The organism is Pseudoalteromonas sp. CnMc7-15 (assembly GCF_022347925.1).
Lineage (GTDB): Bacteria > Pseudomonadota > Gammaproteobacteria > Enterobacterales > Alteromonadaceae > Pseudoalteromonas > Pseudoalteromonas ruthenica.
The window spans coordinates 115,343-173,013 of sequence record NZ_JAKRFT010000003.1 but is presented as its reverse complement, the minus strand read 5'-3'; the positions used below and the strand labels follow the sequence as shown (position 1 = coordinate 173,013).

48 protein-coding genes and 2 tRNA genes (2 of these 50 running past the window's edge) are annotated in these 57,671 nt (G+C 48.7%); 32 read left to right on the top strand and 18 right to left on the bottom strand.

Translation table 11 applies throughout. The annotated features are described in order from the left end of the window. From MHM95_RS08100 to parC, 5 genes are all read left to right on the top strand, one after another. On the top strand, positions 1–501 hold the 3' portion of the coding sequence (locus MHM95_RS08100; RefSeq protein ID WP_045979562.1) for a YqiA/YcfP family alpha/beta fold hydrolase. Its footprint begins 84 nt before the window's first position; only the last 501 of its 585 coding nucleotides appear in the window; its start codon lies beyond the left edge, outside the window; the stop codon is at positions 499–501. A 4-nt stretch (positions 502–505) separates the two neighbouring features. Continuing rightward, on the top strand, positions 506–2,401 hold the full coding sequence (gene parE, locus MHM95_RS08095) for a DNA topoisomerase IV subunit B (protein ID WP_053910599.1): 1,896 nt from the start codon (positions 506–508) through the stop codon (positions 2,399–2,401). A gap of 108 nt (positions 2,402–2,509) precedes the next feature. Continuing rightward, complete coding sequence (locus tag MHM95_RS08090; RefSeq protein ID WP_239385000.1) at positions 2,510–4,381, top strand: GGDEF domain-containing protein; 1,872 nt, start codon at positions 2,510–2,512, stop codon at positions 4,379–4,381. Beyond that, on the top strand, positions 4,374–5,468 hold the full coding sequence (locus tag MHM95_RS08085; RefSeq protein WP_235419356.1) for a PQQ-dependent sugar dehydrogenase: 1,095 nt from the start codon (positions 4,374–4,376) through the stop codon (positions 5,466–5,468). The genes MHM95_RS08090 and MHM95_RS08085 overlap by 8 nt, the downstream gene beginning before the upstream one ends. A gap of 16 nt (positions 5,469–5,484) precedes the next feature. Next, positions 5,485–7,785: a DNA topoisomerase IV subunit A gene (gene parC / locus MHM95_RS08080; RefSeq protein ID WP_239384999.1), complete on the top strand. Its 2,301-nt coding sequence runs from the start codon at positions 5,485–5,487 to the stop codon at positions 7,783–7,785. A gap of 45 nt (positions 7,786–7,830) precedes the next feature. Here parC and katG read toward each other — a convergent pair whose 3' ends face one another. Then, positions 7,831–9,993, bottom strand: a complete 2,163-nt coding sequence (gene katG, locus MHM95_RS08075; protein WP_239384998.1) for a catalase/peroxidase HPI — start codon at positions 9,991–9,993, stop codon at positions 7,831–7,833. Positions 9,994–10,253: 260 nt separating this feature from the next. Here katG and MHM95_RS08070 point away from each other — a divergent pair, with 260 nt between their 5' ends. From MHM95_RS08070 to MHM95_RS08060, 3 genes are all read left to right on the top strand, one after another. Further along, a complete protein-coding gene (locus tag MHM95_RS08070; protein ID WP_026111301.1) occupies positions 10,254–10,958 on the top strand; it encodes a 1-acylglycerol-3-phosphate O-acyltransferase in 705 nt (234 codons plus the stop codon). Continuing rightward, entirely contained in the window at positions 10,958–11,293 is a 336-nt protein-coding gene (gene rraB / locus MHM95_RS08065; protein WP_022946294.1) for a ribonuclease E inhibitor RraB, read from the top strand. Before MHM95_RS08070 ends, rraB begins: the two co-directional genes overlap by 1 nt. Positions 11,294–11,380: 87 nt before the next feature. Then, positions 11,381–12,622, top strand: a complete 1,242-nt coding sequence (locus MHM95_RS08060; protein WP_151173134.1) for an HD-GYP domain-containing protein — start codon at positions 11,381–11,383, stop codon at positions 12,620–12,622. On the opposite strand, the gene MHM95_RS08055 is transcribed toward MHM95_RS08060, so the two are convergent. Further along, on the bottom strand, positions 12,582–12,911 hold the full coding sequence (locus MHM95_RS08055) for a hypothetical protein (RefSeq protein ID WP_045979557.1): 330 nt from the start codon (positions 12,909–12,911) through the stop codon (positions 12,582–12,584). The two genes, MHM95_RS08060 and MHM95_RS08055, sit on opposite strands and share 41 nt — an antisense overlap. A 231-nt stretch (positions 12,912–13,142) precedes the next feature. On the opposite strand from MHM95_RS08055, the gene MHM95_RS08050 reads away from it, so the two are divergent. Continuing rightward, on the top strand, positions 13,143–14,402 hold the full coding sequence (locus tag MHM95_RS08050) for an outer membrane protein transport protein (RefSeq protein ID WP_022946291.1): 1,260 nt from the start codon (positions 13,143–13,145) through the stop codon (positions 14,400–14,402). Positions 14,403–14,519: 117 nt separating this feature from the next. On the opposite strand, the gene MHM95_RS08045 is transcribed toward MHM95_RS08050, so the two are convergent. From MHM95_RS08045 to pepA, 3 genes are all read right to left on the bottom strand, one after another. Further along, complete coding sequence (locus MHM95_RS08045) at positions 14,520–17,366, bottom strand: valine--tRNA ligase (RefSeq protein ID WP_239384997.1); 2,847 nt, start codon at positions 17,364–17,366, stop codon at positions 14,520–14,522. A 16-nt stretch (positions 17,367–17,382) separates the two neighbouring features. Continuing rightward, positions 17,383–17,817, bottom strand: coding sequence for a DNA polymerase III subunit chi (locus tag MHM95_RS08040; RefSeq protein WP_239384996.1), 435 nt, complete (start codon positions 17,815–17,817; stop codon positions 17,383–17,385). 105 nt (positions 17,818–17,922) lie between these two features. Beyond that, positions 17,923–19,437, bottom strand: a complete 1,515-nt coding sequence (gene pepA, locus MHM95_RS08035; RefSeq protein ID WP_022946287.1) for a leucyl aminopeptidase — start codon at positions 19,435–19,437, stop codon at positions 17,923–17,925. Positions 19,438–19,680: 243 nt separating this feature from the next. On the opposite strand from pepA, the gene lptF reads away from it, so the two are divergent. Together lptF and lptG are read left to right on the top strand one after the other, a co-directional pair. Next, positions 19,681–20,793, top strand: coding sequence for an LPS export ABC transporter permease LptF (gene lptF / locus MHM95_RS08030; protein ID WP_138509952.1), 1,113 nt, complete (start codon positions 19,681–19,683; stop codon positions 20,791–20,793). Next, a complete protein-coding gene (lptG, locus tag MHM95_RS08025) occupies positions 20,790–21,854 on the top strand; it encodes an LPS export ABC transporter permease LptG (RefSeq protein ID WP_022946285.1) in 1,065 nt (354 codons plus the stop codon). Before lptF ends, lptG begins: the two co-directional genes overlap by 4 nt. A gap of 16 nt (positions 21,855–21,870) precedes the next feature. Here the strand turns inward: lptG and MHM95_RS08020 are convergent, their stop codons facing one another. After that, complete coding sequence (locus MHM95_RS08020) at positions 21,871–22,371, bottom strand: RDD family protein (RefSeq protein WP_138509950.1); 501 nt, start codon at positions 22,369–22,371, stop codon at positions 21,871–21,873. Positions 22,372–22,515: 144 nt separating this feature from the next. Here MHM95_RS08020 and MHM95_RS08015 point away from each other — a divergent pair, with 144 nt between their 5' ends. The 4 genes from MHM95_RS08015 to MHM95_RS08000 all read left to right on the top strand — a co-directional run bounded on the left by MHM95_RS08015 (position 22,516) and on the right by MHM95_RS08000 (position 25,592). Beyond that, a complete protein-coding gene (locus MHM95_RS08015) occupies positions 22,516–24,168 on the top strand; it encodes an acyl-CoA dehydrogenase family protein (protein WP_138509948.1) in 1,653 nt (550 codons plus the stop codon). Positions 24,169–24,357: 189 nt separating this feature from the next. Next, positions 24,358–24,442 (top strand) — tRNA-Leu (locus tag MHM95_RS08010). A gap of 352 nt (positions 24,443–24,794) precedes the next feature. Continuing rightward, on the top strand, positions 24,795–25,328 hold the full coding sequence (locus tag MHM95_RS08005; protein ID WP_239384995.1) for a hypothetical protein: 534 nt from the start codon (positions 24,795–24,797) through the stop codon (positions 25,326–25,328). Between the two features lie 15 nt (positions 25,329–25,343). After that, on the top strand, positions 25,344–25,592 hold the full coding sequence (locus MHM95_RS08000) for a hypothetical protein (RefSeq protein WP_022946281.1): 249 nt from the start codon (positions 25,344–25,346) through the stop codon (positions 25,590–25,592). Positions 25,593–25,627: 35 nt separating this feature from the next. On the opposite strand, the gene MHM95_RS07995 is transcribed toward MHM95_RS08000, so the two are convergent. After that, positions 25,628–25,948, bottom strand: coding sequence for an Mpo1-like protein (locus MHM95_RS07995; protein WP_239384994.1), 321 nt, complete (start codon positions 25,946–25,948; stop codon positions 25,628–25,630). A 190-nt stretch (positions 25,949–26,138) separates the two neighbouring features. Between MHM95_RS07995 and cysE the strand changes: the two genes are divergently transcribed. Beyond that, positions 26,139–26,954, top strand: coding sequence for a serine O-acetyltransferase (gene cysE, locus MHM95_RS07990; RefSeq protein ID WP_045979543.1), 816 nt, complete (start codon positions 26,139–26,141; stop codon positions 26,952–26,954). Positions 26,955–26,974: 20 nt separating this feature from the next. Continuing rightward, entirely contained in the window at positions 26,975–27,649 is a 675-nt protein-coding gene (locus tag MHM95_RS07985; RefSeq protein ID WP_239384993.1) for a hypothetical protein, read from the top strand. On the opposite strand, the gene xseA is transcribed toward MHM95_RS07985, so the two are convergent. Next, on the bottom strand, positions 27,612–28,970 hold the full coding sequence (gene xseA, locus MHM95_RS07980) for an exodeoxyribonuclease VII large subunit (protein WP_239384992.1): 1,359 nt from the start codon (positions 28,968–28,970) through the stop codon (positions 27,612–27,614). The two genes, MHM95_RS07985 and xseA, sit on opposite strands and share 38 nt — an antisense overlap. Before the next feature lie 135 nt (positions 28,971–29,105). Between xseA and guaB the strand changes: the two genes are divergently transcribed. From guaB to MHM95_RS07950, 6 genes are all read left to right on the top strand, one after another. Further along, the gene (gene guaB, locus MHM95_RS07975) at positions 29,106–30,575 is read left to right on the top strand and encodes an IMP dehydrogenase (protein WP_022944336.1); all 1,470 of its coding nucleotides are present in this window, start codon (positions 29,106–29,108) and stop codon (positions 30,573–30,575) included. 112 nt (positions 30,576–30,687) lie between these two features. After that, entirely contained in the window at positions 30,688–32,265 is a 1,578-nt protein-coding gene (gene guaA / locus MHM95_RS07970) for a glutamine-hydrolyzing GMP synthase (protein WP_045979540.1), read from the top strand. 149 nt (positions 32,266–32,414) lie between these two features. Then, positions 32,415–32,491, top strand: a tRNA-Trp gene (locus tag MHM95_RS07965). Positions 32,492–32,551: 60 nt separating this feature from the next. Next, positions 32,552–32,854 (top strand): hypothetical protein, encoded by a 303-nt coding sequence (locus MHM95_RS07960; protein WP_239384991.1) that lies wholly within the window; start codon positions 32,552–32,554, stop codon positions 32,852–32,854. Continuing rightward, the gene (gene rimI, locus MHM95_RS07955; protein ID WP_239384990.1) at positions 32,841–33,284 is read left to right on the top strand and encodes a ribosomal protein S18-alanine N-acetyltransferase; all 444 of its coding nucleotides are present in this window, start codon (positions 32,841–32,843) and stop codon (positions 33,282–33,284) included. The genes MHM95_RS07960 and rimI overlap by 14 nt, the downstream gene beginning before the upstream one ends. Before the next feature lie 267 nt (positions 33,285–33,551). Beyond that, entirely contained in the window at positions 33,552–35,321 is a 1,770-nt protein-coding gene (locus MHM95_RS07950; protein WP_239384989.1) for a S41 family peptidase, read from the top strand. Here MHM95_RS07950 and MHM95_RS07945 read toward each other — a convergent pair whose 3' ends face one another. Further along, positions 35,322–37,988, bottom strand: coding sequence for an ATP-binding protein (locus MHM95_RS07945; protein ID WP_239384988.1), 2,667 nt, complete (start codon positions 37,986–37,988; stop codon positions 35,322–35,324). A gap of 222 nt (positions 37,989–38,210) precedes the next feature. Between MHM95_RS07945 and prfC the strand changes: the two genes are divergently transcribed. The 4 genes from prfC (at position 38,211) to MHM95_RS07925 (ending at position 43,222) form a co-directional block, all read left to right on the top strand. Then, positions 38,211–39,809 (top strand): peptide chain release factor 3, encoded by a 1,599-nt coding sequence (gene prfC, locus MHM95_RS07940; RefSeq protein WP_026111022.1) that lies wholly within the window; start codon positions 38,211–38,213, stop codon positions 39,807–39,809. 69 nt (positions 39,810–39,878) lie between these two features. Next, the gene (argS, locus tag MHM95_RS07935) at positions 39,879–41,621 is read left to right on the top strand and encodes an arginine--tRNA ligase (protein WP_239384987.1); all 1,743 of its coding nucleotides are present in this window, start codon (positions 39,879–39,881) and stop codon (positions 41,619–41,621) included. Between the two features lie 194 nt (positions 41,622–41,815). Then, positions 41,816–42,454, top strand: a complete 639-nt coding sequence (gene pdxH / locus MHM95_RS07930; protein ID WP_239384986.1) for a pyridoxamine 5'-phosphate oxidase — start codon at positions 41,816–41,818, stop codon at positions 42,452–42,454. Continuing rightward, positions 42,455–43,222 (top strand): TatD family hydrolase, encoded by a 768-nt coding sequence (locus tag MHM95_RS07925; RefSeq protein WP_239384985.1) that lies wholly within the window; start codon positions 42,455–42,457, stop codon positions 43,220–43,222. It abuts the gene before it with no gap. Here the strand turns inward: MHM95_RS07925 and MHM95_RS07920 are convergent. Further along, positions 43,189–43,812, bottom strand: a complete 624-nt coding sequence (locus tag MHM95_RS07920) for an AhpA/YtjB family protein (RefSeq protein ID WP_138509918.1) — start codon at positions 43,810–43,812, stop codon at positions 43,189–43,191. The genes MHM95_RS07925 and MHM95_RS07920 overlap by 34 nt on opposite strands. A gap of 93 nt (positions 43,813–43,905) precedes the next feature. Between MHM95_RS07920 and serB the strand changes: the two genes are divergently transcribed. Next, the gene (serB, locus tag MHM95_RS07915; RefSeq protein ID WP_239384984.1) at positions 43,906–44,925 is read left to right on the top strand and encodes a phosphoserine phosphatase SerB; all 1,020 of its coding nucleotides are present in this window, start codon (positions 43,906–43,908) and stop codon (positions 44,923–44,925) included. Here serB and MHM95_RS07910 read toward each other — a convergent pair. Further along, positions 44,922–47,390: a PilZ domain-containing protein gene (locus MHM95_RS07910; protein ID WP_239384983.1), complete on the bottom strand. Its 2,469-nt coding sequence runs from the start codon at positions 47,388–47,390 to the stop codon at positions 44,922–44,924. The genes serB and MHM95_RS07910 overlap by 4 nt on opposite strands. Before the next feature lie 103 nt (positions 47,391–47,493). Here MHM95_RS07910 and radA point away from each other — a divergent pair, with 103 nt between their 5' ends. From radA to yghU, 3 genes are all read left to right on the top strand, one after another. Then, positions 47,494–48,864: a DNA repair protein RadA gene (gene radA, locus MHM95_RS07905; RefSeq protein ID WP_026111063.1), complete on the top strand. Its 1,371-nt coding sequence runs from the start codon at positions 47,494–47,496 to the stop codon at positions 48,862–48,864. Positions 48,865–48,912: 48 nt separating this feature from the next. Beyond that, positions 48,913–49,830, top strand: a complete 918-nt coding sequence (locus MHM95_RS07900; protein WP_152440366.1) for a hypothetical protein — start codon at positions 48,913–48,915, stop codon at positions 49,828–49,830. A 135-nt stretch (positions 49,831–49,965) separates the two neighbouring features. Continuing rightward, positions 49,966–50,808 carry a glutathione-dependent disulfide-bond oxidoreductase gene (gene yghU, locus MHM95_RS07895; RefSeq protein ID WP_239384982.1) on the top strand — a complete coding sequence of 281 codons (843 nt, stop codon included), beginning with the start codon at positions 49,966–49,968 and terminating at the stop codon, positions 50,806–50,808. A gap of 35 nt (positions 50,809–50,843) precedes the next feature. On the opposite strand, the gene MHM95_RS18805 is transcribed toward yghU, so the two are convergent. The 7 genes from MHM95_RS18805 to MHM95_RS07865 form a co-directional block, all read right to left on the bottom strand. Further along, entirely contained in the window at positions 50,844–50,969 is a 126-nt protein-coding gene (locus tag MHM95_RS18805; protein WP_022944597.1) for a hypothetical protein, read from the bottom strand. Between the two features lie 78 nt (positions 50,970–51,047). Beyond that, positions 51,048–52,277 carry a phosphoglycerate dehydrogenase gene (serA, locus tag MHM95_RS07890; RefSeq protein WP_239384981.1) on the bottom strand — a complete coding sequence of 410 codons (1,230 nt, stop codon included), beginning with the start codon at positions 52,275–52,277 and terminating at the stop codon, positions 51,048–51,050. 13 nt (positions 52,278–52,290) lie between these two features. Beyond that, positions 52,291–52,944: a ribose-5-phosphate isomerase RpiA gene (gene rpiA / locus MHM95_RS07885; RefSeq protein WP_239384980.1), complete on the bottom strand. Its 654-nt coding sequence runs from the start codon at positions 52,942–52,944 to the stop codon at positions 52,291–52,293. Between the two features lie 46 nt (positions 52,945–52,990). Then, positions 52,991–53,602, bottom strand: a complete 612-nt coding sequence (locus tag MHM95_RS07880; RefSeq protein ID WP_239384979.1) for a 5-formyltetrahydrofolate cyclo-ligase — start codon at positions 53,600–53,602, stop codon at positions 52,991–52,993. A gap of 3 nt (positions 53,603–53,605) precedes the next feature. Next, positions 53,606–54,157, bottom strand: a complete 552-nt coding sequence (locus tag MHM95_RS07875) for a hypothetical protein (protein ID WP_130148455.1) — start codon at positions 54,155–54,157, stop codon at positions 53,606–53,608. A gap of 120 nt (positions 54,158–54,277) precedes the next feature. Beyond that, positions 54,278–55,816 (bottom strand): carboxypeptidase, encoded by a 1,539-nt coding sequence (locus tag MHM95_RS07870; protein WP_138588445.1) that lies wholly within the window; start codon positions 55,814–55,816, stop codon positions 54,278–54,280. Positions 55,817–55,876: 60 nt separating this feature from the next. Then, a complete protein-coding gene (locus MHM95_RS07865) occupies positions 55,877–56,755 on the bottom strand; it encodes an SDR family oxidoreductase (protein ID WP_239384978.1) in 879 nt (292 codons plus the stop codon). Positions 56,756–56,889: 134 nt separating this feature from the next. Here MHM95_RS07865 and MHM95_RS07860 point away from each other — a divergent pair, with 134 nt between their 5' ends. Beyond that, positions 56,890–57,671, top strand: partial view of a response regulator gene (locus MHM95_RS07860; protein WP_045980492.1) — the 5' portion only. 460 nt of this gene lie beyond the right edge of the window; the window shows 782 of its 1,242 coding nt (coding positions 1–782); it begins with the start codon at positions 56,890–56,892; the stop codon falls past the right edge of the window.

The window sequence follows — 57,671 nt, the reverse complement described above, 5'->3', positions numbered from 1 at the left end:
ACTTGGCAGGGGCAATATATTGTGCCACGTCTCAGCCATGACCCAGAGCAGGCGATCGCCCACTTGAGCGCGTTGGTGGATGAAGATACCGCCTTAATCGGCAGTTCGCTTGGTGGCTTTTATGCTACGTATTTATCGCAGCGTTATCATTTACCAAGCGTGGTGATAAACCCTGCCGTACGCCCTTTTGAGCTGCTCGATGAGTATCGCGGGGTGCAGTACAACCCCTATCAAAATTATAGCTATGAGCTGAATCACACTCACATGCAGGCCTTGCAGGGGCTTTATTTACAGCAATTAACTTCCCCCGAGCTGCTGTTTTTGTTACAACAAGAAGGTGACGAAGTGCTACCCTATGAGCAGGCTGTCGCTTACTATCAAGGTTGTAAACAACAAGTAGAAGCGGGTGGCAACCACAGTTTTATTGGGTTTGAGCGCTACTTTGCCCATATAATGCAATTTCTGAATATCTCTCTAACCACTAAGGCCGTTAACGAATAAAAATATGAGCCAGCAGAATTACAACGCCGAAGCAATTGAAGTATTAAATGGTCTCGAGCCGGTGCAACGCCGCCCGGGGATGTACACCGACACCACGCGCCCTAACCACCTCAGTCAAGAAGTGATCGATAACAGTGTTGATGAGGCGCTGGCCGGACATGCCAGTAAGGTAGATGTCATTTTACATGAGGATAACTCGTTAGAGGTCATTGATGATGGTCGTGGTATGCCGGTGGATATTCACCCTGAAGAGGGGATCCCAGGGGTTGAACTGATTTTAACTAAGCTTCACGCCGGTGGTAAGTTCTCTAACAAAAGCTACCAGTTCTCTGGTGGTTTGCACGGCGTGGGTATTTCAGTGGTCAATGCGCTGTCAACACGTGTTGAAGTGACTGTGCGTCGCGACGGGCAAGTGTATGAAATTGCCTTCGCCGATGGCGATAAGGTGAAAGACTTAGAAGTCACTGGGACTGTGGGTAAGCGTAACACCGGTACGTCAGTTCGCTTTTGGCCCGATCCAAAGTATTTCGATTCTGCGAATTTTTCGCTTTCTAAACTCAACCATATTCTCAAAGCCAAGGCGGTACTGTGTCCTGGCTTGCGTATCCGCTTTATCAACAAGCAAAATAAAGAAACCCAGGAATGGTACTACGAGGCGGGCCTACAAGATTACATTAAAGACGCAACCAAAGACTTTGAAGCACTGCCTAAACAGCCATTTACCGGTGAGTTTAGTGGTGCCACGGAAGGGGTGGATTGGGCCTTGTTGTGGCTGCCAGAGGGCGGTGAGTCGATCACCGAAAGCTACGTTAACCTCATTCCCACCGCACAAGGCGGCACCCATGTGAATGGCTTGCGCCAAGGCTTGCTCGAGGCAATGCGAGAGTTCTGCGAATTCCGCAACTTGTTGCCCCGTGGTGTACGGCTGACGCCAGAAGATATCTGGGAAAAGTGCTCCTATGTATTATCGGTAAAAATGCAAGACCCACAATTCGCCGGACAAACTAAAGAAAAGCTGTCGTCACGCTCGTGCTCAGCGTTTGTCTCTGGGGTGGTTAAAGACTCCTTTAGCCTGTGGCTAAATGAGCACACCGACATTGCCGAGCTCCTTGCTGAGCTATGTATTAGTAACGCTCAAAAACGTATGCGCGCTGCCAAAAAAGTGGTGCGTAAAAAGGTCACGCAAGGCCCCGCTTTGCCCGGTAAGTTGACCGATTGCAGCAGTAACGAAAGTGAGCGCACTGAATTATTTTTAGTGGAAGGGGACTCAGCGGGCGGCTCAGCCAAACAAGCCCGAGATAGAGACTTCCAGGCGATTATGCCGCTGCGAGGGAAAATTCTGAATACTTGGGAAGTGGAATCCGGACAAATTTTAGCATCGCAAGAAGTGCATGATATCTCCGTTGCATTGGGCATAGACCCGGACAGCGACGATTTAAGTGGCTTGCGTTACGGCAAAATTTGTATTCTTGCCGATGCTGACTCCGATGGACTGCATATTGCCACCTTGTTATGTGCTTTGTTTGTTAAACACTTCCCCACCTTGGTGCGCCAGGGTCATGTTTATGTTGCCATGCCGCCTCTGTATCGCATTGATGTGGGTAAAGAGGTTTTCTATGCCCTAGATGAGGGAGAAAAAACCGGTATTTTGGATCGCATTGAAGCAGAAAAGAAACGCGGCAAGGTCAATGTGCAACGCTTTAAAGGCTTGGGGGAAATGAACCCGTTGCAACTGCGTGAAACAACCATGGATCCGAATACTCGCCGTTTGGTGCAGCTTACCCTTGAAGAGATGGAACACACCGTTGAGGTGATGGATATGCTGCTGGCGAAAAAACGCTCTGGCGATCGCCGCCAATGGCTTGAGAATCACGGCGATAAAGCGCAAGTTGAGGTGTAACTAGAATCAATATCACGGCTAACATTACACCTGAGTGTTAGCCGTTCACCTTCCCTTTACTTGCGGTGTGGTCTATTTAAACGAGACCATATTAAATTAAGGATAGCTATGAAACGCGTATTACTGCTTTGCCAGCATATACTATTGCTTGTGTTTGTCGGCTCGGCGCTGGCAAGCGAGCCAAAGCAGTATTCCGACGCGTGGCTGAATCAGCAGCTCAAGCAATTGGATGAATACAGCGTTCAAGACCCTGTAGAAGCTGTTAACTTTACCGAACAACTACTTGATAACCATAGCGGGCTCAGTGCATTGCAACGCGCAGCGTTTGAACTTGAGCTGGTCAGCAACTACTTACTTGTAGGGCGCGATAGTGACGCACAGCGTTTAACCGATAAGCTCACCACCACAGCAGATGAACTTAGGCCATCACAACAAGTACTCCTGTTGCTTGCCCGTGCGCAACTATTTGACCGCCAAGGCAAGCTAGACGCAGCGACTGAACTCTACAGCCAAGCCGAGCAGCAAGTCCAAGACCTAGCCCCTCTTCTACAAGCTGAAGTGTACAGCGCCATCGGCACTTTTTACGTTTACAACGACCAAGAGATAAAAGCATTAGGCTATTTCTCTCGGGCTTATCGGTTGTTACTTGAACACGGCTCAGAGCTGCAAATCGCGTATCTTGAATCAAGTATGGCGAAAACCCACGAATACCTGTTCGATTACGACCAAGCATTGGCTATGCAAACTAAAGCGCTTAATTATTTTAGCGAGCATGGTTTGTACTTCGATCAAATGGTGTCGCTGTTTAATATTGGTTCTATTTACATCGAACTCAATGACCCCCAAACAGCGTTGGAATACTTTCAAGCAATGTTGCCACTTGGGGCTAAACGCGACGACCCACAAGGTAAATACTTCACCTACTTTGGGTTGGCGCTTGCTTATGCGCAGATGGGGAAAACCGAACAAGCAGACCAAGCATTAGATAAAAGTGAGCACTGGGTTTGGGTGGTTGAAGATGCAGCTAATGAGCGTGCCCATCAATTTTTGCAAGCGCGTATTCGCTTGCAACAAAACCGCCTTGAAGAGGCTCAGCATATATTGCGCAATATCGAACAACAGCGGCAATCACAAGCAGAGCAAGGCAGTATCCATCGCAATTTGGAGTTGCTTGAATTAAAAGCGCAATTGGCTAAGCGCCAGCAAGATTACCCAAGAGCGGTGGATTTGTTAGAGCAGTATATACAGGCCAGTGAACAACATTACGACAGTGTAGGAGCCGTGGCCAAAGCGCGCCATAAAGTGCAGTTTGATACCGAGCAAATAGAACTTAATAACCGTATTTTGGCGCAGCAGCAGTCGCTGCAAGAGCTAGAACTCGAGGCTTCCGAGCGACAGCACCGACTACAGCAAGGAATCATTTTTCTCGGTAGTTTAGTGCTTATCACCGTGCTTGCTTTTTCTTGGCGACAATATCGTTTGCGACAGCGTTTTCGCGCGCTTGCGGTCACCGATAGCCTTACGGCGGTGGCAAATCGTCGCCATATCATGGATAAAGTCGATAGCTTGTGGCAAGACAATCAGCCTTTTTCTGTGATCGCCTGCGATATTGATCATTTTAAACGTATTAACGATGAGTTTGGGCATAGCGTTGGCGACGATGTATTAATCTGTGTGACCAAGCGTTTTAGCTACATGGTACGCCAGAGCGATATGCTCGGGCGCACAGGGGGAGAAGAGTTTTTGGTGGTGTTGCCAGACACCGACCTTGAGCAAGCTGTTGAGATCGCAGAGCGTTTGCGCAATAGTTTGTGCTCGGATACAGTAAAAAGCAATAATCATGAGTTACGAGTAACGGCGAGTTTTGGGGTACTGCAACGCAGTAATGATTATGACTCTGCCAAAGCGCTGCTTAGCGCCGTGGACAAACTACTCTATCAAGCAAAAAACAGCGGTCGAAATAAGGTGATTTATGAATAACAAACTTGTTAGTGCATTACTTGGGTTAACCTTCGCCAGCAGTGCGATGGCAACAGATATCACCGACAGACTGTCGGTTCCCGCAGGCTTCACCATCGAGCCGTACGCGCTAAATGTTGATAACGCGCGGCAACTAGCCATTTCCGAAAATGGTGTGGTCTATGCCGGTTCGCGTAAAGCGGGTAATGTTTACGCCTTAATTGATAAAGACCAAGACGGCCGTGCCGACAAACAGGTGCTGATTGCTGAAGGTCTTAACATGCCTTCGGGCATAGCCTATAAAGACGGAGCACTGTACGTTGCTGAGGTAGAGCGCATTATTCGCTTTGATGATATCGACAACAAGCTTGATAAAGCCAAACTAGAAGTGGTGTATGACAAGTTTCCCGATAAGCGCCACCACGGTTGGAAGTTTATTCGCTTCGCTCCCAGCGGTGAGCTTATTGTGCCTGTCGGTGTGCCTTGTAACGTCTGCGCAGAAGACCCTGAATTTGGCCGTATTTTCTCCCTGAATTTAGAGAGCAAAGAGCTTACCACCCTCGCAGAGGGGGTGCGTAATTCAGTTGGTTTCGATTTCCATCCAGACAGTGGCAAACTGTGGTTCAGCGATAACGGCCGTGACATGATGGGTGATGATATTCCGCCGTGTGAAATTAACCGTATCGATGAAGTAGGGCAACATTTTGGCTTTCCATACTTCCACGGTGGTACAATCCCGGATCCGGAGTTCGGCAAAGGCAAAAACGCTGCCGATTACACTCAGCCAGCGCTAAATTTAGGTGCTCACGTGGCGCCACTAGGTATTCATTTTTACACTGGTGAGCAATTTCCAAGTGACTATGACAAACAGCTTTTTGTGGCTGAGCATGGTTCGTGGAACCGCAGTAAAAAAGCGGGCTACCGGGTTATGATGGCTAAGATAGAAGATGGCCAAGTGACTGGCTACGAGCCATTTATAAGCGGTTTTATGGAAAACGAAGAAACCTTTGGCCGACCTGTTGCCATGGTGCAAATGGCCGATGGCAGCTTGCTGGTCTCCGATGATTACGCTAACGCGATTTACCGCGTGCACTATAACAAGAAGTAAGTTTGGGTAAGTATCAATGACACAAACAACGACCTTGTCACAACAAGGCATAGAGCAACTTACCATGGGGCGCTTTACCGAAGACGCCTACCTCAATTATTCCATGTATGTGATCATGGACCGGGCTTTACCTCATATTGGTGATGGTCTGAAGCCCGTGCAACGGCGCATTGTCTACGCAATGAGTGAGTTGGGGCTCTCTGCAGCGGCGAAATATAAAAAGTCCGCCCGTACTGTGGGTGATGTGCTCGGTAAGTACCACCCCCATGGTGATAGTGCTTGCTATGAAGCTATGGTACTGATGGCACAGCCTTTTTCATATCGTTACCCGTTAGTTGATGGTCAAGGTAACTGGGGGGCCGCCGACGATCCTAAGTCTTTTGCTGCGATGCGTTATACCGAAGCGCGGTTGTCTAAGTTCTCTGAGGTACTGCTAAAAGAGTTAGGCCAGGGCACCGCTGATTGGATCCCCAACTTCGATGGCACCATGAAGGAGCCTGAGGTACTGCCTGCGCGCTTACCGCACATTTTACTCAATGGGGTAACGGGTATTGCTGTGGGCATGGCAACCGATATTCCACCGCACAATGTGCGCGAATTGGCTAATGCCTGTTGTCTGTTATTGGATAAACCCAAGACCGAACTGGCGGAGTTACTGGAGCTGGTTAAGGCACCCGATTACCCCACCGAAGCGGAAATCATTACTCCCAAGGCGGATATTGAAAAGCTCTACACCAGTGGCCGTGGCTCACTGAAAATGCGGGCTAAATACCATATTGAGCAGGGTGAAGTGGTGATCACTGCATTGCCACATCAGTGTTCAGGCGCCAAGGTGTTAGAGCAAATCGCCAACCAAATGACGGCAAAGAAACTGCCGATGGTGGCCGATTTACGCGACGAGTCGGATCATGAAAACCCAACCCGCATCGTAGTGGTGCCACGCTCTAATCGGGTAAAAGTCGAGCCGCTGATGGCGCATTTATTTGCCACCACGGATTTGGAAAAGAATTACCGCGTTAACCTCAATATGATCGGCCTTGATGGTCGACCGCAAGTGAAAGACTTACGCAGTATCCTTAGCGAATGGCTGACTTTCCGTCGTGATACGGTGCGTCGACGGTTGCAGTACCGCCTAGATAAAGTGCTCGCGCGACTGCATATTCTCGAAGGCTTGATGATTGCCTATCTCAATATTGATGAAGTCATAGCTATTATTCGCAGCGAGGACGAGCCGAAGCCGGTATTGATGGAGCGCTATGGCCTCAGTGAAAAACAAGCCGAAGCAATTCTCGATTTGAAACTTCGCCACCTTGCTAAGCTTGAAGAAATGAAAATTCGCGGCGAGCAAGACGAGTTAGAACAAGAGCGTGACAAACTGCAGCTGATCTTAGGTTCAGAGCGCCGTATGTCGACGCTAATGAAAAAAGAAATTCAAGAAGCGGCTGAGTTATACGGTGATGATCGCCGCTCGCCTGTAGTTGAACGTGAAGAAGCCAAAGCTCTGAGCGAAAAAGACCTGATCCCTTCAGAGTCGGTCACTGTGGTGCTTTCCGAAAAAGGCTGGGCGCGGGTGGCCAAAGGCCATGAAGTGGATGCTGAGGGCTTAAACTATCGCGCAGGCGATAAGTTTAAAGCCAGCGCCAAAGGCAAGAGCAATCAGCCGGCGGTATTCCTCGACTCCAGTGGCCGCGCCTTTGCCACCGACGCACACAGTCTGCCCTCAGCGCGCAGCCAGGGTGAACCGATGTCGGGGCGCTTTAATATCGCTGCGGGTGCCACACTTGAACACGCGGTGATGGCAGAGAATGAGCAACTGTTACTGATGGCCAGTGATGCCGGTTACGGCTTCGTTGCTGAATTTGCCGATTTGGTCAGTAAGAACAAAAATGGTAAGGCACTGGTAAGCTTGCCCAAAGGCGGGTTACTGCTCCAGCCCATTGCTGTAAACGATGTCAGTAAAGACTACTGCATGGCTATTTCCAGTGAAGGTCGCATGTTACTGTTCCCATTACGAGACTTGCCTAAGCTCGCCAAAGGGAAAGGCAATAAGATTATCTCTATACCCAGTGCCAAGGTACAGGCGCGCGAAGAGTATGTGAAGTTGCTCACCGTAGTTCCCGAGGGTGCGAGCGTGACCTTGCATGCAGGCAAGCGCAAACTAACGCTTAAGCCCGCAGACCTTGAACACTATTATGGAGAGCGCGGACGCCGAGGCAATAAGCTACCGCGCGGCCTACAGCGTGTGGATGGCTGTGATATAGAGCTGAGCGCCAAAGCCAGTGAAGTGCCCGACGAGGAAACGCTTAGCGAAGATTAAAAAAGAGGGCCTTGGCCCTCTTTTTACTTTAACTGCCTATGTCACTTACAGGTCGAAGCGATCAGCGTCCATTACTTTAACCCAGGCTTTGATAAAGTCGTGGACAAAGCGTTCTTTGTTATCGTCTTGAGCGTAAAACTCAGCATAACTGCGCAGGATGGAGTTTGAGCCAAACACCAGATCAACGCGGGTGGCGGTCCACTTCACTTTGCCTGTGCTGCGCTCAACAATGTCATAAAGACCATTCTCTTTAGGCTGCCACTGGTATGCCATGTCGGTGAGGTTGACGAAGAAGTCATTGCTTAGCACCCCTTCACGGTCGGTAAACACACCGTGCTTAGAGCCATCATGATTGGTGCCTAACATACGCATTCCGCCCAATAACACGGTCATCTCCGGTGCCGTTAAGCCCATCAACTGAGTGCGTTCAAGTAACAACTCTTCCGCTGGAACGGCGTAGTCTTGCTTTAACCAGTTGCGATAGCCATCATGAATAGGTTCCAGTGGCTCGAATGACTCGCCATCGGTCATCTCATCGGTCGCATCGCCGCGCCCTGCGCTAAAGGGCACATTGATATCTACGCCCCCGGCTTTTGCCGCTTGTTCAATGGCTGCAGTGCCACCGAGAACAATGAGGTCGGCCATGCTAATGGGTTTGTCTAAGGTGCTTTGCAATTGCGTCAAGGCATCAAGTACCCGATTTAAGCGTTCAGGTTCGTTGCCAAGCCAATCCTTTTGTGGGGCCAGACGGATGCGCGCGCCATTGGCGCCGCCACGATAGTCTGAGCTACGAAAGGTGCGAGCACTGTCCCATGCGGTGCAGATAAGGTCGGCGGCACTCACTGGGCATGCCAGTATTTGCTGTTTAAGTTCAGCCTGCTCGGAACTACTAAGTACGTAATCGACATTAGGAATAGGGTCTTGCCAAATTAAATCTTCACTTGGCACATCGGCGCCGAGGTAACGAGATTTAGGGCCTAAATCACGATGGGTTAGTTTAAACCAAGCACGGGCGAAGACATCGCTAAAGTAATCAAAGTCGTTGTGAAAGCGCTCGATGATTTTGCGATAGCTGGGGTCAAGCTTCATCGCCATATCGGCGTCGGTCATGATCGGATTGCAGCGAATGGAGGGGTCTTCAACATCAACGGGCTTATCTTCCTCTTTCATATCAATAGGCTCCCACTGCCAAGCGCCCGCAGGGCTTTTCTTGAGCTGCCATTCGTAGTTAAGCAGTAGGTGGCAATACCCGTTATCCCATTTTGTTGGGTAGGTGGTCCATGCTCCTTCTAATCCTGAAGTGACCGTATCGCGACCGATCCCGCGCTGGTGGTGGTTATTCCAACCCAGCCCTTGTTCGAAAACATCGGCGGCTTCGGGCTCGGGGCCAAGTATTTCGGCATCGCCATTACCGTGGGTTTTGCCGACAGTATGACCACCGACGGTCAAGGCTGCGGTTTCTTCGTCATCCATGGCCATGCGAGCAAATGTCTCTCTGACTTGCGCAGCGGTCTTGAGCGGGTCTGGTTCGCCATTAACCCCTTCAGGGTTGACGTAGATAAGCCCCATTTGCACGGCGGCGAGAGGGTTTTCCATACTTTGCGGTTTCTCAACATTGTCGTAGCGCTCATCGCTCGGTGCTAGCCACTCTTTTTCCGCACCCCAGTAAACGTCTTTTTCTGGGTGCCAAATATCCTCGCGGCCACCGGCGAAACCAAAGGTTTTCAATCCCATGGACTCATAGGCCATGTTGCCGGCAAGGATCATTAAATCGGCCCACGAGAGTTTGTTACCGTACTTTTTCTTGATAGGCCACAGTAATCGCCGTGCTTTATCCAAATTGGCATTATCGGGCCATGAATTAAGCGGAGCAAAGCGTTGGTTACCAGTACCACCCCCACCGCGACCATCAGCAAGACGATATGAGCCTGCGGAGTGCCAAGCCATACGAATCATTAACCCACCATAATGGCCCCAGTCGGCAGGCCACCATGCCTGGCTGTCAGTCATCAGTGTTTTAAGATCGTTTTTCACCGCCTCTAGGTCGAGCTTTTTGAACTCCTCAGCGTAATTAAAATGCTCGCCGTAGGGGCTTGTTTTGCTATCGTGCTGATGCAAAATATCGAGGTTGAGTGCGTTGGGCCACCAATCAGTATTAGGTTTTGCTTGTGTGGTTTGGCTGCCATGCATCACTGGACACTTACCCATATCGTCCTCCTTAAGGAATCTAACGGTAATAAATTCATTCACTTACTATAGAGCTGTGGAGATGAACTAAGATTAAACAAGTGTAGTCTATAAGGCCTTAATGACAGCGAAATTGGAAACGATAAAAACCGATGCGTGGCATCGCTTTTTTCCAACACGTATAGCGCACTTAGTGAGAAAGCAATAACAGCGTACAAGTGTTCGCTTAAAATTATTCGCCTATGTATAATGCCGACAATTCAGGTTATGTGGAGTTTATCGTGCTGGCTTTATTGCGTTTGTTAGCCATGGCTGTGTTTGTCCCCTTAAGCTTTATCGCGGGGTTTATCTTGTGCTTGGTACGCCCGTTTCACGGTGACAACGTGCGGGTGATTGGTAGCTGGTATGCAAAGATGCCTAAGTTGCTGGGGGTGAATGTTGTTATTGAGAAAGACCCAGCCATTGTGACTGGTTCGCCTGCGGTCTATGTTGCTAACCATCAGAATAACTATGATTTATTTTTACTCCCCGGTGCTCTGCAGCGTAATACCGTAAGTTTGGGTAAAAAAAGCTTAAAATGGATCCCATTTTTTGGCCAAATTTATTGGTTGTCGGGCAATATTCTTATCGATCGTGCAAATCGTTCGCGGGCGATGGCCACCATTGCTAAAACCACCGAAAAGCTCAAAAAAGGCGGGTTATCACTGTGGATGTTTCCAGAGGGTACCCGTAGTTATGGTCGTGGCTTGTTGCCATTTAAAACCGGCGCGTTTCACACCGCACTCAATGCCAAGGTCCCTGTGGTGCCGGTAGTAATGAGCGATACCCACAAAACCATCAAGCTAAATCGCTGGGATAATGGTACTATTTACATCAAAATGCTGGCGCCACAATTATTGGATGCCTCGATGAGCCCGCGCGAATATGCGGATCATTTCCATGCCTTGATGGCTCAGACACTGGCGCAATTGAATGAGAGAACATAATGGAAAACTGGCGCGAAATTAGCGAAGAAATTGTCGAATCCCTACTTGAAGATGGCTCTAATCCGGAAATTTTATATGAGGTAGAACATCACTTTGTGTGTGAAGATTTCAATGCCCTAGAAAACGCCGCGTTAGCTGCTTTTAAGGCGGGCTTTGATGTGGAAGAACCGGCTGAGTTGGAACTCGAAGAAGGGGGAACTATCTGGGGCTTTGATGTGGTGGTTGAGTCTGAGCTCGATGCCGACGTTATTATGGAAGATGTTGATAAGCTGGTAGCCATTGCCGCTGATAACGGCGTGGAATACGATGGCTGGGGCACTTACTTCCAAGACTAAAGGGTGGTTTTAACCACCTTTTATGGACTTTATTTACTATTTAGTGGTAATTTTATCTGAGTTTATTCAGCTTTCGTACAGTCCCCTATGTTGATCTCCTTACCTATTAGCGAGCTAAAACCCGGCATGTTTGTTGACCGGGTAAATAAGCAGGCCCAAGGTGCGTCAATAAAGATAAAAACCCGGGGCATGGTCAGAGATGCTTCCATCATTAAGCGCCTGCTGAGTGAGGGAGTGGAAGAGCTGACCATCGATTTCGCACAAAGCGATATCCCCATTCCCACGCATTTAAAACCCAAGTCTAAGAAAGAGCACACTGGCGAGTCACAAGATATCGCAAGCCAAGCAGAAAAGCCGAAGCTTAGTGACCGTGATCACAGTCAGGCGACGTTAGAGCAAGAGTTCCTCATCGCTAGCACTTGCTATGATCAAAGCTTGGGTAAACTGCGTGCCATGTACAACGAGCTGACCTCAGGCATGCAAGTCAATATGGCACTACTCAGTGGTATCGCTGATGATATTGTTGACTCAGTTTTTCGTAATCCAGACGCTATGGCCGCGCTGACACTGCTGCGCGATAGAAATAGCTACACTTGGCGTCATATGATGAATTGCGCCATTTTGACCGCTATTTTTGCCAAATATTTAGGTTTCGAAATTAATAAAGTGCGGCAAATGGCGTTAGCGGCCTTGTTGCATGACATTGGTCTTGCCAAAGTACCGCAAGGAATTCTATCAAAGCCAGGTAAACTCACTGAGCTCGAAACCAAGGCGGTACGTAAACACGTGGCGCTGAGCCTAACCATGCTTAAAGGGCAAAAGCACATCTCCAGCATGATGTTAGAAATGGTTGTTAACCATCATGAGCGGTTAGATGGCAGCGGCTACCCGCGTGGTATCAAAGCCGATAAATTATCTCGTGAAGCACGTATTTTAGCGCTGGTGGATGTGTATGCTGCGATGGTGGCAGATAAGCCCTATAAAAAAGGTGAGGAGCCGCTAACGGCACTGCGTTTCTTATTAGCGCAAAAGGCGATGTTTGACCAAGCCCTAGTACAGCGCTTTATAAAATGTGTCGGGATCCATCCTGTGGGAACCTTGGTCAAACTTACCAATGAGCGTCTGGCATTAGTAGTGCAGGGCAACGAGGCTAATCCTATCAAACCTAAGGTACGGGTGTTTTATAACACTCAGCACCGCCACCACATTACCGCCAAAGACGTCGATTTGAGTATCAGCAAAGACGATATCAAAATCTTAGGTAGCACCTCTCCCTTGGAGTTTGACCTTAACTTGTCTCGTTTGTTAAAGGAGCACTTGCTGCCTTAGCATGCTCGCACTGCTTTTTTCCTTGGCGCTTAGCGGCGATTAATGCGCCACTAAAGCAACTCCCCGTTAGTATAAACCATACCATAGTGCCTTGTGTCGTATGCAGGGCAATACAACACAGTCCCAAACTTACCAGCGAGGCCAGCATTGAAGCAAGCCAATATTGGCTGACCGGGTTGTCGCACTCGCCTTGATGGTGGCAGGCGCAGTAGTTCGCACGTAAAAATGCAAATACACTGATAGCGCAAAACACCAGCGCAACCAAAATAAGCATTATAACGAGCACCATAGGACATTCCTGTTCACTTTTTTAATACCCGCAGTGTAGCGATATTAGATAAATAGTCAATGATAATGAGAATTTATATCATTTGAGTGTTTGAGGTCTAATCAGTCTTTAAAATCGTAAAATTATGTAAATATTGCCCTTAAATTACGCTATGTTAACCATATTTAACAGTTTTTTTGCATGAAATACGCTAGTGTATGCCAGTTAAAATGACAACAATGAGAAAGAAGTATGCAATTCAAAAAGACAATTTTAGCGGCTTCATTGGCGCTATTATCAACAGAATCTTTCGCTGCCGCTTTTCAGCTGGCAGAGCAAAATGCGTCAGGCTTAGGCCGTGCCTACGCTGGTGAAGCAGCCATTGCTGATGATGCATCTGTGGTTGCCCGTAACCCCGCACTGATGTCGCAATTTGAAACGGCACAGCTGAGCGTGGCGGCAATTTATGTCGAGCCAGACGTGAGCCTTAAAGGCGAAAGCACCAACAATGGCCTAAACCCTAACGTGTTAAACGACGATAGCATCGCCCCTAGCGCGGTGATCCCTGCCGGTTACTTTGTGCTCCCGGTAAACGATAAGGTGGCAGTAGGCTTTGGTGCCTTCTCTAACTTTGGTTTAGCTACTGAGTTTGCCAGTGATTATGCTGCAGGCCAGCTAGCTGGTGAAACTGAAATCGTCACCATTAACTCTAATGTATCGGTTTCTTATAAGGTGGACGAAGCTCTTACCTTGGCACTGGGTGTTAACCACGTGTACGCCGATGCAAAGATTGTCCGTAACCTTGGCGCAAACCCGTTAGGTGCACCGGCAAGCTTAGAAGCGGTTCACCTTGAGGGCGATGACTATGGCTTTGGCTGGAATGTAGGCCTGGCCTATGACCTAGATAGTGACAACCGCCTTGGCTTCCACTATCGCAGCGAAACAGACCTCACATTTGAGGGTGACTACACCAATCAGCTTCCGGCAGCATTGGGTGGCCTTAATGGGCAAACTTTACCAGGTACGGTTGATTTAACCCTGCCAGCGATCGCTGAATTCTCAGGCTCACACCAGTTAAACCAAGATTATGGCCTACACTACAGTGTGCTTTGGACAGGCTGGAGTAGCTTTGACAAGCTTGAAGCCTATGTGCCAGTGAGTGAGGGACCGGTATTTAGCAAAAACGAAGACTTCTCGGATTCAATCCGTGTGTCAATCGGTGGTGACTACCAGCTAACAAACGATATTAAATTGCGTGCTGGTTTAGCCTTTGATGAATCGCCAGTGGCGCAGAAGCATCTGTCTATCTCTATCCCAGATACCGACCGCTTCTGGCTCTCTTTTGGTGCGGAATGGTTTATCGATGAAGCGTCTAGCGTTGATTTAGGTGCCAGTATTTTACGCGGTAAAACCCAAAACTTTGTTGAAGGTGACAACCTAGGGCAGCAGTGGGGCTTTGAGTCGGAAGGCCATGCTTACCTGGTTGGTGCACAGTACAACTACAGCTTCTAAGCAATGCTGAGATGAAAAAGCCAAGCAACTGCTTGGCTTTTTTTATGCTTGTTTGTATGGGACGCGGACATAAAAAACGCGAGCCTGAGCTCGCGTTATGATTGTTGCCTAATAGTTTTACAGGCTTTCGATTTTTGCTTTTTGTTCGAGCAATTTCGCCTTGGCTTCGCTGTACTCTGCCAGCTTCGACTTTTCTTTTTCAAGTACGGCTTCAGGCGCATTGTTGACAAACTTCTCATTAGCGAGCTTTTTCTCAACTTGAGCCAGACCTTTTTCAGCTTTTTCCAATTGCTTAGCAATACGCGCTAACTCAGCGTCTACATCAATCAGCCCGGCCATGGGGATCATGATCTCGAGTTGACCCACGTAGGCGGTCGCACACGCTGGCGCGTCGTCGACGTTATCAAGCACGGTCACATCTTCTAGCTTGGCTAGGGCGGCTAGGAACGTCTGATTTTCTTGTAAGCGACGAGTATCCTCGGTAGAAGCCTGAGCAAGCAACACGTTCAGTGGTTTGCTTGGGCTAATGTCCATTTCACCGCGAATATTACGAATGGCGACAATAAATTGTTTCATCCACTCCAAATCGGCCATCGCGGTGCTATCGACTTTATCTTGCTCAAACGCAGGGAACGCTTGGGTCATTATGGTATCGGCTTTGATACCTGCAAGCGGAGCCACACGCTGCCAAATGGTTTCGGTGATATATGGCATTAACGGGTGCATCAAACGCAGTAGCCCTTCAAGCACAGTGATCAGGGTATGGCGAGTACCGCGTTGCTGGGTTTCGGTGCCTTTAAATAACACGGGTTTAGTTAGCTCGAGGTACCAGTCACAGAACTGGTTCCAGGTGAACTCGTAAATCGTGTTAGCAGCAAGGTCAAAACGGTAGTTGTCCAAGTGTTCAGTGAAGGTTTTCACGGTTTGTTGGAACTGTCCTTGAATCCAGCGATCCGCCAGCGAGTACTCGCGCTGTGCATCGTTGAAGCCGCAATCTTGCTCTTCGGTGTTCATAAGCACGTAACGACTAGCGTTCCACAGCTTATTACAGAAGTTACGGTAACCTTCTAGGCGGTTCATATCCCAGTTGATATCACGACCGGTTGACGCCATGGCTGCAAGAGTGAAACGCAAGGCATCGGTGCCATGCGGCTCAATGCCCTCAGCGAAGGTTTTACGGGTGTTCTTTTCGATTTTCTTCGCCAGTTGTGGCTGCATCATGTTGCCGGTGCGTTTAGTCACTAGGCTTTCCAAATCGATGCCGTCAATCATGTCCAGTGGGTCAAGCACGTTACCCTTAGACTTCGACATTTTATCGCCATTCTCATCGCGAATCAGGCCAGTCACATAAACGGTTTTAAATGGTACCTGAGGCTTGCCGTTGTCATCTTTGATGAAATGCAGAGTCATCATAATCATACGGGCAACCCAGAAGAAAATGATGTCGAAACCAGTGACCAACACGTTAGACGGATGGAATACTTTTAAGTCTTCAACGTTGTTCGGCCAACCAAGGGTTGAGAAGGTCCACAATGCTGATGAGAACCAAGTATCGAGTACGTCGTCATCTTGGCTGAGCGTGACATCGTCATCGAGGTTATGCTCGCGGCGTACTTCTGCTTCATCGCGTCCAACATACACGTTGCCGTCATTGTCGTACCACGCTGGAATACGGTGGCCCCACCATAGCTGACGCGAAATACACCAGTCTTGAATGTCGCGCATCCAAGAAAAATACATGTTTTCGTATTGCTTTGGTACGAACTCAATATCACCGTCTTCAACGGCTTTGATAGCTGGCTCGGCCAGTGGCGCAACGCGCACATACCATTGGTCGGTAAGTAGGGGCTCAATCACCACCCCAGAGCGATCGCCGTAGGGCACGGTTAAGCTGTGATCGTCAATCTTTTCTAATAACCCAGCCTGCTCGAACTCAGCAACCACTTGCTTACGCGCATCAAAACGGTCTAAGCCGTGGAAACGCTCAGGGATAGGGGCGTCTAACTGCAGTGGTTTGCCATCAAAGGTAAAAGTTTCGCCTTCGCTTAGAATCGCCGCATCTTTGTTGAATACGTTAATCATCGGCAACTGGTGGCGTTTACCGACTTCATTATCGTTGAAGTCATGCGCTGGGGTGATTTTCACACAGCCGGTGCCTTTTTCCATATCGGCATGCTCATCAGCAACGATAGGAATACGGCGGTTCACGATAGGCAGCAAGACTTCTTTGCCAATGAGGTTTTGGTAACGCTCGTCATCAGGGTTTACGGCCACACCAGTATCGCCGAGCATGGTTTCTGGGCGAGTGGTGGCGACGACGATGTAATCTTTGCCATCCTGAGTTTTGACGCCATCGGCCAAGGGATAGCGCATATTCCACATATGCCCTTGTTTGTCTTTGTTTTCAACTTCAAGGTCAGAAATCGCGGTGTGTAGTTTTGGATCCCAGTTAACCAGACGCTTACCACGATAAATTAAGTCGTCTTTATACAGGCGCACAAAGACTTCTTTAACCGCTTCAGATAGGCCGTCATCCATAGTGAAGCGTTCACGGTCCCAATCCACCGAGGCGCCTAAACGACGTAGCTGCTTGGTGATGGTGCCGCCAGATTCATTCTTCCATTGCCAGATTTTATCGATAAAGGCATCACGACCTAGGTCATGGCGTGTTTTATCCTCTTCGGCGGCGAGTTTACGCTCGACCACCATTTGTGTCGCGATCCCGGCATGGTCGGTACCAACCTGCCACAATGTGTTATTCCCTTGCATCCGCTTGAAACGGATTAAGGTATCCATGATGGTGTCCTGGAAGGCGTGGCCCATATGTAGGCTGCCGGTGACATTTGGTGGTGGGATCATAATTGAGTATGAGTCGCCCTCACCACTTGGCTTAAAGTAGCCGTTTTCTTCCCACTTCTGATAGAGGGATTGTTCAATATCTTGCGGATTATAGGTTTTATCCATTGCCCAGAACCTTAACTTAAACTTTTTGTGTTGCCAGCTGCGCGCCTAAGTCGCGTAACTGCTTATATCTTGCTCGTGCTTGGTGTTTGCGTGTGTCATCGGCTGGCACAAAGTCAAACACCGTATCAAAGCGACGTATAAAATCGGGCACGCTTGATGCTAAGTTGATCAGTACACTGCGCCGTGACACAGGCGGGGTTTGCCCTATCTCCACAGCGGCACCAGCGCGAGGCCCTTCTCCTTGGAGGTTGTGGGGCACAAAGCTATCGGCGTCAAATGCCCATAGGTGCTGAACAACAAGATGAGCATCGTCGCGATTATCAACAAAGATAAATACCCGTTGTCCTTGGCGATATTGCTCGCACGCCAAGCGAGCGCCAAGATCAAAATGAGCCGGTACGTCGCTGCCCGGCTCATCGGCATGTTCTAGCAGGTAAAATAACGCGTGCATTGCGCCCTCTACGCGGCTCGTTAATCCGCCAATTTTGACACAATCACGCCCCTGCATCAATGAATAAGCCCCTTAAAAAAGGGGCTTGAAGTGATATCGCAGTGATTAATCTTGCGGGTTATCCAATACCCCAGCGCGGTTAATCAAATATTGCGTTAGCATTGGCACAGGACGCCCCGTGGCGCCTTTGGTTTTGCCGCCGCTGCGCCATGCCGTACCGGCAATATCTAAGTGCGCCCAGTTATACTTTTTGGTGAACTTAGATAAGAAGCAAGCAGCGGTAATAGTGCCTGCGGCACGACCGCCTAAGTTAGTGAAATCAGCAAACGGGCTTTCTAACTGCTCATGATAGTCATCCCATAGCGGCAGCTGCCAAGCACGATCGCCACTTTGCTCAGAGGCTTTAAGAAGGTCATGTGCCAAAGGATTATGGTTAGAGAGCATGCCGGTTGCATGAGCACCCAGGGCGATGATGCACGCGCCAGTAAGGGTGGCTACGTCAATCACGGTATCGGGGTCGAATGCCTCCACATAGGTGAGGGCATCACACAGTACCAAGCGTCCCTCGGCGTCAGTATTAAGGACTTCAACGGTTTGCCCCGACATCGTGGTTAGAATATCACCCGGGCGATAGGCATTGGAGCTTGGCATGTTTTCACAGCCTGCAAGCACACCAATGACATTAATGGGCAGTTGCATTTTGGCAATGGAGCGCATGGTGCCGATTACCCCAGCTGCGCCGCCCATGTCGTATTTCATCTCGTCCATGGCTTCGCCTGGCTTAATTGAAATACCGCCAGAGTCGAAAGTCAGGCCTTTGCCTACCAGCACAATCGGTGCCGCGCCTTCTGCGCCGCCATTGTAGTGAATCACCGACATCACTGACTCGTTAGCACTGCCACGGCCTACGGCAAGGTACGAGTGCATGCCGAGTTCTTCCATTTCTTGCTCGCCGACCAAGTTAACGGTGACGTTCTCGAACTCTTCTTCTAAGCTTTTCGCTTGCTCGCCTAAGTAACGTGGGTTACAGATATTTGGCGGCATATTGGCGACATCTTTACAGAGTTTGGCTCCTGAAGCGATAGCTAAACCATGCTCAATGGCACTTTCGCCAATCGGCAATTCGCGGCGCGTTGGTACGTTGAAAACAATTTTCCGCAGTGGTCGGCGTGGATCGCTTTTTTTACTTTTCAGCTGGTTAAAGGTGTATAAGCAATCTTGTGTGGTCTCAACAGCTTGGCGTACTTTCCAATACGTATCGCGGCTTTTCACATGCTGCTCTGTTAAAAAGCACACCGCCTCCATGGCCCCAGTCTCGTTCAGGGTATTAATGGTCTTGGAAATGATTTGCTTATACTGTTTGTCGTCTAGCTCGCGCTCTTTACCACAACCTACAAGTAGTACGCGCTCACTTAGCACATTCGGTACATGGTGTAATAATAGCGTTTGCCCCGGCTTACCTTCTAAGTCGCCGCGACGTAAAAGGTTAGAGATGTAGCCTTCACTGATTTGATCCAGTTGCTCGCCGATAGGGGATAAGCGGCGTGGCTCGTAAACACCCACTACAATACAGGCGCTGCGTTGCTTCTCTGGGCTACCACTTTTTACGCTAAATTCCATTGTGACTCCTAATTAGAGGAAAAGTCAGCCCTTGGGGCGTTTGCCAGCCAAGGCGCTGTTCACCTACTTACTATTGTCGTGAACTATTTACGCATTTATCAATCCACTAACTAAAGTGTAGACAATTACATGCCTTAGGTATGATATTTAATGCGCTTGACATATAATAAAGTGACTAAAACAACTAGTTTACTCAAATTTTCCTACTATGCCAGTGAAACACGACGTTTTTAGGGGCGGACATTGCTGATTTTTCGATACTTAACCGCTGAAGTTTTCAAGTCTCAGGTTGCTGTTTTCTTGACCTTAATGACCATTTTTATCAGCCAAAAATTCGTCGTAATTCTAGGCGATGCATCTGAGGGCAGTATTCCTGCAAAATTAGTGCTTTCTATGGTGGCACTAAAGCTGCCGCAATTAGCCTCGTTGATTCTGCCGCTAAGTATCTTTTTAGGTATTATCCTCGCTTATAGCCGCGTGTATGCTGACAGCGAAATGACAGTTCTTAAAGCCTGTGGCGTCAGTGAATGGTATGTGGTGCGTATTACCCTAATCTCAAGCACCGCATTAGCGATTTTAGCCGGTGCCATGACCTTGTATTTAGCCCCTTGGGCCAGTGAAAAGGAATACCAGTTAAAGGAGCGGGCACAAGCCGATGCCGGCCTTTCTGCCTTGCGTGCCGGGCGCTTTCAGGAAACAGGGAATGAAAAAGCGGTGGTTTTTATTCATAATATGGACGATGGCGGACGCGTTTTAAATAAAGTGTTTGTGGCGCAGTTGCCTCGTGGTGAAGGCCAGCAACAGTCTCAGGTTGTGTATGCCGAGCAAGGACAGGTGATCGAACGTGATAACGGCGAACAACAATTGATCCTGCGTCAGGGGCAGCGCTACGAAACCCAGGCTCGCGCACTGAACATGCAACATACCGAGTTTGATAGCTATCAGGTGCAAATCCGCGAGCAAGCCATTGAACACCAGCGTCGTAAGCTGGAAGCTGTGCCCACCGCCAAGTTGTTAGAGCAAGATAGCAATGAAGCTATCTCACAGTTTCAATGGCGCTTAGCCATTCCGCTGTCTATTCCGTTATTAACGCTTATCGCCGTGCCTTTGAGCGTGGTGAACCCGCGCCAAGGTAAATTTGCCAAACTAGTGCCGGCGATCAGCCTGTACCTAGGGTATTTTATTTTATTGAATGCCGCTAAGTTTGCCCTGGAAGATGGCAAAATTCCGCCTTCGATTGGCCTATGGTGGGTGCATCTTAGTGCGCTGTTTATTGGTGCATTTCTTATTATCAAAGGGCGACCGCTCGGCGTGTGGCTGCGCTCCATCCTAACTAAGCGAGAGGCCGCAGTATGAAAACACTCGATTGGTATTTAGGGCGCAGCATTATGCAAACCACGGGGTTCGCCCTATTGGTTCTAGTGGGGATCAGTACTCTCATTAAGTTTATTGAGCAGCTTAAATCAGTCGGTCGTGGCAGCTACGACATTATGGATGCGCTGTTATATACCTTGTATACGGTGCCTGGCGATGTGGTGGTATTTTTCCCTATGGCGGCGTTGATAGGCGGACTCACCGGGCTTGGGGCTTTGGCTTCAAACAGCGAGTTGGTCGTGATGCAGGCAGCGGGCATGTCACGCTTGCAGGTCATTGCCTCGGTGATGAAAACGGCGGTGGTATTAGCCTTATTGATGATGGCCATGGCCGAATGGGGCGTACCCAAGGCCGAGCAAACCGCCAAACAACTGCGTTCGCATGCTATATACGGCGGCGATGTATACAGCGCCAAGCAAGGCGTGTGGGCCAAAGATGGTGATGTTTTCGTCAACATTGAGGATGTTGATCAACAAGGGCAACTCAATGGCGTGCGTATGTATCATTTTGATAAAGACTTAGAGCTGGAAAAGATCACCTTTGCTGATCGAGCGCTTTATCGCGAAGGTGGCTGGATGCTGCGTAAAGTCAAAGAGTTACATGTTGATGCGGCACAAATTAGAGAAAGCTTCGCCGAAGAACAATTTTACGACTCACAGCTCACCGCTGAAAAATTGGGAGTGGTATCGGTGAAGCCTGAAACCTTGTCATTCAAAGGGCTGTGGTCTTACTTGCAGTATTTGCAGCACAACGACCAAGACACCACCGCTTACGAGTTGGCATTGTGGCGCAAGATTATGCAGCCCGTGTCTTTGGCAGTGATGCTGCTTGTGGCACTGTCATTTATTTTTGGGCCGCTGCGCACCGTAACCATGGGCGCGCGTATCGTGATGGGGGTGGTCACAGGTATCGCTTTTCACCTGACTGACCGTATCTTCGGCCCTATTGTGACGGTGTATCAGATCCCCGCATTTGTGGGGGCGGTGCTACCGAGCATGTTGTTTATTATCTTCTCAAGCTATCTACTGAAGCGGCGCAATTAAACGCCGCTTGCTGTGCTTAATCTAGAGCTTGGTAAATTTTCTTGTTGTCTTCTTTGCTTAAGGTAACCACTTCACAGCCCGATAAGTAGTCCTGCAGGGCGCGTTTGTTTTTTATATCAACCAAGACCAAGATATTGCCTAAGCCAAGTAACGCGCACAGGCTGCGCCATGCGCTTTGCCAAAAGCCTGGAAGACTGCCATCGAGTCGGCGCACTTGCATACGCCATGCACGCATACCGATTGTTTGCCCACTCTTACTCCAGAAGTAGCCAAAAAAGCTTAGGCTTACTAAGACTAAAAGCACATCACGGAGCACATAGAGAAGGGTATTTTGTTGAATCAACGCCGCCACATCTTCCGCCTCACCTAAGCTTAACCAACCTAGCGAGATAGCGCCTTGTACAACAAGTAAGTACATCACCGTGGTCAGCATGGCAAATGCGATAACCACAAGGCCATCATAAATTAATGAGGCGATACGTCGGGCAAACCCAGTGCGTGCATAATCAGCAGACATGACAACATTTCCTAAGCGATAAAATCGGCGACAGTGTAGCAAACCCCCTGCACAAAGGCGACGCTCTTCGTGCTCGCTCGACAAGGTGGTCAGACCTGCTATAGTCAGTGACATAACTCCACTGCCGCACTGTGAGAAAAATAAATGAATAACAACAGCCTAGCAGATACACACTCGGTATTTAATCAACCCAAGCCATTAGCGAATTACAATGCCTTTAGCGCCGATGAGGTGTTGCAATACTGGTTAACGCGGTTCGGTGGCAGTTGGGGCGCGCCCATGCTTTGCAACTTTGGTGAAGGCATAGGTGGGTCACTATTAGAGGCCGGCTTCCTTGCTAATAAGCACCTTCCCGAATTTGTTAGTCATAGCCGTTTTGGTGAGCGCATTGATCAAGTCGATTATCACCCCGCTTATCATCAACTGATGCGCTATGCAGTGCAAAGTGGTCACTGTGCGCTACCTTGGTTGGAAAGCAAAAGCGGGGCGCATGTGGTGCGCGGGGCACTGGCTTTTTTACACAGCCACGCCGACCCTGGCTCGGGCTGCCCGTTAACCATGACTTTCGCCAGCGTTCCGGCAATCGCGGTACAAAAAGAGGTGGCCGATCGGTGGCTGCCCAAGATTTTGTCGCGTCACTATGATGAAAGCAATAAGCCTTGGTATGAAAAGCAAGGCGTGACCATAGGGATGGCAATGACCGAAAAACAAGGTGGCAGTGATGTGCGAGCAAACACCACCTATGCCACCCCTGTAGCTGCGAGCGGGCCGGGGCAATTGTATGAGATTGTGGGTCATAAGTGGTTTTGCTCGGCGCCGATGTGCGATGGCTTTTTGGTGTTAGCCCAGGTAAAGCAACAGCTTTCATGCTTTTTAGTTCCCCGTTGGCGCGAGGATGGCAGCAAGAACCCAATGCATATCCAGCGCCTTAAAAATAAATTAGGGAATCAATCTAACGCCAGCTCTGAGGTGGAGTTTCGCGGCGCCCATGGCTGGTTATTGGGTGAGCCAGGGCGCGGCATCGCTACCATCATTCAAATGGTGGCTTTAACGCGCTACGACTGTATGTTGGGCTCTTCGGCACTGATGGCGCAAGCAGCGAAAGAAGCGATTTGGCATACCCATGAACGCCAAGCCTTTGGCAAAGGTCTGCACCAGCAACCGCTTATGCGCAACGTATTAGCCGATTTAGCCATTGAGGCTGAGGCTGCTTTGGCTATCTCTATGCGTATCGCTAATGCATTAGATAACCAAGATGATCACCACCATCGAGCGTTAGTACGCAGCGCCACCGCAATCGGCAAATATTGGATTTGCAAGCGCGCCGTACAACATACCTATGAAGCCATGGAGTGTGTCGGTGGGGTGGGGTATGTAAACGACAATGTGCTCAGCCGTTTGTATAAAGAGGCCCCGGTGAACGCCATTTGGGAGGGCTCGGGCAATGTGCAGTGTTTAGACTTATTGCGGGTGTTGAATAAAGAGCCGGATACGCTAAAGGCCTTAATGCGGGAATTAGAGCAGGCAAAGGGCCAGTATGCACAGTTCGATGAACGGTTAGAACAGTTACAGGCCCAGCTTAGTGATAAAGCGGCGATTGAAATACACGCGCGGCAAATCATGGAGAGCTTGGCCCTACTGTGGCAGGGTGCAACCTTGCTTATTTACGGCGACCCCTTAATTGCCGATGCCTTTGTGCGCTCGCGTTTAGCGCCACAAAGCCACCATCAATATGGCACACTCAATGAAAATATTGATATGCAGGCAATTATTAAACGCTTTATGCCTAAGTGCTGATATTGTTAAACATTGATGCTCACGCTTGGTTGTTTATTCAGCAGTTGACACATTAATAACATAAAACGCTTGCCGCGCTTTTCATTCTTTGTATAATGCACGGCATAGAGATGAAGGCAGATAAACAAAGCCTTTGCTCTGAAGTGGTTTTTCTTTATCTTCTCGTTGAGAAGGTCAAAGAAAAAAGATGCCAGTGTGATGGAATTGGTAGACATGACGGATTCAAAATCCGTTGCCTTCGGGCGTGGCGGTTCAAGTCCGCCCACTGGTACCACTTTTGATAACCCTAGCCGATTGGCTAGGGTTTTTTTATGCCTGAAATTTGAAAATTACGTTGATAATTCCGGTATAGATCTAGCGCATTTCCTCTCTCGTAACTCTCCTTTTACGATGGGTATTAAAACCTGACCAATGCGTCTAGCTTCCCAATTGATGGTTCGCCCTAAATAAAGGGCTTTGTGCAGTAGTTAATCCAGCACGGGCTATGAAAAACATATCTTCAGCGCCGCAATAAGCACTGCTACACAGTGGTGCACTTAACTCAAATAGGGTGATTAAAGGTGGCAATTCATCCGAACTAAGTTACTCTATTAGCGGGACAAATAATAAAAAAGGAAGCAATAACAATGACTCGGGTGTTTAGCGCGGTGGTATTGGCGACGGTCATTCTCGGTGGCTGTACCAGCGTTCCACAACAGGCGATTACCGCAAATCAGCAAGTCTCGAAAGGCATCGCCGCGATTGGGGATAATGGTTTGGCCATGGTGGATGCGTGGGAGCACTCTGCTTATGCGATGCTTGATGAGCGCTGGCATAAGGTGTATGCCAAAGCAGAGCAAAGTTATCGTAGCAAACGACAGCTGGCTGATAATGATAATCTCAACTCACAGCAACGTGAAGATGTGGCTGGTTTGGCGGCCCTTATCCGCACGCAAGTGCGAGGCAGCATTCACGATGAAGCCGATAAGATGCGTCGCACTATTCATGGCAATGTGCAAGCAACCCTTGAAGCGAATGAAAGCATCACCGAGTTACTTATTAGCGCTAATTCGGTATTGAGTTTGCAGCAAAGCGCCATAAAGGAGGTGGGTGATTTACTGCCGATCCCGCCAACAATTAGCACCTTTATCGATAAATCATTACAAAGCGCAGGCCTTTAATAACAGGATAGAATAATGAGCCTAAACGATTTAAGAGGCGAGTTCGCCGACGATATCACCCAGATTGCTGCTGATTTAAGCAATTCCTTACCCATGTCGAAGCCACAACTTCGTAGTGCCTTTAGTGATGATGAACTAAAAGAGCTGCATGAGATGATTGCGGCTGTGCATCAGGCGACTTCAGAGCATGATAAGCAGTTGGCATTAGCAGATAATGCTAAAAGTGTGTTGGCGTTGTTAAAAACCCTTGGTGTGGGGGTGTAGCCTCCTATTAGAGCTCTCAGTGGCAAAGCTTGGGGCTACCAAGACACTTTGCCAATGAGCATATCTTTAAACATGACCCAGTCGCCAATCAAGCTGTAAACTGGATGGCGAAAGGTAGCAGGGCGATTTTTCTCGAAAAAGAAATGACCCACCCATGCAAAGCCGTAACCGGCCACAGGCATCGCCCACAACCAAATGTAGCTGCCGCTGAACACAGCAAAGCCTAATATCGCCAGCACCACTAAACTGCCGATAAAATGTAAACGTCGGCACACAGGGTTTTCGTGCTCTTGTAAGTAATAAGGGTAAAACGCTTTAAAGCTATTAAAGTTCTTTTTATCAATTGCTTGGGGCATACTCTTCTCCAATGCGGCTATGACTTTAGCCTAGCTTTATTTTTGCATTAACGACAACAGTTCTTTCCTTAGTTGTTTTAGTTATATCTGATAACGACCCTAAATTGCCCCCGGGATGGCGTGATAGTGGGCAGATCCGTTACACTTAGTCTATTACAAGTCCGTTGTTCGTAAGTTGGTGGATATGCCCATGCGTCATGAAATCTGGCAGCAGCTCAGAGAAGAAGCAAATCAAGTTGTAACTAAAGAGCCATTATTGGCCTCGCACGTATACTCGTGTGTGCTTAATCATGAGTGCCTTGGCTCGGCGCTAAGCTTTATCGTGGCCAACAAACTCGCCGATGCGGTGGTGTCAGCGTTTACCATTCGCGAGCTATTTGACCAAGCGTTTGTGGACTGCGATACCATGCTTACTCATGTAGCAAACGATATTAAAGCCGTTCGCGATCGTGACCCAGCGGTGGATACTTATTTAACGGTGATCTTAAACCTTAAAGGCTTTCACGCCATTCAAGCGCACAGGTTGGCTCATTGCTTGTGGCGTCAAGGGCGCATCGAGCTGGCTCGTTTTATACAAAGCCGCTGCTCAGAGGTGTTTGGTGTTGATATTCACCCCGCGTGCCGTGTTGGTCACGGCATCATGTTTGACCATGCGACGGGTATTGTTATTGGTGAGACAGCGGTGATTGAAGACAATGTGTCTATTTTGCAGTCGGTCACTTTAGGTGGTACAGGTAACGAGTCTGGCGATCGCCACCCTAAAATTCGTGCCGGGGTGCTGATTGGCGCCGGGGCGAAAGTTCTGGGCAATATTGAAGTGGGTGAGGGTGCGCGTATTGGTGCCGGCTCGGTAGTATTGAGCTCAGTGCCGCCGCATATGACCGCCGTTGGCGTTCCCGCTAAATTGGTGGGCAAACCGGACTGTCCTTGTCCAGCGGAAAGCATGAATCAAAACTTTTTAGATGACGAACAAGAGAATCAATCGCATACTAGTGCCATGTTGTAGTGGCACTAGAGTGAAAAGGGATGAATAAACAACTTGTTATAACTGCACTGGGGGCATTCTCGTTGGGCTTCGGAGGCGGTTATATAGTGTTCTTCGAGCCATCACCCGTGCCAGCAACGCAGCCCGCACCATCAAGTGATGCTCAACTTGTAACTCATCCCCCTCAGCTCGCGGCGCTGCCTGAATCACCTCAAACAGCAGTAAAAAAACAGCAGCCGCCACCCGCTACCGATACGCCAGAGGTCGCCCCCGAACAACCCCAGGGTGCCGCTAATAGTGCCAGCGACATTGATACTTTACGCCGCGAATTGGCGGCCGCTAAGCAAACCATTGCTACCTACAAGCATATTCTGGATGCACCCAGTGACATGGAGGCCGAACTTAAAGAGCGATTTACCAATCAAGAGCGAGACGAAGCTTGGGCCTATGAAGTTGAGACCAAAGTGAGTGACTTTGTTTACAGCCAAGGGTTGGCGTACAAGATTAAACTCGATACCGCCCAATGTAAGCAAACGGTGTGTCGCCTGCAGTTCTCAGCCCAAGAAGACGTTGAACTCGACCCGCGTGACGATTGGCACAATATTCAAAATACTCTAATGGAACAGCCGTGGTGGCAGCAGTTTCACCGCACCAATTCGCGCAGCTCCGAAGCGGGTCTTAATCTTTGGGTTGAACGCCTACCACCGTCGTCGTAACCTCACCATCGGCCACGCGCGTATGCAGTGTTTGGCCCGGTTGTACTTGCTGTACTGACTTAATAATTCCCGAGTCGGCGCGCGTAATGCTGTAGCCGCGCCCAAGTACGGCCAAAGGGCTGATGCTATCAAGGCGAGTAGCGAGGTGGCTCAGTTCGCTTTGGGCGCGATAGAGTTGTTCTTTTTGGCTTGCCACTAGACGGCTCGACAGTTGCTGCAATTGATATTTGGCGCTGGCTACCCGTTGTCCTGGGTTGGCGCGTTGCAAACGCATACTAAGCTCGCCAAGGTGCTGTTGCTGGTGGTTAAAACGCTGCTCCATGGCGCGGTGTAGACGCATTTGCAACTCATCTAAACGCTGCTGCTGTTGCATCAACTGATTAGCTGGATGCTGGTGTGATAAACGGCTTTGTAGTTGCTGCAATTGCTGTTGATAGGCCGCTAAGCGGTGTCGCCATGCGCTGTGTAGCTGCTGCTTTTTATGCGCTAAAAACTGCTTAATTTGTTCGCTATCGGGACTCACTAACTCGGCCGCCGCCGAGGGGGTCGCCGCACGTATATCAGCAACAAAGTCGCTGATAGTGGTATCTATTTCATGACCCACGGCACTGATCACAGGTAATTCACTGGCAAAAATAGCGCGAGCCAATTGCTCGTGATTAAAGCACCACAAGTCTTCTAAGCTGCCGCCACCGCGTCCGACAATTAATACATCAACCTCTTTGCGGGCATTGGCTAGAGCAATTTTATCGATGATCCCTTGATGGGCACTATCACCTTGCACTTGGCAAGGGTAAATAACCACTTCAAGCTGCGGTGCGCGGCGCTTTAATACGGTTAAAATATCCTTTATAGCGGCCCCAGTGCTGGACGTGACAACACCTACTTTATTGATGCTGCTAGGCAATGGCTTTTTGTAACTAGAGTTAAATAGCCCTTCACTAGCCAAGCGCATTTTTAAGGCTTCGAACTGTTGTTTAAGCAGCCCCTCGCCAGCGGCTTCCATGCGCTCGACGATGACTTGGTAGTCACCGCGCGGTTCGTACAATGAGACTCGTGCATGTACTTGCACCTGGTCGCCATTCTTTGGGCGAATTTGTGCATAGCGGTTGTTGCCGCGCCACATCGCTGCGCGTACTTGGGATTTATCGTCTTTTAAGGAGAAGTACCAATGTCCAGAAGCGGGAGCAACAAAGTTAGAAATTTCACCATTGAGTACTATACTGGCAAAGCCACGTTCTAACACGGTTCGGATTTCGCGGTTTAGGCGCGATACGGTGTATACGGCAGCTGGCGTATTAGCGTGGGGTTGTGAATACATAGAACGACCCAAGAGAGCGAAAAAGTTGTCGCCACTTTATCATAAATAAACGGCGAATTTTATTTACTCGCCCTATTATCGCTGATAAAATGCCGCCGCAACTCCATCCAATCACCAATTCGTGAGAAGTTGCCAATGCTTAGGATCGCTAAAGAAGCTCTTACCTTTGACGACGTACTTTTAGTACCTGGTCATTCTACTGTTCTACCGCACACAGCGGACCTTACCACTCGCCTTACTCGCGGCATTAAGCTGAACCTCCCGCTTGTTTCTGCATCTATGGATACAGTGACTGAAGCGCGTTTAGCCATTGCTCTAGCGCAAGAAGGTGGACTGGGCTTTATTCACAAAAACATGACCATCGCCGAACAGGCGGCCAATGTACGTAAAGTAAAAACGTACGAGGCAGGGGTTGTGTCGCAACCTGTGACCGTACCAGCGGACCTGACTATCGCTGATGCACAAGCACTGGCGATTGAGAAAGGCTTCTCTGGTTTCCCGGTGACCGACAAAGACAATAACCTTCAGGGTATTGTTACCAGCCGTGATATGCGTTTTGAAACTCAGCTGAGCAAGCCTGTTTCTAGCGTGATGACCAAAAAAGAAGACCTTGTTACGGTAAGCGAAAATGCTGATCGTGACCAGATCCTCGGGCTGATGCATGAGCACCGCATTGAGAAAATCCTAGTTGTTGATGACGCTTTTAAACTGAAAGGCATGATCACAGTGAAGGATTACCAAAAAGCCATGGACAAACCAAACGCCTGTAAAGATGAGCAAGGTCGCTTACGCGTCGGTGCTGCAGTGGGTGTGGGTGCTGGCACTGACGAGCGCATCGCTGCACTGGTTGAAGCCGGTGTTGATGTGCTACTCATCGATACCTCACATGGCCACTCGCAAGGGGTTATTGACCGCGTCAAAGAAACGCGTGCAGCTTACCCAGATTTACAAATCGTTGCTGGTAACGTAGCAACAGCTGAAGGCGCTATTGCCCTTGCTGATGCTGGCGTGGATGCCGTGAAAGTGGGCATCGGCCCAGGCTCTATCTGTACTACGCGTATCGTGACTGGTTGTGGCGTACCCCAAATTACCGCTATTTCAGATGCTGTTGAGGGCCTTAAAGGACGTGATATTCCTGTTATTGCCGATGGGGGGATTCGCTTCTCAGGCGATATTGCTAAAGCGCTGGTTGCCGGTGCATCGTGCGTCATGGTGGGGTCAATGCTTGCGGGTACTGAAGAGTCGCCAGGCGAGGTTGAGCTATATCAAGGGCGCTACTATAAATCTTACCGTGGCATGGGCTCATTAGGTGCGATGGACCAAAAAGAAGGGTCGTCAGATCGCTATTTCCAAACTTCGAAAGAAGCCGAGAAATTGGTACCAGAAGGCATCGAAGGCCGCGTGGCTTACAAAGGCCCGATTGGCAATATCATCCACCAACAAATGGGGGGTCTGCGCAGCTCCATGGGCCTAACTGGCTCGGCCTCCATTGAAGAGATGAACACTAAGCCACAGTTTGTACGCGTTACCTCGGCCGGTATGGGCGAGTCGCACGTACACGATGTGCAAATTACTAAAGAAGCGCCCAACTACCGCCTAGGCTAGGCGCGAAAGCGGTGCACTCAGGGCTAGCAACTGCTAGCCCTGCTTAATTTCGGTTAGCGTAAAGGACCTGGTTGCACTGGGTCCGCCATCATTTAATTTAGATGAGACAGCAATGAGCAAAGACATCCATGATTCCCGTATATTGATCCTCGACTTTGGTTCGCAGTACACCCAGCTGATCGCCCGCCGCGTGCGTGAAATAGGCGTTTACTGTGAATTATGGGCGTGGGATGTAACGGAAGAGCAAATTCGTGAATTTAACCCGCAAGGCATCATTTTATCTGGTGGCCCTGAATCTACAGTCGAAGAGGGCAGCCCGCGTGCGCCTGACTACGTATTTGAAGCGGGTGTTCCGGTTCTGGGTGTGTGTTATGGCATGCAAACCATGGCGGCGCAGCTTGGCGGTAAAGTACACGGCTCTGATAAGAAAGAATTTGGCTATGCACAAGTGGAAAAAGTAGGTAACTGTGCCTTGTTTGAAGCCATTGAAGATCACCTTGGCGACAACGGTAACGGTCTGCTTGATGTATGGATGAGCCACGGCGATAAAGTAGAAGAAATTCCCCCTCAGTTTGCTACCACAGCGAGAACAGACACCTGTCCCCATGCAGCGATGTCATGGGAAGAAAAACGTTTTTATGGCGTGCAGTTCCACCCAGAAGTGACTCATACACTTCAAGGTCTACGTCTGTTAGAGCGCTTTGTGGTTGATATTTGTGGCTGTGAAAAGCTTTGGACACCCGCGCAAATCATCGAAGATGCCGTTGAGCGTATTCGTGAAAAAGTCGGTGACGAAGAAGTGATCTTAGGCCTATCCGGTGGGGTAGACTCGTCTGTCGTGGCCATGCTTATTCATAAAGCCATTGGCGATAAACTAACTTGTGTGTTTGTTGACAACGGCCTGTTACGCTTGAACGAAGGCGAGCAGGTGATGGATATGTTCGGCGACCACTTTGGCCTCAATATCATCAAAATAGATGCCGAAGAGCGCTTTTTGAGAGCCTTAGAAGGGATTGATGAGCCAGAAGCTAAACGTAAAGCCATTGGTTACACCTTTGTTGATGTATTCAATGAAGAAGCGGGCAAACGTGTGAATGCGCAGTGGTTGGCGCAAGGAACTATCTACCCAGATGTAATTGAATCAGCCGCCTCGGCGACCGGTAAAGCCCATGTCATCAAATCACACCACAATGTTGGTGGTTTGCCAGAAGACATGAAGCTGGGCCTTGTTGAGCCGCTGCGTGAATTGTTCAAAGACGAAGTACGCAAGATAGGCCTTGAGCTGGGTCTTCCTTATGACATGTTGTATCGCCACCCATTCCCAGGCCCAGGCCTAGGTGTACGGGTACTGGGTGAAATTAAGAAAGAGTATTGCGACTTGCTCCGTCGCGCTGATGCTATTTTCATCGAAGAGCTGCACAAGGCGGAGCTTTATCACAAAGTAAGCCAAGCCTTCACGGTGTTCTTGCCAGTGCGCTCGGTCGGGGTGATGGGTGATGCCCGTAAATATGACTGGGTCGTAAGCCTACGTTGTGTTGAAACCATCGACTTTATGACCGCGCGTTGGTCACACTTACCCTATGAATTCCTTGGTAAGGTGTCTAACCGTATTATTAACGAAATCGACGGTATTTCTCGCGTGGTATATGACATCTCAGGTAAGCCGCCAGCGACTATCGAGTGGGAATAGTGGTTTAGCCTCACGGCGAAAGAACAACCATATTAAAGCGGCATGCAAGCAATTGCATGCCGTTTGTTTATTTTAAAAGCAGTTAAACCGGGTAAGCGTGATTTTTTCTTTACCTTTTTAAAAACCTCATTATAATGCGTCGACATTGCAGGGGCGTAGTTCCAATTGGTAGAACAGCGGTCTCCAAAACCGACGGTTGGGAGTTCGAATCTCTCCGCCCCTGCCACTTCTTTCTTTTCTAGCTTTGCGCTACACTGGCTCTCGCCAAAACGACTTAATCATTACTATGCATCCAGATATTGCCGATATACTTGCGATTCAACCTGTGCGTTTACGCAGCAGCAACGCAACAGCGCCCATTGCACATGTCAATTCGGCCAATGCAGAGCCACTAAACAACACAGTGGCACAAGATATTTTACGCTGCTTGCCACAAGGCGCTGCCGTTTATATTAGTGATGTACCAAGCCCACAAGTACAGGGGCTGAGCGTCTACTTGCCCGCAGCAAATCTGGCGGTCACTCAAAAGCAGGCGTTGTGGCAGCAGTTATCGAATGTGATTGACGAGTACAGCCATGCAAGTGAGTGAGCTGTCGTTGGATCATATCCAGGCGGTATGCGTTATTGAAAATGCCTGTCACAGCCACCCGTGGAATGAAAAGCTGATACGCTCATGCCTAGGTGGACGTTATTTCAACGCCGGGCTCTATGATGAGGCTGAGCTGGTAGGCTTTTATATAGCCGAGCAAGCGGGCCCTGATTGCACGCTAATGGACATTTGTATTGTTCCAAATAAGCAAGGGCAGGGGCTCAGTAAAGCGCTAATGAACCACCTTATAAACCAAGCAACAGCTCGCCAATGCGAGGCCATCTTTTTAGAAGTACGAGCGAGTAATGATGCTGCCACCGGCCTTTATCAGCGCAATGGCTTTGTGATTAATGGTCGACGCAAAAAGTATTACCCAGACGGCGAAGATGCACTATTAATGATGCGCGAGCTAGATGTAGTGCAGTCTTAAGCGCACCCCCTTCAAGCATATATCCCTTGTTATCCTAAGCTACCTGCTTTTAACTTAAGCTAGTGCAACCAGATAATTTGTTACAACTTAGATAAGGTGTCGATCTCAACACCTTGATAGTATTAGCTAAAAATGACACTTACCGAACACGATGAGAACGACGTGTCGCTATTGTAGCTGCTGCGCAGACCGCCTATTTTTTAGCAACGCATTGTCTTCGCTTGTTGGGTTAAGTGATGATGTTATCTAGCTAAAGAAGAATAATAAATGAGAACAACCTTACTATGCTCTATGGTGGCGTGTGTGTTAGTGAGCGCGCCGGTGGTGGCCAACTCGCGCGCCGATGTAATGACCAACAATGCCTTTATAAACGCTCCCTCCGATGCGTTTCCCAAAGACGCAAAAAGTTACTGGCAGCAGCGTCAGCAGGCTGTGCAGTATGCTCGCCAAGAGCAGTGGCAGTTGGCTTTACCCTTGTTAGAGACACTTACAAAAGCATACCGTGATGATGGTGATACATGGTTTCTACTAGGGCATGGCTATATGCTAGATAAACAGTATGAGAAAGCGATACCTGCTTTGGAGCGAGCAATTGCACTAGGGACTATTATCTCAGGAGTGCCCTCCACCTCGTCACCGGCCAACGATATGATGGTTAAAATAGCGCGTTGTTACAGCGCTTTGGGTGAAAGCCAAGCTGCGCTTCAGTGGTTAGAACGAGCACTGGCTTATCGCTGGGATGACCGCAAAAGTTTGCTAACTAGCAAGCACTTTACCGCGTTGGCTACTAATACACAGTTTAAAGCCATTGCCGGGGCCGCGTTGGCTGATAACCTCAGTCGCGACCAACAATGGCTTAAGGATCTCGATTTTTTAGTGGCTGAGATTGAGCGCCTGCACGTCAACGCCTTTCACCACATCAGTCAAAAAGCCTTTACCGCGAAAGTACAACAAATAGCTGAGGCGATCCCGGACCTGAGCGACCAACAAATCGTGTTCCAGTTTATGTCATTGCTGGGCAGCCTCGGCAATGGTCACAATTTTATTGTGCCGACGCACTCATTGAAAGGGGCATTTACGCAACTGCCGGTACAATTTTATCGTTTTAATGATGGTTATTTTATTGTTTCCGCCAGTGCTAAATATCGCCATTTGGTGGGACATAAAGTGTTGCGTATCGGCAATACACCGATTGCGCAAGTGGTGGACAAGGTAGCCATGGTTAATGCCCGTGATAATGAGATGCAACAATTATGGCTTGCGCCATTTTACCTCTCTTTACCTCAGGTTTTACAGGGAGTGGGGGTGACAACAGAGACAGAGAAAACCGTGCTGACGGTCTCCGACTCGCAGGGGGTGACAACGCACATTACCTTGCCCGCAGAGTCTTTCAACTTCACCGGGTTTCCGAAGTTACCAAAGCTAGAAGAGCAACATAATCCACTTTATCTGAGTCAGCAGCATCAACCTTACTGGCTCAAAATAAGCCCAGAACAAAACTTAGCTTACGTACAATTTAATCGAGTTGGGCAAAAAAAGTCGGAATCACTTGCTGCTTTTAGTAAGCGCATTTCACGCATAGCTAACGAGCGCCAAGTGCAGAACTTAGTGCTCGATTTGCGTCATAATAGCGGCGGAAATGGCTCGATTATTCCACCGTTAACCAGAGCGTTGCTGCACTTTGCACAAGAGCGTGAACAAAATAAGCTGTTTGTAATTGTTGGCCGTAATACCTTTTCCGCAGCACACTTGTTACTGGCTGATCTAAATCGCTTAAGTGATGCCATTATTGTTGGTGAACCCAGTGGCAGTCGACCTAATCATCTTGGTGAGAGTGGCTGGTTTAAGTTGCCTTACAGTGGCGTTTGGGGCTTGATTTCATCGCAGTTCCATCAAGCGTCAAAGGCCGAGGACCACCGTATTTGGATTGCTCCTCATGTGCCGGTGACACTGTCATCAAAGCAGTACTTCAATGCTCATGACCCGGCAATGGCAGCCATTCATGGAATTATTGGCGCGCATAAACACGCGCAGTGATTAGCTTGGCTCGACATCTTGCTCAAGCACATAGCGAATGGCGTGTTCGAGCTTAAGTACGCTGTAGTCATGGCTGTCATGGTGGCCTTGACGTAAGACCTGCTCGAGCTCGCCCGCTGCTTCGGCAATGGCAAAGAAACCAAAACAGCTGGCGCTGCCTTTGATGCTGTGAGCCAGTGACTGTAACTGTTCCCAATCCCCGTCATGGTGGTGGCCAAGCACCTCATCAAGGTACTCAGGCAGCTTTTCCTTATAATTGGCATTAATTTGCAAAAAACGCTCGCTTTGCAAAATATCGTCCCACTGTGAGGCCGCTTCTTGTTGAATGCTCAAGTAGGTGGCTAACGTATGCTCAAGCTCCTGCTTATCAATAGGCTTTCCTAAAGTCTTATCACAGCCAGCACCGAGATAGCGCTCAATATCATGTTTCATCACGTTGGCAGTTAAGGCGATAATAGGGCCATCATAAGCGGCATGGCGGAGCATTTTGGTGGCCTCTTCTCCGCCCATAACGGGCATTTGCATATCCATAAGAATTAACTGGTAGTCTTTGACCAAGGCCTTTTCCACCGCCTCTGCGCCGTTGTTAGCAAAGTCAGGCTCAATCCCCCAGCGTTCAAGTAGCAGTGATATTAACGCCTGGTTATCTTTGTTGTCTTCCGCCACAAGAATATCGCCATCAAAGCGCTGCTCGCTCAGGGCTGGACGTTCGCTGTAAACTGGCTGCATTTGTGCGTGGTCGTAGTAATAATCCTGTTCGGTATATTGTTGATAGCAAGCAACATGAATAGTGAATTGACTGCCGACCCCTTGTTGGCTTTGTGCCCAAATATCACCGCCGAGTAGCTGCGCCAAGTTTTTAGCAATACAGAGGCCAAGGCCGCTGCCGCCAAAACGTCGTGTAGTGGTAGCATCGGCTTGTTCAAAGGGCTTAAATATACGGTCCAGTTCTTTATCTGAAATACCAATCCCTGTGTCGGTAACAACAAACTCCAGCATGCCGCTTTGATAGCGAATGCTCATATGCACGCCACCTTGGGTGGTGAACTTCACCGCATTAGTGAGAATGTTTAAAAGGATTTGCTTTAATCGCGTTTGATCGCTGCTTAAATATTTGGGCAGCGGGAAGTGGTAGTCGATATCGAATTGCAGTTGTTTTTGCTGCGCTTGAGGCTCGACGATGGACTCAAGATCATGGAGTAATTCATATAGCGACACCGGTTCATGATTCATATCCAATTTCTCAGCTTCGATTTTCGATAAGTCGAGAATGTTATTAATCAGTTCCAGCAGGTGGCGTGAATTGCGCAGTACCGTAGCGAGCTGGGTGTGCACTTTTTCTTCTTTTATCTTGTTGTTATCAAGCAGCTGCTCGGTGAAGCCCATAATTGCCGTTAGCGGAGTGCGGATCTCATGACTCATATTGGCTAGGAAGCGACTTTTAAGTTGGTTGGCTTGCTCGGCTTGTTCAATGGCGAGCTCTAACGCCTTATTGGTTTTTTCCAGCTCCAAGGTGCGCGCTTCTACCTTTTGTTCCAAGGTGTTTTTGTATTCTTCGAGCTCTCCCTGGGTGTGGTAAATTTTATTAACCATGTGATTGAAATCACTAAAGAGTTGGCCTACCTCGTCCTTGCGATCATCGGGTAGGCGCACGGCAAGGTCATTCTCGCCAACGCGGTGACTGGCCGCCCCCAACTGTTCGATAGGGTTTAACAGCAAGTTACGTACAACAATAAAAATGAGTATTGGCAGAGTGATAACAGAGATCATCACAATTAAGGCGGTGATCAAGCTAATGACTTTGCCAGACTCGTACAGTAATTCCTTCGGAATACTGGTAATGAAATAGTGGCCTCCGGCCATTTGCACCGCATACACCAAGCGTTGTGTGTGATCAATACTGTTTAAGGCGAGCTCGTTGAGGCGACCATTATCGGCCCATAAGCTAATTTTACGCAGCTCTTCGCTGGCGATACTCTCGCCTCGTAGGGCGTGGTTAGAGCTAAATAGAATTTTCCCTTGCTCAGTGAGCATCAAGTTGAGGGTATTGTTGTAGGGAGACTCTAAAATCGCTGTATTAAGTACTGTTGGCTGCACGCGCATGATTACGTAGCCCAATAAAATAGGGCGCTCTAAGTGGTAATCTGGGGTAAATACCTTTTGCACGAAGTACAGTGTGGTTTCGCCGCGTTCATTTTGCACCATAAATTGCTGGCGGCGCAGGGAACTGGCGCTGAGTTTCTCAAAAAATGGGTATGCCTGCGGTGCGGACTCTAATTTCGTTGAAAAGTAAGCATAACTTTTTTGCTGTGGCGACACTAAGTTAATACTGAGTATATCTGGGTAAGCTTGGGTGTAGCTGCCAAACACATCCATTAGCGCCGCTAAACGTTCGGTGTAGCGGTCGCTGCTCTGATGTATTTCCGGCACAAAGTCTTGCAGTACGGGTGAGCTTGTTAACAGCTCGGTGGTTGAGTGATAGACATTGAGGGAGTGAAACACCTTATTTTGCTGCTGTTCGACAAAGCGGCTTACAATGAGCTGTGTTTGCTGTTGTGAGCTTGAAGTTACGTTGGTCAAGGTAAAGCCACCTAAAAACAGCAAGGGCAAAATCACCACCGGAGTGATATACCATAGTAATCGTATACTTAACTTACTGGTTTTCATGGTATGGGTGCGGCTCCTTGCAACGTAAAAAACAGCTTACTAACTCAAACGAACGAAAAATTATACAAAATTGCTTAGCAATAATACACATGGCAATGCGTAGAAGTCACTTTTGTCGGTATTAGGCGCTTTTGTGTGCATGCTAAAGTCGGTATAATCACGCGTAATAATCTCTAAATTAATTCCCGGCTTGGTTCGCGTTTAGTGCCGGGTCGACTATTCATAAGTGACCGCATGTCAGAGTTAACACAACAAATTAGTAAACGTCGTACTTTTGCGATTATTTCACACCCCGATGCGGGTAAAACCACCATTACCGAAAAAGTTCTATTATTCGGACAAGCCATTCAGAAAGCGGGCACAGTTAAAGGCCGAGGGTCAAACCAACACGCTAAGTCAGACTGGATGGAAATGGAAAAAGAGCGTGGCATCTCGGTGACCACCTCGGTAATGCAGTTCCCTTATAACGAGCGTTTAGTTAACCTGCTAGATACCCCAGGGCACGAAGACTTCTCTGAGGATACCTACCGTACTTTGACCGCCGTGGACTCGTGTTTGATGGTGATTGATGCCGCTAAGGGTGTTGAGGACCGAACTCGTAAGTTAATGGAAGTCACCCGTTTACGTGACACCCCCATCGTCACCTTTATGAACAAACTGGACCGTGATATCCGCGATCCAATGGAGTTATTGGATGAGGTGGAAACTGAGCTCAATATGATGTGTGCCCCCGTAACCTGGCCCATTGGCTGTGGTAAGGAATTCAAAGGGGTCTATCACTTGCACCGTGACGAGACGATTTTGTATCAAAGCGGTCAAGGCCACACCATTCAAGAGTTGCGCATCGTCAAAGGGCTGGATAACAGTGAATTAGATGAAGCGGTGGGTGAGAGCTTAGCGCAACAACTGCGCGAAGAAATTGAGCTGGTGCAAGGAGCGTCCAACGAATTCGATTTAGAGTTATTTTTGAGCGGTGAGTTAACCCCAGTTTACTTCGGTACTGCGTTGGGCAACTTTGGCGTTGATCATATGCTTGATGGCTTGACCGAATGGGCTCCGGCCCCCTTACCGCGTGCCACCGATGATGGCAACAAAGTGGGTGCAGAGCACGAAAAGTTCACAGGTTTTGTGTTTAAAATTCAGGCCAACATGGACCCCAAACACCGTGACCGTATTGCCTTTATGCGCATTGTCTCGGGCAAGTACAGCCAAGGCATGAAGATGAACCACGTGCGTATAGGCAAGCAAATCAGTATTTCTGATGCGGTGACCTTTATGGCCGGTGACCGCGAGCGTGCTGAGCACGCCTATGCCGGGGATATTATTGGCTTGCACAACCATGGCACCATCCAAATTGGTGATACTTTCACCGACGGAGAAAAGCTTAAGTTCAGCGGTATTCCTAACTTTGCCCCAGAGTTATTCCGCCGTATTCGCCTTAAAGATCCACTTAAGCAAAAGCAGTTGCTTAAAGGCCTCGTACAGCTATCGGAAGAGGGCGCGGTGCAGGTGTTTAGACCGCTTGCCAATAACGACTTAATTGTTGGCGCCGTTGGGGTGCTGCAGTTTGATGTTGTGGTTGCACGCTTAAAAGCCGAATACAAAGTGGATGCCATCTATGAAAGTGTCAACGTTAATACGGCGCGTTGGGTAAGCTGTGATGATGTGAAGAAATTTGAAGAGTTCAAGCGCAAGTGTGAGCAAAACCTAGCCTTAGATGGCGGAGATAACCTGACATACATCGCCCCAAGTCGCGTAAACTTGAACTTATCCATGGAGCGTTACCCAGAGGTAACCTTTAGCGAAACGCGCGAGCACTAAAGCGCCACTGAGCAACTGTATTAATCGTGGTCAGCCCCCGCTGGCCCTTATTGCAAGGTATCTGCAACTATGAACATTAAGCAAATTCTGATTGAAAAAGCCAACGCTGCGATGATCGCTGCGGGACTTGAGCAAGGCACGAATCCAGCGGTGACGCAAAGTACGCGCCCGCAATTTGGTGATTACCAAATTAACGGTGCCATGGGCGCCGCGAAAAAGCTAAAAACTAATCCGCGTGAACTAGCGCAAAAAATTATCGATAACCTGGATGTGAGCGATATCGCCGCCGAGGTCGAAATAGCAGGTCCAGGCTTTATTAACATTCACCTCAAACCGGCGTTTTTAGGCGCCAGCGTCGAAGCTGCAAGCCAAGACGATACACTCGGTGTAGCGCAGCACCCGCAAGCGGATACAGTGGTGGTGGATTACTCATCGCCCAACCTTGCCAAGGAAATGCACGTGGGCCATTTACGTTCCACCATTATCGGTGATGCCGTGGTACGTGCCTTGGAGTTTCGTGGTGATAAAGTAATACGGCAAAACCACATGGGCGATTGGGGTACGCAATTTGGTATGCTTATCGCGCATTTGGAAGACATGCTTAATGAGGGCGTTGATCTAGAGTCCGTAGCGCTTGCTGATTTAGAGACATTCTATCGTGACGCCAAAAAGCGTTTCGACGATGAAGCCGGTTTTGCTGATAAGGCGCGCGAGTATGTTGTACGCCTGCAACAAGGCGATGCGCACTGTAATAAGCTGTGGCAACTTTTCATTGATACCTCGGTCAAGCACTCCGAAGAAGTATACAAAAAGCTGAATGTCACCCTGACTCGTGATGATATTAAAGCGGAAAGTGCCTACAACAGTGAGTTGCAGCGCATGATTGAGGTGCTTAAAGAAAAAGGACTGGCGCAGGAAGACCAGGGTGCGCAAGTGGTCTTTTTAGATGAATTAGCCAACAAAGACGGTGAGCCATCGGTGTTCATCGTGCAGAAATCCGGCGGTGGCTTTTTATATTCAACCACAGACCTTGCCGCTTGTGATTATCGCTCTAATGAATTGCAAGCCGACCGTATCTTGATTTTCGTTGATGCTCGTCAAAGCCTGCACTTTAGCCAAGTTGAGCTGACAGCACGCAAGGCCGGCTTTTTACGCGAACAAACCAGCTATGAATTCTGTCCTTTTGGCACCATGATGGGCGAGGATGGTAAACCGTTTAAGACCCGTACTGGCGGTACCGTTAAACTTGCCGATTTACTCGATGAAGCGGTGACTCGCGCCAAAGCAAAGCTCGCCGATAGCGACTCTCCTCATAGTGCGCAAGAGCAAGAAGAAATCGCCCGAAAAGTGGGAATCGGCGCGGTAAAATACGCCGACCTATCGAAAAACCGTACCAGTGACTACATCTTTAACTGGGATACCATGTTGAGCTTTGAGGGAGCCACAGCGCCTTATCTGCAATATGCCTATACGCGAGTGAAAAGTATTTTCCGTAAAGCTGGCATTGATAGCACCACTCATCAGGCTCCGGTTGTGATTGCTGCGCCACAGGAAAAAGCGCTGGCTATCAAGCTGATGCAATTTGAAGAAGTGCTGGACCAAATGATCAGCGATGCCACACCACACGTATTATGTGGGTACTTGTATGAGCTGGCGAGCTTGTATATGAGCTTCTATGAAGCTTGTCCGGTACTTAAAGAGGGCGTCAGCGACGCAGATAAAAATAGCCGCTTGGTGCTGTGTTCATTGGTAGCAAAAACCTTGCACAAAGGGTTAGACCTGCTTGGCATTGAGGTGATGGAGCAAATGTAATCAGCTCAATGTTTGCTGATATTTTACCCTCTAATCGACCGAACCGCGCGCTTTATCCAAAGTCGGCTGGTGGAGAGGTCGATTATACACATCCCCCAATAGGCTTTGCTTTGGAACAAGCTGAGTGACTGGGCAAGGGAACATAGCTTGATTGATTGTCGGGTATTCTTGGCGCTTAGTGAGAAGGAATGAATATGAAATTGGAAGATATTCGTCGTGAGTATTTGCAAGGTGGATTAGATGAATCCATGCTCGATGCGACGCCAGTAGCACAGTTTGAAAAGTGGTTACAACAAGCCATTGACGCGCAAATCCCCGATCCGACGGCCATGGTCGTAGCCACCGTTGACGAGCAGGGTCAGCCTTCGCAGCGTATTGTGTTGCTTAAGCATGTCGATGAGCAAGGATTTGTGTTCTTCACTAATACCGGCTCACGCAAAGCGCAGGAACTTGCCCAGAATAACAAAATTAGCCTGCACTTCCCGTGGCACATGTTTGAGCGTCAAGTCATTGTTTACGGCGAGGCCAAACCGTTGCCAACATCGCGAGTGGCAAAATATTTCTTATCGCGGCCAAAAGAAAGCCAGTTAGCGGCATGGGCTTCTAGCCAAAGTCGGCCGGTGTCATCACGTCAGGCGCTTATGGAAAAGTTTGCGCAAATGAAAAGTAAGTTTGCTAAAGGTGAAATCCCGTTGCCTGATTTTTGGGGAGGATACTGTGTCGAGCCGACTAAGGTTGAGTTTTGGCAAGGAGGAGCGCATCGCCTTCATGATCGCTTTATGTATCGTCGTCAGCCAGATGGGAGCTGGCGTGTAGAGCGTCTAAACCCTTAAATGCGTTTTATCGATTCTCATTGCCACCTCGATTTTAGCGAGTTTAATGGCCAGCGAGAGGCGATAATAGCGAATGCCCAAGCATTGGGCGTGAAGCAGTTTATTGTGCCTGGCATTAGCTTGGCGCAATCCCAGCAGTTGCTCGACTTCAGCCAGCACCATGGGCCCATTCATATCGGTGCTGGTTTACATCCCTACTTTTTGTCGCAACACGCGAGTGAACATATAGTCGGCCTAGGCGAACTGGCAACAGCACATAAGCACCGTTGGTGCGCCATCGGAGAGTGTGGCCTTGATCGCAGTATTGGAGAAATGGACAAGCAAGTGGCGCTCTTTGAAGCGCAGATTGCCTTAGCGAATGAACTGGCGTTGCCACTCATTGTTCATCACCGTCAGAGCCATGACTTAATCGCCGCGAGTTTTAAGCGTTGTCAGCCGCGTTATGGCGGCGTGATCCATGCGTTTTCTGGATCCGAACAAGTGGCTAAATACTATATCAAGTTAGGCTTTAAATTGGGTGTGGGCGGAACCATTACCTATGCTCGATCGGTCAAGACCCAGCAAGCACTGCGTAGTGTCGCAATAGAGCATCTGCTATTGGAAAGTGATGCACCGAGTATGCCGCTTTGCGGATACCAAGGGCAAATCAATACGCCAGAGCGTATTCCTCAAGTGTTTATAGCCCTAGCACGGCTATTGCAATGCCAAGACCTCAGCGCCTTGAGTGAGCAGCTCTATTTTAACTGCTTAGCTTTTTTACGAAAGTAACGCTTTAACTGCCAACGTTTTAATCCTCGTCCAAGCTGCCAAGTGAATACGCAGGTGATCAATAGCATAAGAAGTACTTGGCGACCGACCTCATGAAAATATCGGTGACTGTCATCAATGGCGACTTGGGGCAGGTAATTAACGCGAGCAAAACCGATGGGTTTATTGCTTTGCAATGAGGTGATGGGGATGACAATAGGTTGACTCAATTTACTCACCCCCGGGGTTGCTTGTGTCACCCCAAACTCACGTTGGTAGGGACTAAACGCCTCACTGAGCGCCATCGCAGTGCCGTGAGCATCATAAATGGCTGCACTTTGGATACTCGAGTCTGTACTCAATTGATTGGCCAAATCTCCTAAACGTGGCTTATTGCTCTGCTCCAAAGGCTCCGCTGCGGTCAAGGCTAACTGCTCGGTGAGGCTTTTGGCATATTGATAGCTTTGCTGGTAGAGCATTTGGTGGCCTTGAAAGCTGGTATTAAAGGCCATCCAAGTCAGTAATACAAAGCAAAAAGCGGCAAACACCAAGCGCAGTAGCCGTTGCCACTGCGATGTTCGAACCGGATTTTTCACTTGTTTATTTTTCATATCATGGGTGTACTTACTGACTTTCATCGCTAAGGGTGATTAAATTAAGCATCCGTTGTCATCAGCTAACGTGTTCACCTATTTGGAGTTTTAATGTCGCACCAAAGCATGCTCTTGTCTACTTTAGCACAGCAAGACGATTTGTCTTTACAGCAAACCCTAAGTTTAAATACTTGGTATTCCTTTGACGATTCGCCTTTAGTGGCAAGTCAGCAGAGCGAACAGCCACTGGCTTATGTCAGTGTATTTGGTTTTCAACTGGGCATGCACGTTGCTCAACTGGCACAGCAGCTGCGTGACTGGCAATGTCAGGTGCAGGCGGTGGTCCGGTATCACGCTGATGACGATTTACCTCCAGGGTTTGCGTTCGCGATTGCTAACCCCCAGGCTGAGCTTAACTCTCAGCTCAAGCAATATGCAGCTGAAAACGCAGTGCAGTGCGCGCTGCTGAGCAACCCGCCACGTTTACATACACCTGGCTTATTAGTTATGGATATGGACTCGACGGCGATCACCATCGAATGTATTGATGAAATTGCGCGTTTAGCAGGGGTGTACGACGAGGTCGCTGCGGTCACCGCACAAGCGATGGGTGGGCAGTTGGAATTTAGTGACAGCCTGCGTCAGCGCGTCGCGAAACTAGCGGGCGTTGAGTTGTCTTTGCTTGCAGAGCTCAAAGAGCAGCTTCCCTTGATGCCAGGGATCGACCACCTATGCGCAACGCTAAAACGCCATAATTGGCATTTGGCCATCGCCTCGGGAGGATTTATTCCATTTGCTGAGCAGGTACAAAAACAACTCAAACTAGATCGTATTCATGCCAATCAATTAGCAGACGATGGCCACGTGCTAACCGGAGTGGTCAATGGGGATATTGTTGATGCGCAAGAAAAAGCACGCTTTTTATTAGCTTACCGCGATGAGTTGGGCGTGGGCGCAGAGCAAACGGTGGCAATCGGTGATGGTGCCAATGACCTGCTGATGATGCACGCAGCTGGGCTAGGTGTTGCTGTTCACGGTAAGCCTAAAGTGGTGGCGCAGGCTCCCACCGCCATCAATGCTGGCAGTTTGGCGCAGATACTGTATCTACTCAGTATTCCCGCGTTCAACTAACCTAAACGCTGTAGCCACAGGTTGCGGCGTTCAAGCATTTTTTGGTAATCCTGAACCTCTATATCACAGAGCTTTGGCACTAACTCATCAATAGCGAGGGCATCAATTACGCCCTCTACACGCCATAGCGCTTGCTCTAACTCCTTGGCTTTATGCAACGCATAGTGACTGATGTATTTTAGCTCACTGATCAGGTATTTCGTGTCTGGGCGGCCAGTTTTCGATAAATGCAGGCGAAACGCAAACAACAAGCCCGATTTAAGCGCCTTGTTCACAAAGGGCAGCAGTGAGCTGTAGTCCTCTTCGGTGCTAATACAGCGGCTGGTGACTGCGCCACTGAGGTCGTCTTTTTTAAGGTTTAAGCGAATAAACAGGTCGAAAGTTTTGGGCTTATCTTGGCGGTTTCCATCGCGCAGGGTATCACTGAGCTGTTGGAACTCCTTGATACTCAGTAAGGGTTTTAAGTTTATTTGCGTAGAGAATTCACCAAACTGACGCCAAATATGGTGAATCGCGCTTTGATAACGTCCTTCACCTATTGCACCAAGCTCCAGGTGTGCTTCTTCTTTGGTAATATACAGCGGTGTTTGCGCTAGATTCTTGACCACAATATTGCGCAAGGCTTTGGATAGCCCCGGCACTTTCGGCTCTTCCTCACACACTTGCAGCTTGTCTTTGTTGTTCTCTACTAGTTGCGAGAAAAACTGTACGCCAACATGGGGTTGCTTACTTTTTTGGTAGGCTTTTAAGTTTAAAATGGTGCCGGTCTTACTGACAGCCATCACCTCGTAAGGCAGTTGAGTGAGCTCAAATTTTTTCGTTATTTCTTGCAGTTGCGGTAAGCGCAGATAAATAACATCGCCTTTTTTGGTCTCAGGCGCTGGTTGGCTCAGCTCTATTTGCATTCCTAGTACACTGAAATCACGAGATTGTGCTGACATCGGCGCTGCCAAACCACTTTCAACGGTCACTTCTGTTTGGTACAGATACCGCTTGTGAGCCCGTAAGTTAGCATACTCCAAGGCAACGACTTCAAGCTCTGGCTCTGCCACTTTACGATGGCCAAATACTTTGAGCTGGTTGACTAAGCTTTTATCGAGGCGGTAGCGGCGCTTGTGTGCGGTTAAATTAGCAGAGCTCACCTCCGATAAGGTACACAGGTACTTTAGACCCTTTAAATAGCTTTGCACGCGAGCGCTCGGAGGCTTATTAAGTTTAGCAATTGCCTCGCCGGCACTGTCGGGGAGCGAGAGTGGAATATGGGAGTCTTCGCTTTGCACGGGAACCAATTGCAACTTAAATACCCGCCAAGACGGCTTCCTACTGGCATAGGAAAAAAATAACGAGCGTAACTTAGGGTAGGTGGCCAGTTCGATATCGGTGGCGCTGTAAAAGAAGACCTTGCCATTTTGGGTGTGACTAAAGCTGTAAAGTAGGGTTGATTTGACTTGCCCCTTGCGTGCCAAAATGCTGCTTATGCGCTGCGTATTAAGAATACTCGGCAGCACAGAGCGGCGCTCTTCATCACTGAAATAATAGTGAATGTAGGCATTATTCTCGGTGGTAAGCAGCAGTTTAGGGGTGAGCTTTTTATCGTTTACGCAAATGAAACTGAACAGCGAACTGACCCTTGGCAAGTAATACTGCTCATAACCTTTGGTTAAAACCGCATCGAGGGTGTTATCAAGGTTGACCTTGTAGCGGCGTTTATTACCGTTAATAAAGCGCGCCAGAAACTCATCGAACCCAGGGGTTGTCTCGCTACCAGTGCGCTTCATGCGGGCGTAATAAAAGTCGATGGTGCTCGCAGGATCTATGCCGACAATTTCATATTCTAAGCCGTTTTTGAGGCCCAGTTCGAAATCTTCCTCTAGACCGGTAAAGCGAACCTGCACTTTTTGACCGCGCTCAAGCATGGCATGACTAGGCAATTTGAGCTTACATCCCCCCAAAGAAATATCGCTGCTTTTACCTTCTATGGTTTTGTCATTCACCATAACACTGACTTTGATGGTGTAATTCATGCGCTCTTGCTGACGAAAATCATAGGAGGCAAAGTGGATGACACGGGCACTTTTTTCAGTATTTTCCGGCTGTGGTGTTGCACCTTGGCGTAATTGGCGCTGATTGTTCACCTCTTCCATCACCATTTCATAGACAGCCATGGTGTAGTCGCCGAAGCGAGCGACGCCTTTTTCAAAGGTTGCGATGGCTTGAGCATCCATAAAATGCTGCTGACTCTTGTATGAGTAGCTTTGCACTTCACCGGAAGCCGTGCCGCGTAAATCAATGGTGCGGCTGCACGGCTGACGAAGACGATTAAACTCCATCTTTATAATAAATTGATCGCCCTTAGGTAGTTGTGCCGTTTTAGCGGCAAAATCGCGGCTAAAGCTCGCCTGCCCGAGGCTTTGCTTGAGTTCGTCAACTAAGGGTTGGTGTTTTAAAAGGGTGTCTTCAGCCATGCATTAAACCATTACCCAGTCGGCAAAAACCGTTATACTGGGTGTCAAATTATTGTTTATTCGTTATTTAAACGATTTATCCAGCAAAAATTATGCCCGTAATATGGTAAAAAAGAAAACAGCTTTTGTATGTAATGAGTGTGGTGCTGAGTTTGCGCGTTGGCAAGGCCAATGTAGCGAGTGCAAAGCATGGAACACAGTAACCGAATTTCGCGTGCCCTCGGTTAAATCGGCGCCACGCAATAGTGCTGCGAGCGGCTATGCCGGCATGGTTGAGGCCAAAATTCAAACTCTGGATGAGGTTAATCTTGAAAGCCTGCCACGCTTCTCCACCGGGTTTGTTGAGTTTGACCGCGTGTTAGGGGGCGGTGTGGTGCCGGGGAGTGCCATTCTTATCGGTGGTGAGCCCGGAGCCGGTAAAAGTACTATTTTGCTGCAAACCATGTGTGGTCTCGCAGAAAATATGAAAACCCTGTATGTCACCGGGGAGGAGTCTTTGCAGCAAGTGGCTATGCGGGCAAAGCGTTTGGGGTTGCCCACCAATAAGCTACAAACCTTAGCCGAAACCAATGTCGAAACCATTTGCCAGCTGGCGCTAAGAGAAAAGCCCGGGATCATGGTCATAGATTCCATTCAAGTCATGCATATGGCCGATGTGCAATCGGCACCAGGTAGTGTTTCCCAGGTAAGAGAAAGTGCGGCGTACCTCACCCGTTTTGCTAAACAAAATCAAATAGCCATGATCATGGTGGGCCATGTGACCAAAGACGGCTCCTTAGCCGGCCCCAAGGTATTAGAACACTGCATTGATTGTTCTATTTTACTTGAAGGTAGCAGTGATAGCCGTTTTCGTACTTTGCGTGGTCACAAAAACCGCTTTGGCGCAGTAAACGAGCTTGGGGTGTTCGCCATGACTGGGCAAGGGTTGCGCGAGGTAAAAAACCCCTCGGCTATTTTCCTGAACCGCTCACAAGAGCAAACACCGGGCTCGTTAGTTATGGTGGTATGGGAAGGTACCAGACCGCTGCTGGTGGAAGTGCAGGCGCTCGTCGATTATTCGCAGCTTGCAAACCCTCGTCGCGTCACGGTGGGTTTGGAGCAAAATCGCCTCGCGATGTTATTGGCGGTGCTACACCGCCATGGCGGTTTACAAGTGGCCGATCAGGATGTGTTTGTTAACGTCGTCGGTGGTGTCAAGGTCACGGAAACCAGCGCTGATTTGGCTTTGATTGTGGCTTTGGTGTCCAGTTTTAAGAATTATAGCTTGGCCCGTGAGCTGGTGGTATTTGGTGAAGTTGGCCTGGGTGGGGAGATTCGTCCAGTGCCCAGTGGTCAAGAACGACTGCGTGAAGCCGCGAAACATGGCTTTAAACGTGCTATTGTACCCATTGACAATAAACCGAAAGAGGCAATCGAGGGCATGGAAGTCACAGCAGTCGCAAGCTTAAGCGATGCACTCGATGCGTTATTTTAAAGTAATGTCCAAACTAGGAGGGAGCTGGACACTCCCAAGGAAGTCAACATGAAAAAACTACTCATTGTCGGTGCCGTGGGTGCCATCGCCATTGGCGGTTATAGCTATGCCAATTATTATGTGTCGAAAGAAGCGCGCAAGGGCATTGATCAGCAGCTAATGCAAATTCAAACGCAAACAGGCCTTGATATCCGCTACGACGAGATTTCTGCCAATGTATTGGACAATGCGTTGGCGTTGGCCGACATTTCTGTCAATGACCACCTCGGCGAGCAAATTGCTCAGATTGAGCGTGTTGAAATGACCGGCTATGAGCCGAATAAGGTTTCTGAATATGCTCGTGTCGAAATCAAAGACTTAACTTTCTCAGGCGCCGCAGTGCAAGGCATGGATGAGCTTAAAGGCGAGAATATCAATGTCTTGAGTGAGTTCACTTATGATGAAAAAAGTGGTGATGCGGATATTTTTACCAAGCTCAATGCAGGTAAATTGGCCGATGTTGAGTTTAGCTTTGCCATGACCAATTCACAGGCGTTAATGGCAGTGTCGCAGCAACTTAATGAGATGCAACAGCAATCACAACAAGAGCAGGGGAACTTACAGCAACAGCTGGCGCTGCAAAGCCAGATGATGAGTGCTGTGACCGAGTTGGTGCCAAAGAAAGTGAGCTTTAAATTAGCCAACAACGGTAAGCTCAAGGCGCTTCTTGAGCGCCTAATTGGCGAGCAAGGCATGACCTATGAGCAATTCCAACAAAATGCCCAGCAACAATTGAGCATGTCACCGGCGCCGGTGGTATTGCGAGAAGCGGCACTGAATTTTATCGAGGGCACGGAGCAGTTTGAAGTCTCTATGCAGGTTCCCGAAAATACCTCGGTGGCAGAGATTAATCAGCAAATGATGACACTAATGGGTAAGCCGGAAGAGTTGGCTAACTACTTTAGCTTGCATGCTGTAGGTAAATAATGACGACCCATAGCGCGCACGGATGTGGGCGGTAAAATTCAAAAAGGCACCTGAAGGTGCCTTTTTTGCTCTTGTAATTATATTATCCACCCTCAGGTCTATACTCAAAACGTTTTTACATCATCAGGAGCGACAATGAGTAAATCGACCTACACTCCACCAAAAGTTTGGCAGTTCGATAGCGAAAGTGGCGGCAAATGGGCAAGCCTAAATAAACCCACAGCAGGGGCCACGTTCGAGCAGCATCTGCCAAGCGGGCAGCATCCCTTTCAGCTGTACTCTATGGCCACTCCTAATGGCCAAAAGGCCACGATTATGTTTGAAGAGTTGCTGGAGCAGGGAATTAAAGACGCCGAATACGATGCTTTTTTAATCGATATTAGCGAAGGCGACCAGTTTGGTTCTGACTTTGTTGCCATTAACCCGAACTCAAAAATCCCGGCGTTACTAGACACCTCAAGCACCCCTGCCACACCGGTTTTTGAATCGGGAGCAATACTGCTTTATTTAGCACAGAAATTTGCCACGCTTATCCCTTCAGAGCCTTATGCAAAGGCGCAGTGTATGAATTGGTTATTTTGGCAGATGGGCAGCGCACCTTATCTAGGTGGCGGTTTTGGTCACTTTTATGCTTATGCGCCAGAGCCGATGGAATATCCCATCAATCGCTTTACCATGGAAACTAAGCGCCAGTTGGATGTGTTAGATAAGCACTTGGCGCAAAACGAGTATATGGCCGGTGAGCAATACTCTATTGCCGATATTGCTATTTGGCCTTGGTACGGGGCCTTGGTGTTAGGGCGGTTATACGATGCCGGTGAGTTTCTCAGTGTACACGAGTATAAGCACGTGTTGGCGTGGGCCAAGAGAATTGACGCTCGGCCTGCAGTAAAGCGGGGCCAACGAGTTAATCGCGTATGGGGTGAGCCGAGCGAGCAACTCAAAGAGCGCCATGCCAGTAGCGACTTTGATACCTAAACCAACAGCCGCTTAGATTGGCAAGAATCTGGGTATTACGCTAGAAGCTCGCCTACTTTAATACCCAAGGCAAAAATACCCACCGCCACTAAAAAGGCAATGAGGGTGATATGGCCGCGACGTTCTTTCGCTTTGTCTTTGTTATTATTGTTAGAGTCCATAAGGTGATCCCTATTGGTTATTGTTGATAAAAAAAGCACAGCCAAAGCTGTGCTTTTTAGTCTACCTATACAAACCATTTAGTGCAAAATTCGCGCACGTATGGTGCCGTCCACGGCACTGAGTTCTTTCAATGCCACTTCGGAGTGGTCGCTATCCACATCAATAACGACATAACCTATGTTGTCATCGGTTTGCAGGTACTGCGCGGCTATATTAATGCCATGCTGTGCAAACGCTTGGTTAATTTGTGTCAACACACCAGGGCGGTTTTGGTGAATGTGCAACAGGCGACTGCGATTCGCCAGTTCTGGCAGGGCGACTTCAGGGAAATTGACGGCTGTCATTGTTGAGCCGTTGTCGGAATATTTAGCGAGCTTACCGGCCACTTCCACACCAATACTTTCTTGCGCCTCTTGCGTGGAGCCGCCAACATGGGGGGTTAAAATAACGTTGTCGAATTGGCGCAGTGGCGAGACAAATTCTTCATCGTTTGATTTCGGTTCAACAGGGAACACATCGATGGCCGCGCCGGATAAGCTGCGCTCTTCGAGTGCTTCGGCAAGGGCGTCAATATCGACAACGGTGCCGCGTGAGGCGTTAATCAAGATGCTGCCTTTTTTCATGACCGCCAACTCAGCGGTGCCGATGAGGTTCTTTGTTTGCGGGGTTTCCGGCACGTGTAAACTGACTACATCCGATTGCTGCAGTAGTTTAGTGAGATTTTCTACTTGCTGGGCATTACCTAAGGATAACTTATCTTCGATATCGTAATAACGCACTTGCATGCCAATGTTCTCAGCCATAATGCCCAACTGAGTACCGATGTGGCCATAGCCTATGATACCCAATGTTTTGCCTCGAGCCTCGAAAGACCCTTCTGCTGATTTCAGCCACTGGCCTCGGTGAGCCATCGCATTGCGTTTAGGAATACCGCGCAGCAACAATAAAATCTCACCCAGCACCAATTCCGCGACCGAGCGAGTATTGGAAAATGGCGCGTTGAAGACCGCAATCCCCCGGCGCTTCGCGGCGTCGAGGTCAACTTGGTTAGTACCAATACAGAAGCAACCGACAGCGACCAGCTTTTGCGCTGCATCTAAGACTTTTTCTGTGAGTTGTGTACGTGAGCGCAAGCCAACGAAGTGCACGTCGCCAATGCGCTCTATAAGTTCACTTTCAGGTAGCGAGGTTTTAACGTAATCGATATTGCTGTAACCGTTGCGTTTTAGCGTTTCCACCGCACTTTGGTGTACGCCCTCTAGCAAGAGAATTTTAATTTTGTCTTTTGCTAACGATACCTTACTCATGTTCCTCATTCCTCTAACGTGTAGTAGGCCCCTGCGCAGTACCAACGACAACAGCATCGGCACCACGATGGGCAAATAGGCCGTTGGTTACAACACCGACGACTTGGTTTAATGTCTGCTCAAGCGACTTGGCATCAACAATATGTAAATTATGCACGTCCAAAATGACATTGCCGTTATCGGTGGTGACACCTTGGCGATAAACTGGGTCGCCCCCGAGTTTAACAATTTCACGGGCGACATAGCTGCGCGCCATCGGGATCACTTCCACTGGCAGTGGGAACTCACCCAAGGTATCGACGATTTTGCTCTCATCAACGATACACACAAAGCGCTTGGCCACTGCCGCGACAATTTTCTCACGAGTCAATGCCGCACCGCCGCCTTTGATCATTTCATTGTTGGCGTTGATCTCATCGGCGCCATCAACATAAATATCGAGGCTACTGACGTCATTGAGCTCAAATACCTCTATTCCCAACGCTTTTAACCGTTGTGTCGAGGCTTCAGAGCTGGAAACGGCGCCACGAATCGTGTCTTTTATCGACGCCAGTGCATCAATAAAGTGATTCACAGTAGAACCGGTGCCAACACCAACAATCGTGTCGCTTTTTACATAGTCTAGCGCTGCCCAAGCAGCCGTTTTTTTCATTTCATCTTGAGTCATGGTGTGCTCATTAAAGAGTTAATAGCAAAGGGTTTCGGTTAGTGTATCACTGTGCACCGGGGCGATAAATTGTCTTCGGTGTCACAATATAATCAAGTGGCACATCCCAACTCGCGACCGGTAGTTGCGCCACTTCTTGGCATTGATGGGCAATACCTATGAGCAGAGGGCGCTGACTTCGATCGGCGGGGATTTGTGCTAATGTGCGGTCATAATATCCGCCACCCATACCCAACCGATTGCCTTGGCTATCAAATGCAACCAGTGGCGTGAGAATATAATCTAACTGCGCAACCGGACACACATGACTGCAATTCAACTTGGGTTCCAAGATACCATAGCGGTTTGTGCTCATGGGTGAATTTTCTTCATACCTCTGGAAGAGTAAATGAGTCCTCGAAAAGGGGTGAATAATGGGCAGGTTTGGTACTGCTTTTTTAGCCCATAAGTCTTCAAAAATGGGAGATAGGCTGGGTTCCCCATCGTTCGCCAAGTACCCGCCTACTTGGGTCCCTTGAGTAATTTTTGCTACTTGAAGAAAACTAATAATGAGGTCGTCGGCGGCACGTTTTTGTTCAGAAGTAGATAAGCTTTTTCTCATTTCCCGCATCTTCTTGCGGATGTCAATACGTTGCTGATTAAACTGATTCGCACTCATAGCTTAAAAAGTCAGTAATTCGGGGTAGATGAAAGCCAACGCGAGCACACCAAGCAGAAGCACAATCAGCGCGATTAAGGTAAATAAAGGCCAACGTTTGCGACTTGGCTGAGGCGCCAGCTCGAGCTCCTCGTCGAGGCTGAGATCAACGGCAAAATCATCATTCACTTCATTGCTAGAATTTTGCTGCAGCTGATCATTGAGGCGGTTATCCATATCATCAAGACGTTCCTCAAGGCGAATAAGGCTACTGGTAATATAATCAAGCGCCGCCAAAATTTGCTCGTCTCTAGCCGCGGCCGATGCCGTATTCGCGGTCTCATTGGCCGTACTTTGCATGCTTTGCAGTCGTGTACGAATGCCTAACGAAGCCAACACCTTAGCTTGTTTTAATGCTTTGGCTTTATCACTGGGAGCAAAGATACTACGCCCAGTGAAAAAAGCTTGCGCCTGCTTGGGTGACAGTTTCAGTTTCTGCTGCAACGCATGTGCGACTTCGGTTTGCTCAAGGCCCTCATCGAGGCTGGCGAATACTAACCTATATTGTTCACTCATAGATATCCTGCTGTGCTGATACAGCTACAACGATTGTGTAGTTGTGAGTATAAATCCTTTTTTTTAAAAAGAAAAAGCCCACCATTGGGTGGGCTTTAATAGATACAGTAAGTACCCGGCTTAGTATTTAGCCGCTGCTCCTTGTTCTGGCAGAGCGTTCAAAATAAACTCGCGCAAATCATTGTTTGAGCTTTCTAAATCAGCTCGGCGTAAATACATCATATGGCCACTGCGGTAACCTTTAAAGCTCAAGCGCTCTTTCATTTTACCGCTTGGGTCTAGCTGCCACATCGTGTACTTGGCATCAAAATAGTTGGTCGCACCATCGTAGTAGCCTGATTGGATTAGCACATTGAGGTAGGGGTTTTGTGCCATCGCCAAGCGTAGGTTTTCACCAGTGTTGTTATTGCTACGATCCCAAGGGTGCACCGAGCCAAACATGTTGTATTTCACATCGGTTTTGTAATTTAGCTCTTCACTAAGGTAGTAGTTGATAGCCGGTGTGAACGAGTGCAACCAAGAAGTCAGTTCCGCCCAGTAATCTGGACGCTCGCCAGTATCACGCTTATCAATACCTAAATAACGCGAGTCCAAACGTCCTACTGTTTGCCCGCGCTCACGCAATAGCTCTTTCCAAAAAGACATGGTGGGCACATCGAGGTTGTTGCGTTCAATATAGGTTTCAGAGACGCCTGCATAGCGGGCCATTTGTGCAACGATGCGACGTTTTTCATCGTCAGAGATAAAGCCCCCTTTGGCCAATGCTGGGATCAGCTCATTGACAGTGAAAGTTTCTACTTCGCTTAAAAACGGCTCGAGGTCCATGTTTTGGTACTGCTCATCTAGCGCCTTATGATACCACGCTGTGGCAGCGAAGTAGGGCAGGCGATTAGCGGCTTCCACCGGGCCTTCACGTTTGATACCGATCTCAGTGGGCGACACCAGCACCACACCGTTGAGGTACATCCATTGGCTGTTTTGTAATTCTAACGCCAAACCGGACACCCGGGTGGTGCCATAGCTTTCACCAATTAGGAATTTAGGCGAGCGCCAGCGATTATGACGGTGTACAAAGGTATTGAGCCACTCAGCTAAATATTGAATATCGGCGTTAACGCCAAAGAACATGTCCTTTTGCTTGTCGCGGCTAGGCATTTTGCCATCAGCGTCCGGCAGTACGCGAGAGTACCCGGTATTGACTGGGTTCACATAGACAATATCCGCTACATCTAGCACCGAGTAGGGGTTTTCTTTAACACCGTAGGGTTGGACTGGGTAACCCTCGTCATCAATTTTTAATACCTTGGGACCGGTATAAGCTAGGTGCATCCAAACCGATGCCGAGCCAGGCCCACCATTGAATGAAATAAGCAGCGGACGCTGGGTGTCATCATCAACACCATCACGCTTATAGTATGTGTAGTGCAGTGTGGCCACAGCATGGCCTTGGTCGTCCCACACCGGCTGTGTGCCCGTCTCGGCGGTGTACGATAAGCGATCGCCATTGATGCGCGCTTTGTGCTCGGTAATAACTTTACTATCGATATCAATTTGGCGGCTGTGCTGCGAGGCGTCGTGCTGATCGACCTCGGCAACAGCCAGTGGCGAAAGTGCCACTGCAAGAGTTAGGCTCAATGCCTTTAATTGTGTTGCGAACATGATTCACCCTTAGTTCCTGTAGTTTTCTCCATTAAAGGAGTTCAAAGTGACAAGTACAAGTTAATGCGACAAGTGGGGAGCAATCACTGTGGCGATACGAGCACTAAAATCACTATCAATGGTCAGCCCCATCGGCGCCAGTCGAGTATCACGCAATTGACAATCCTTGGGCCGTGGTGCAGCGTTGCTATCCACACTGGCAGCACTGAGACTGTTGGGGTCAATATGTAATAGCGGTGCTATGGCTTGGGCCATTGTCAGCTTAGTGAGCTTTTCGCTGGCACTGATATGGAATATACCGCTTAGGTCGTTGTTCATCATGTGCAGCGCATTACTGAGCACATCAGCAATATCGTTAACATCCGTTGGCAAGCGCTGCGCCTCATCATCAAACTGTCGTTGTCCGGCTTTTAGTTGTGCCGCAATGGTGGTCACAGCCGATTCTTTTAAATGAGAAACTTCACCGTAAAGTACCGGGATACGAACGATGGCTGCGTCGGGGTAGTTTGCTTGTAATAGTGTTTCACTGCGCGCTTTGGATTCACCATAGAGGTTCAGTGGGTTGACGGCAGCGCCTTCTTCATAGGGCGGGTGCTGGCCATCAAATACGTAATCAGTACTAATAAAGATGAGTCGGCATTGGTACTCGGTGCATAACTGGGCGATATGTTCGGTAACCTCGCAGTTCAGTTGTATGCTGCGTTGCGGGTCGGTATCAAATTGGTCTGGGTTGCGCTCAGCGGCTGCATGAATAAACACCTCGGGGCGATGCTTTGAAAAAAGCGCGGACAATGCCTCGGCATCGGTCAGGTCGACTTTAACAAGTGGTGGCTGAGCACGGGAAAAACCTAACCCAATCACTTGGTGATGCGGCGCAAGACGCTGATAAAGCGCACGGCCGAGTAATCCGGTTGCGCCGGATAGCATGATAGTAGACATAATAAAAACGCAGGTCATCTATTGGTGGAACTCACCCTAGCGACACAAGTTTATAAAGTCAAAGATGTCCTTTAATGCCAAAGTGTGGTTAAATTTGGTCCGCTTAATGAAAGATATTCACCTTGGAGTTGGCGATGGCCCGAGTATTGATTGTTGAAGATAGTAAAGTTGTGCAGCAAGTATTGCGCCATTTGCTAACGCAAAAATTTGCCCGTGAATTTATTAAGCACGTTGATTTTGCTTGGAATTATGAGCAAGCCCAAGAGCTACTTGAGCAGCACACATATGATTTGGCGTTGGTTGACATGACCTTGCCAGACTGTGCCAGTGGCGATGCTGCACGCCTTACGATTGAACATAATGTCGCTTCAGTCATTTTAACCTCGAGTATGGACGAGTCTCAGCGCCAACAGATGCTGGAACTCGGCGTGGTTGATTATGTTATTAAAGATAACCGTGACTCCTACCTTTATGCCGTGCGTCTATTAACGCAGCTACTGCGTAATAAAGGTCTACCAGTGCTGGTGGCTGATGATTCGCAATTGAGTCGACAAGTACTTAAGCAGTTACTACAGCGTCAGCTTTATCATGTTATTGAGGCTGAAGACGGTGAACAAGCGCTGGCGATATTGCGTGAAGACACCAGTATCAAGCTGCTGCTATGTGATTATGCTATGCCGAAAATGGACGGCTTCGAATTAGTACGAGCGGTGCGTAACCACCGAGGCCGTGATGATTTGGCCATCATTGGTATTTCCGGCGCGGGCAACAATGGTTTATCGGCTAAGTTTATCAAATACGGCGCCAATGACTTTTTGACCAAGCCGTTCATGAATGAAGAATTTCATTGTCGCGTGCTGCAAACGGTAGAGCAGCTGCATTTAATCGAACAAATTAAAGCCACGGCAGAGCGTGA

Excerpts from the sequence above, each read along its gene's own strand:
- parE (WP_053910599.1), top strand. The coding sequence starts at position 506 with ATGAGCCAGCAGAATTACAACGCCGAAGCAATTGAAGTATTAAATGGT.
- MHM95_RS08090 (WP_239385000.1), top strand. The coding sequence starts at position 2,510 with ATGAAACGCGTATTACTGCTTTGCCAGCATATACTATTGCTTGTGTTT.
- MHM95_RS08085 (WP_235419356.1), top strand. The coding sequence starts at position 4,374 with ATGAATAACAAACTTGTTAGTGCATTACTTGGGTTAACCTTCGCCAGC.
- parC (WP_239384999.1), top strand. The coding sequence starts at position 5,485 with ATGACACAAACAACGACCTTGTCACAACAAGGCATAGAGCAACTTACC.
- katG (WP_239384998.1), bottom strand. The coding sequence starts at position 9,993 with ATGGGTAAGTGTCCAGTGATGCATGGCAGCCAAACCACACAAGCAAAA.
- rraB (WP_022946294.1), top strand. The coding sequence starts at position 10,958 with ATGGAAAACTGGCGCGAAATTAGCGAAGAAATTGTCGAATCCCTACTT.
- MHM95_RS08060 (WP_151173134.1), top strand. The coding sequence starts at position 11,381 with ATGTTGATCTCCTTACCTATTAGCGAGCTAAAACCCGGCATGTTTGTT.
- MHM95_RS08055 (WP_045979557.1), bottom strand. The coding sequence starts at position 12,911 with ATGGTGCTCGTTATAATGCTTATTTTGGTTGCGCTGGTGTTTTGCGCT.
- MHM95_RS08050 (WP_022946291.1), top strand. The coding sequence starts at position 13,143 with ATGCAATTCAAAAAGACAATTTTAGCGGCTTCATTGGCGCTATTATCA.
- MHM95_RS08045 (WP_239384997.1), bottom strand. The coding sequence starts at position 17,366 with ATGGATAAAACCTATAATCCGCAAGATATTGAACAATCCCTCTATCAG.
- MHM95_RS08040 (WP_239384996.1), bottom strand. The coding sequence starts at position 17,817 with ATGCACGCGTTATTTTACCTGCTAGAACATGCCGATGAGCCGGGCAGC.
- pepA (WP_022946287.1), bottom strand. The coding sequence starts at position 19,437 with ATGGAATTTAGCGTAAAAAGTGGTAGCCCAGAGAAGCAACGCAGCGCC.
- lptG (WP_022946285.1), top strand. The coding sequence starts at position 20,790 with ATGAAAACACTCGATTGGTATTTAGGGCGCAGCATTATGCAAACCACG.
- MHM95_RS08020 (WP_138509950.1), bottom strand. The coding sequence starts at position 22,371 with ATGTCTGCTGATTATGCACGCACTGGGTTTGCCCGACGTATCGCCTCA.
- MHM95_RS08015 (WP_138509948.1), top strand. The coding sequence starts at position 22,516 with ATGAATAACAACAGCCTAGCAGATACACACTCGGTATTTAATCAACCC.
- MHM95_RS08005 (WP_239384995.1), top strand. The coding sequence starts at position 24,795 with ATGACTCGGGTGTTTAGCGCGGTGGTATTGGCGACGGTCATTCTCGGT.
- MHM95_RS08000 (WP_022946281.1), top strand. The coding sequence starts at position 25,344 with ATGAGCCTAAACGATTTAAGAGGCGAGTTCGCCGACGATATCACCCAG.
- MHM95_RS07995 (WP_239384994.1), bottom strand. The coding sequence starts at position 25,948 with ATGCCCCAAGCAATTGATAAAAAGAACTTTAATAGCTTTAAAGCGTTT.
- cysE (WP_045979543.1), top strand. The coding sequence starts at position 26,139 with ATGCGTCATGAAATCTGGCAGCAGCTCAGAGAAGAAGCAAATCAAGTT.
- MHM95_RS07985 (WP_239384993.1), top strand. The coding sequence starts at position 26,975 with ATGAATAAACAACTTGTTATAACTGCACTGGGGGCATTCTCGTTGGGC.
- xseA (WP_239384992.1), bottom strand. The coding sequence starts at position 28,970 with ATGTATTCACAACCCCACGCTAATACGCCAGCTGCCGTATACACCGTA.
- guaB (WP_022944336.1), top strand. The coding sequence starts at position 29,106 with ATGCTTAGGATCGCTAAAGAAGCTCTTACCTTTGACGACGTACTTTTA.
- guaA (WP_045979540.1), top strand. The coding sequence starts at position 30,688 with ATGAGCAAAGACATCCATGATTCCCGTATATTGATCCTCGACTTTGGT.
- MHM95_RS07960 (WP_239384991.1), top strand. The coding sequence starts at position 32,552 with ATGCATCCAGATATTGCCGATATACTTGCGATTCAACCTGTGCGTTTA.
- rimI (WP_239384990.1), top strand. The coding sequence starts at position 32,841 with ATGCAAGTGAGTGAGCTGTCGTTGGATCATATCCAGGCGGTATGCGTT.
- MHM95_RS07950 (WP_239384989.1), top strand. The coding sequence starts at position 33,552 with ATGAGAACAACCTTACTATGCTCTATGGTGGCGTGTGTGTTAGTGAGC.
- MHM95_RS07945 (WP_239384988.1), bottom strand. The coding sequence starts at position 37,988 with ATGAAAACCAGTAAGTTAAGTATACGATTACTATGGTATATCACTCCG.
- argS (WP_239384987.1), top strand. The coding sequence starts at position 39,879 with ATGAACATTAAGCAAATTCTGATTGAAAAAGCCAACGCTGCGATGATC.
- pdxH (WP_239384986.1), top strand. The coding sequence starts at position 41,816 with ATGAAATTGGAAGATATTCGTCGTGAGTATTTGCAAGGTGGATTAGAT.
- MHM95_RS07925 (WP_239384985.1), top strand. The coding sequence starts at position 42,455 with ATGCGTTTTATCGATTCTCATTGCCACCTCGATTTTAGCGAGTTTAAT.
- MHM95_RS07920 (WP_138509918.1), bottom strand. The coding sequence starts at position 43,812 with ATGAAAAATAAACAAGTGAAAAATCCGGTTCGAACATCGCAGTGGCAA.
- serB (WP_239384984.1), top strand. The coding sequence starts at position 43,906 with ATGTCGCACCAAAGCATGCTCTTGTCTACTTTAGCACAGCAAGACGAT.
- MHM95_RS07910 (WP_239384983.1), bottom strand. The coding sequence starts at position 47,390 with ATGGCTGAAGACACCCTTTTAAAACACCAACCCTTAGTTGACGAACTC.
- radA (WP_026111063.1), top strand. The coding sequence starts at position 47,494 with ATGGTAAAAAAGAAAACAGCTTTTGTATGTAATGAGTGTGGTGCTGAG.
- MHM95_RS07900 (WP_152440366.1), top strand. The coding sequence starts at position 48,913 with ATGAAAAAACTACTCATTGTCGGTGCCGTGGGTGCCATCGCCATTGGC.
- yghU (WP_239384982.1), top strand. The coding sequence starts at position 49,966 with ATGAGTAAATCGACCTACACTCCACCAAAAGTTTGGCAGTTCGATAGC.
- MHM95_RS18805 (WP_022944597.1), bottom strand. The coding sequence starts at position 50,969 with ATGGACTCTAACAATAATAACAAAGACAAAGCGAAAGAACGTCGCGGC.
- serA (WP_239384981.1), bottom strand. The coding sequence starts at position 52,277 with ATGAGTAAGGTATCGTTAGCAAAAGACAAAATTAAAATTCTCTTGCTA.
- rpiA (WP_239384980.1), bottom strand. The coding sequence starts at position 52,944 with ATGACTCAAGATGAAATGAAAAAAACGGCTGCTTGGGCAGCGCTAGAC.
- MHM95_RS07880 (WP_239384979.1), bottom strand. The coding sequence starts at position 53,602 with ATGAGTGCGAATCAGTTTAATCAGCAACGTATTGACATCCGCAAGAAG.
- MHM95_RS07875 (WP_130148455.1), bottom strand. The coding sequence starts at position 54,157 with ATGAGTGAACAATATAGGTTAGTATTCGCCAGCCTCGATGAGGGCCTT.
- MHM95_RS07870 (WP_138588445.1), bottom strand. The coding sequence starts at position 55,816 with ATGTTCGCAACACAATTAAAGGCATTGAGCCTAACTCTTGCAGTGGCA.
- MHM95_RS07865 (WP_239384978.1), bottom strand. The coding sequence starts at position 56,755 with ATGTCTACTATCATGCTATCCGGCGCAACCGGATTACTCGGCCGTGCG.